This window comes from Nocardia sp. NPDC019323, from assembly GCF_044389845.1.
GTDB classification, from domain to species: Bacteria; Actinomycetota; Actinomycetes; order Mycobacteriales; family Mycobacteriaceae; genus Nocardia; species Nocardia implantans.
The window spans coordinates 1,357,217-1,412,957 of the sequence record NZ_JBIRYN010000001.1; the positions used below are offsets into that span (position 1 = coordinate 1,357,217).

56 protein-coding genes, 1 tRNA gene, 1 other RNA gene and 1 pseudogene (2 of these 59 cut by a window edge) are annotated in these 55,741 nt (G+C 69.0%); 28 read left to right on the top strand and 31 right to left on the bottom strand.

Annotated elements, in window-relative coordinates:
• Positions 1-107, bottom strand: partial view of an SDR family oxidoreductase gene (locus ACH49X_RS06425; RefSeq protein ID WP_357208174.1) — the start only. It extends 619 nt beyond the left edge of the window; the window shows 107 of its 726 coding nt (coding positions 1-107); its start codon is at positions 105-107; its stop codon lies beyond the left edge, outside the window.
• A gap of 105 nt (positions 108-212) precedes the next feature.
• Between ACH49X_RS06425 and ACH49X_RS06430 the strand changes: the two genes are divergently transcribed.
• Positions 213-1,052: a LysR family transcriptional regulator gene (locus tag ACH49X_RS06430; protein WP_357208172.1), complete on the top strand. Its 840-nt coding sequence runs from the start codon at positions 213-215 to the stop codon at positions 1,050-1,052.
• Positions 1,053-1,195: 143 nt separating this feature from the next.
• On the opposite strand, the gene ACH49X_RS06435 is transcribed toward ACH49X_RS06430, so the two are convergent.
• From ACH49X_RS06435 to ACH49X_RS06465, 7 genes and pseudogenes are all read right to left on the bottom strand, one after another.
• Positions 1,196-1,268: transfer RNA gene (locus ACH49X_RS06435), tRNA-Ala, on the bottom strand.
• A 676-nt stretch (positions 1,269-1,944) separates the two neighbouring features.
• On the bottom strand, positions 1,945-2,682 hold the full coding sequence (locus tag ACH49X_RS06440; protein ID WP_397069017.1) for a DsbA family protein: 738 nt from the start codon (positions 2,680-2,682) through the stop codon (positions 1,945-1,947).
• A gap of 940 nt (positions 2,683-3,622) precedes the next feature.
• Positions 3,623-4,810, bottom strand: a pseudogene (locus ACH49X_RS06445) (MFS transporter); the annotation flags it as partial.
• Complete coding sequence (gene pgm, locus ACH49X_RS06450) at positions 4,800-6,443, bottom strand: phosphoglucomutase (alpha-D-glucose-1,6-bisphosphate-dependent) (protein ID WP_357208170.1); 1,644 nt, start codon at positions 6,441-6,443, stop codon at positions 4,800-4,802. The pseudogene ACH49X_RS06445 and the gene pgm, both read right to left, overlap by 11 nt.
• Before the next feature lie 47 nt (positions 6,444-6,490).
• On the bottom strand, positions 6,491-6,778 hold the full coding sequence (locus tag ACH49X_RS06455) for a hypothetical protein (protein WP_357208168.1): 288 nt from the start codon (positions 6,776-6,778) through the stop codon (positions 6,491-6,493).
• On the bottom strand, positions 6,775-7,137 hold the full coding sequence (locus ACH49X_RS06460) for a DUF190 domain-containing protein (protein ID WP_195078504.1): 363 nt from the start codon (positions 7,135-7,137) through the stop codon (positions 6,775-6,777). Before ACH49X_RS06460 ends, ACH49X_RS06455 begins: the two co-directional genes overlap by 4 nt.
• A 682-nt stretch (positions 7,138-7,819) precedes the next feature.
• Positions 7,820-9,319, bottom strand: coding sequence for an MFS transporter (locus tag ACH49X_RS06465; RefSeq protein WP_357208166.1), 1,500 nt, complete (start codon positions 9,317-9,319; stop codon positions 7,820-7,822).
• Positions 9,320-9,436: 117 nt separating this feature from the next.
• On the opposite strand from ACH49X_RS06465, the gene ACH49X_RS06470 reads away from it, so the two are divergent.
• Together ACH49X_RS06470 and ACH49X_RS06475 are read left to right on the top strand one after the other, a co-directional pair.
• A complete protein-coding gene (locus ACH49X_RS06470) occupies positions 9,437-10,117 on the top strand; it encodes a TetR/AcrR family transcriptional regulator (protein WP_195078502.1) in 681 nt (226 codons plus the stop codon).
• Positions 10,118-10,171: 54 nt separating this feature from the next.
• The gene (locus ACH49X_RS06475) at positions 10,172-11,470 is read left to right on the top strand and encodes a D-arabinono-1,4-lactone oxidase (RefSeq protein WP_357208163.1); all 1,299 of its coding nucleotides are present in this window, start codon (positions 10,172-10,174) and stop codon (positions 11,468-11,470) included.
• A 15-nt stretch (positions 11,471-11,485) separates the two neighbouring features.
• On the opposite strand, the gene ACH49X_RS06480 is transcribed toward ACH49X_RS06475, so the two are convergent.
• Positions 11,486-12,241, bottom strand: a complete 756-nt coding sequence (locus ACH49X_RS06480) for a Sir2 family NAD-dependent protein deacetylase (protein ID WP_357108341.1) — start codon at positions 12,239-12,241, stop codon at positions 11,486-11,488.
• 109 nt (positions 12,242-12,350) lie between these two features.
• Between ACH49X_RS06480 and ACH49X_RS06485 the strand changes: the two genes are divergently transcribed.
• The 3 genes from ACH49X_RS06485 (at position 12,351) to ACH49X_RS06495 (ending at position 14,681) form a co-directional block, all read left to right on the top strand.
• On the top strand, positions 12,351-13,262 hold the full coding sequence (locus ACH49X_RS06485; protein WP_195078499.1) for an oxygenase MpaB family protein: 912 nt from the start codon (positions 12,351-12,353) through the stop codon (positions 13,260-13,262).
• 561 nt (positions 13,263-13,823) lie between these two features.
• The gene (locus ACH49X_RS06490) at positions 13,824-14,237 is read left to right on the top strand and encodes an arsenate reductase ArsC (RefSeq protein ID WP_067798057.1); all 414 of its coding nucleotides are present in this window, start codon (positions 13,824-13,826) and stop codon (positions 14,235-14,237) included.
• A gap of 54 nt (positions 14,238-14,291) precedes the next feature.
• Complete coding sequence (locus ACH49X_RS06495) at positions 14,292-14,681, top strand: VOC family protein (protein WP_195078498.1); 390 nt, start codon at positions 14,292-14,294, stop codon at positions 14,679-14,681.
• Here ACH49X_RS06495 and ACH49X_RS06500 read toward each other — a convergent pair.
• Positions 14,678-15,376: an AraC family transcriptional regulator gene (locus tag ACH49X_RS06500; protein ID WP_195078497.1), complete on the bottom strand. Its 699-nt coding sequence runs from the start codon at positions 15,374-15,376 to the stop codon at positions 14,678-14,680. The two genes, ACH49X_RS06495 and ACH49X_RS06500, sit on opposite strands and share 4 nt — an antisense overlap.
• Before the next feature lie 70 nt (positions 15,377-15,446).
• The gene (locus ACH49X_RS06505) at positions 15,447-16,148 is read right to left on the bottom strand and encodes a TetR family transcriptional regulator (protein ID WP_195078496.1); all 702 of its coding nucleotides are present in this window, start codon (positions 16,146-16,148) and stop codon (positions 15,447-15,449) included.
• An 85-nt stretch (positions 16,149-16,233) separates the two neighbouring features.
• Here ACH49X_RS06505 and ACH49X_RS06510 point away from each other — a divergent pair, with 85 nt between their 5' ends.
• Entirely contained in the window at positions 16,234-17,400 is a 1,167-nt protein-coding gene (locus ACH49X_RS06510; RefSeq protein ID WP_357208159.1) for an FAD-dependent monooxygenase, read from the top strand.
• A 21-nt stretch (positions 17,401-17,421) separates the two neighbouring features.
• On the opposite strand, the gene ACH49X_RS06515 is transcribed toward ACH49X_RS06510, so the two are convergent.
• Both ACH49X_RS06515 and ACH49X_RS06520 read right to left on the bottom strand, forming a co-directional pair.
• Positions 17,422-17,916, bottom strand: coding sequence for a hypothetical protein (locus ACH49X_RS06515; RefSeq protein ID WP_357208157.1), 495 nt, complete (start codon positions 17,914-17,916; stop codon positions 17,422-17,424).
• A gap of 425 nt (positions 17,917-18,341) precedes the next feature.
• Positions 18,342-18,704, bottom strand: coding sequence for a hypothetical protein (locus tag ACH49X_RS06520; protein ID WP_357208155.1), 363 nt, complete (start codon positions 18,702-18,704; stop codon positions 18,342-18,344).
• Positions 18,705-18,754: 50 nt separating this feature from the next.
• Here ACH49X_RS06520 and ACH49X_RS06525 point away from each other — a divergent pair, with 50 nt between their 5' ends.
• From ACH49X_RS06525 to ACH49X_RS06535, 3 genes are all read left to right on the top strand, one after another.
• Positions 18,755-20,149 carry a phosphatidylglycerol lysyltransferase domain-containing protein gene (locus ACH49X_RS06525; RefSeq protein ID WP_357208152.1) on the top strand — a complete coding sequence of 465 codons (1,395 nt, stop codon included), beginning with the start codon at positions 18,755-18,757 and terminating at the stop codon, positions 20,147-20,149.
• 23 nt (positions 20,150-20,172) lie between these two features.
• Positions 20,173-21,126: a serine/threonine dehydratase gene (locus ACH49X_RS06530; RefSeq protein ID WP_195078492.1), complete on the top strand. Its 954-nt coding sequence runs from the start codon at positions 20,173-20,175 to the stop codon at positions 21,124-21,126.
• Positions 21,127-21,228: 102 nt separating this feature from the next.
• Complete coding sequence (locus tag ACH49X_RS06535; RefSeq protein ID WP_397069027.1) at positions 21,229-21,759, top strand: thioredoxin family protein; 531 nt, start codon at positions 21,229-21,231, stop codon at positions 21,757-21,759.
• On the opposite strand, the gene ACH49X_RS06540 is transcribed toward ACH49X_RS06535, so the two are convergent.
• On the bottom strand, positions 21,740-22,531 hold the full coding sequence (locus tag ACH49X_RS06540) for a DJ-1/PfpI family protein (RefSeq protein WP_195078490.1): 792 nt from the start codon (positions 22,529-22,531) through the stop codon (positions 21,740-21,742). The genes ACH49X_RS06535 and ACH49X_RS06540 overlap by 20 nt on opposite strands.
• A 121-nt stretch (positions 22,532-22,652) precedes the next feature.
• On the opposite strand from ACH49X_RS06540, the gene ACH49X_RS06545 reads away from it, so the two are divergent.
• A complete protein-coding gene (locus ACH49X_RS06545; RefSeq protein ID WP_195078489.1) occupies positions 22,653-23,168 on the top strand; it encodes an ester cyclase in 516 nt (171 codons plus the stop codon).
• Positions 23,169-23,238: 70 nt separating this feature from the next.
• A complete protein-coding gene (locus ACH49X_RS06550; RefSeq protein ID WP_195078488.1) occupies positions 23,239-24,159 on the top strand; it encodes a hypothetical protein in 921 nt (306 codons plus the stop codon).
• A gap of 4 nt (positions 24,160-24,163) precedes the next feature.
• Here ACH49X_RS06550 and ACH49X_RS06555 read toward each other — a convergent pair whose 3' ends face one another.
• Positions 24,164-24,778, bottom strand: coding sequence for a dihydrofolate reductase family protein (locus tag ACH49X_RS06555; RefSeq protein WP_195078487.1), 615 nt, complete (start codon positions 24,776-24,778; stop codon positions 24,164-24,166).
• Positions 24,779-24,864: 86 nt separating this feature from the next.
• Positions 24,865-25,821 (bottom strand): GlxA family transcriptional regulator, encoded by a 957-nt coding sequence (locus tag ACH49X_RS06560; protein ID WP_195078486.1) that lies wholly within the window; start codon positions 25,819-25,821, stop codon positions 24,865-24,867.
• A gap of 153 nt (positions 25,822-25,974) precedes the next feature.
• On the opposite strand from ACH49X_RS06560, the gene ACH49X_RS06565 reads away from it, so the two are divergent.
• Complete coding sequence (locus ACH49X_RS06565) at positions 25,975-26,430, top strand: hypothetical protein (protein WP_195078485.1); 456 nt, start codon at positions 25,975-25,977, stop codon at positions 26,428-26,430.
• Positions 26,431-26,433: 3 nt separating this feature from the next.
• On the opposite strand, the gene ACH49X_RS06570 is transcribed toward ACH49X_RS06565, so the two are convergent.
• Positions 26,434-27,339, bottom strand: a complete 906-nt coding sequence (locus tag ACH49X_RS06570; RefSeq protein ID WP_195078484.1) for a universal stress protein — start codon at positions 27,337-27,339, stop codon at positions 26,434-26,436.
• A 73-nt stretch (positions 27,340-27,412) separates the two neighbouring features.
• Positions 27,413-27,811 (bottom strand): Ig-like domain repeat protein, encoded by a 399-nt coding sequence (locus tag ACH49X_RS06575; protein ID WP_195078483.1) that lies wholly within the window; start codon positions 27,809-27,811, stop codon positions 27,413-27,415.
• Between the two features lie 201 nt (positions 27,812-28,012).
• On the opposite strand from ACH49X_RS06575, the gene ACH49X_RS06580 reads away from it, so the two are divergent.
• Entirely contained in the window at positions 28,013-28,921 is a 909-nt protein-coding gene (locus tag ACH49X_RS06580; RefSeq protein WP_357208148.1) for an EamA family transporter, read from the top strand.
• Between the two features lie 12 nt (positions 28,922-28,933).
• Here the strand turns inward: ACH49X_RS06580 and ACH49X_RS06585 are convergent, their stop codons facing one another.
• The gene (locus ACH49X_RS06585; RefSeq protein WP_357208146.1) at positions 28,934-29,821 is read right to left on the bottom strand and encodes a helix-turn-helix transcriptional regulator; all 888 of its coding nucleotides are present in this window, start codon (positions 29,819-29,821) and stop codon (positions 28,934-28,936) included.
• A gap of 101 nt (positions 29,822-29,922) precedes the next feature.
• Here ACH49X_RS06585 and ACH49X_RS06590 point away from each other — a divergent pair, with 101 nt between their 5' ends.
• Positions 29,923-30,675, top strand: a complete 753-nt coding sequence (locus ACH49X_RS06590) for an SDR family oxidoreductase (protein WP_195078480.1) — start codon at positions 29,923-29,925, stop codon at positions 30,673-30,675.
• 219 nt (positions 30,676-30,894) lie between these two features.
• On the opposite strand, the gene ACH49X_RS06595 is transcribed toward ACH49X_RS06590, so the two are convergent.
• Positions 30,895-31,785, bottom strand: a complete 891-nt coding sequence (locus ACH49X_RS06595; protein WP_357108296.1) for a phosphotransferase — start codon at positions 31,783-31,785, stop codon at positions 30,895-30,897.
• Positions 31,786-32,077: 292 nt separating this feature from the next.
• Between ACH49X_RS06595 and ACH49X_RS06600 the strand changes: the two genes are divergently transcribed.
• Positions 32,078-32,767, top strand: a complete 690-nt coding sequence (locus ACH49X_RS06600; protein ID WP_357208144.1) for a DUF899 family protein — start codon at positions 32,078-32,080, stop codon at positions 32,765-32,767.
• A gap of 93 nt (positions 32,768-32,860) precedes the next feature.
• Here ACH49X_RS06600 and ACH49X_RS06605 read toward each other — a convergent pair whose 3' ends face one another.
• Positions 32,861-33,607, bottom strand: a complete 747-nt coding sequence (locus ACH49X_RS06605; protein ID WP_357208143.1) for a helix-turn-helix transcriptional regulator — start codon at positions 33,605-33,607, stop codon at positions 32,861-32,863.
• A 188-nt stretch (positions 33,608-33,795) separates the two neighbouring features.
• Here ACH49X_RS06605 and ACH49X_RS06610 point away from each other — a divergent pair, with 188 nt between their 5' ends.
• The gene (locus ACH49X_RS06610; protein ID WP_323124177.1) at positions 33,796-33,960 is read left to right on the top strand and encodes a hypothetical protein; all 165 of its coding nucleotides are present in this window, start codon (positions 33,796-33,798) and stop codon (positions 33,958-33,960) included.
• Between the two features lie 296 nt (positions 33,961-34,256).
• Here ACH49X_RS06610 and ssrA read toward each other — a convergent pair.
• Positions 34,257-34,627: a transfer-messenger RNA gene (ssrA, locus tag ACH49X_RS06615) on the bottom strand.
• Between the two features lie 433 nt (positions 34,628-35,060).
• Between ssrA and ACH49X_RS06620 the strand changes: the two genes are divergently transcribed.
• Together ACH49X_RS06620 and ACH49X_RS06625 are read left to right on the top strand one after the other, a co-directional pair.
• Positions 35,061-36,374, top strand: coding sequence for an ABC transporter substrate-binding protein (locus ACH49X_RS06620; RefSeq protein WP_357108287.1), 1,314 nt, complete (start codon positions 35,061-35,063; stop codon positions 36,372-36,374).
• Between the two features lie 50 nt (positions 36,375-36,424).
• Complete coding sequence (locus ACH49X_RS06625; protein WP_357108285.1) at positions 36,425-37,684, top strand: ABC transporter substrate-binding protein; 1,260 nt, start codon at positions 36,425-36,427, stop codon at positions 37,682-37,684.
• Between the two features lie 339 nt (positions 37,685-38,023).
• On the opposite strand, the gene ACH49X_RS06630 is transcribed toward ACH49X_RS06625, so the two are convergent.
• The 5 genes from ACH49X_RS06630 to recQ form a co-directional block, all read right to left on the bottom strand.
• Complete coding sequence (locus ACH49X_RS06630; protein WP_195078474.1) at positions 38,024-38,887, bottom strand: EamA family transporter; 864 nt, start codon at positions 38,885-38,887, stop codon at positions 38,024-38,026.
• A complete protein-coding gene (gene smpB, locus ACH49X_RS06635; protein WP_195078473.1) occupies positions 38,884-39,357 on the bottom strand; it encodes an SsrA-binding protein SmpB in 474 nt (157 codons plus the stop codon). The genes ACH49X_RS06630 and smpB overlap by 4 nt, the downstream gene beginning before the upstream one ends.
• Before the next feature lie 56 nt (positions 39,358-39,413).
• Complete coding sequence (locus tag ACH49X_RS06640; protein WP_195078472.1) at positions 39,414-39,656, bottom strand: hypothetical protein; 243 nt, start codon at positions 39,654-39,656, stop codon at positions 39,414-39,416.
• 67 nt (positions 39,657-39,723) lie between these two features.
• Entirely contained in the window at positions 39,724-40,803 is a 1,080-nt protein-coding gene (locus tag ACH49X_RS06645; protein WP_357208140.1) for a metallophosphoesterase, read from the bottom strand.
• A gap of 76 nt (positions 40,804-40,879) precedes the next feature.
• Positions 40,880-42,754, bottom strand: coding sequence for a DNA helicase RecQ (gene recQ, locus ACH49X_RS06650; protein WP_357208138.1), 1,875 nt, complete (start codon positions 42,752-42,754; stop codon positions 40,880-40,882).
• Between the two features lie 196 nt (positions 42,755-42,950).
• Between recQ and ACH49X_RS06655 the strand changes: the two genes are divergently transcribed.
• On the top strand, positions 42,951-43,919 hold the full coding sequence (locus ACH49X_RS06655; RefSeq protein WP_357208136.1) for a hypothetical protein: 969 nt from the start codon (positions 42,951-42,953) through the stop codon (positions 43,917-43,919).
• 99 nt (positions 43,920-44,018) lie between these two features.
• Here ACH49X_RS06655 and hisN read toward each other — a convergent pair whose 3' ends face one another.
• Positions 44,019-44,798, bottom strand: coding sequence for a histidinol-phosphatase (gene hisN, locus ACH49X_RS06660; RefSeq protein WP_323124175.1), 780 nt, complete (start codon positions 44,796-44,798; stop codon positions 44,019-44,021).
• Between the two features lie 302 nt (positions 44,799-45,100).
• Positions 45,101-45,697: an NADPH-dependent FMN reductase gene (locus tag ACH49X_RS06665; protein ID WP_195078467.1), complete on the bottom strand. Its 597-nt coding sequence runs from the start codon at positions 45,695-45,697 to the stop codon at positions 45,101-45,103.
• Between the two features lie 140 nt (positions 45,698-45,837).
• On the opposite strand from ACH49X_RS06665, the gene ACH49X_RS06670 reads away from it, so the two are divergent.
• The 6 genes from ACH49X_RS06670 (at position 45,838) to ftsX (ending at position 51,080) form a co-directional block, all read left to right on the top strand.
• The gene (locus ACH49X_RS06670) at positions 45,838-46,698 is read left to right on the top strand and encodes a helix-turn-helix transcriptional regulator (protein ID WP_357208134.1); all 861 of its coding nucleotides are present in this window, start codon (positions 45,838-45,840) and stop codon (positions 46,696-46,698) included.
• 583 nt (positions 46,699-47,281) lie between these two features.
• Positions 47,282-48,397 (top strand): peptide chain release factor 2, encoded by a 1,116-nt coding sequence (gene prfB, locus ACH49X_RS06675; protein WP_195078465.1) that lies wholly within the window; start codon positions 47,282-47,284, stop codon positions 48,395-48,397.
• The gene (locus tag ACH49X_RS06680; protein ID WP_195078464.1) at positions 48,398-49,258 is read left to right on the top strand and encodes a mechanosensitive ion channel family protein; all 861 of its coding nucleotides are present in this window, start codon (positions 48,398-48,400) and stop codon (positions 49,256-49,258) included.
• The gene (locus ACH49X_RS06685) at positions 49,245-49,400 is read left to right on the top strand and encodes a hypothetical protein (protein WP_195078463.1); all 156 of its coding nucleotides are present in this window, start codon (positions 49,245-49,247) and stop codon (positions 49,398-49,400) included. Before ACH49X_RS06680 ends, ACH49X_RS06685 begins: the two co-directional genes overlap by 14 nt.
• 85 nt (positions 49,401-49,485) lie before the next feature.
• Positions 49,486-50,175 (top strand): cell division ATP-binding protein FtsE, encoded by a 690-nt coding sequence (ftsE, locus tag ACH49X_RS06690; RefSeq protein ID WP_195078462.1) that lies wholly within the window; start codon positions 49,486-49,488, stop codon positions 50,173-50,175.
• The gene (gene ftsX, locus ACH49X_RS06695) at positions 50,175-51,080 is read left to right on the top strand and encodes a permease-like cell division protein FtsX (protein WP_195078461.1); all 906 of its coding nucleotides are present in this window, start codon (positions 50,175-50,177) and stop codon (positions 51,078-51,080) included. The genes ftsE and ftsX overlap by 1 nt, the downstream gene beginning before the upstream one ends.
• 130 nt (positions 51,081-51,210) lie before the next feature.
• Here the strand turns inward: ftsX and ACH49X_RS06700 are convergent, their stop codons facing one another.
• Positions 51,211-51,615, bottom strand: coding sequence for a Uma2 family endonuclease (locus ACH49X_RS06700; protein WP_357208132.1), 405 nt, complete (start codon positions 51,613-51,615; stop codon positions 51,211-51,213).
• 370 nt (positions 51,616-51,985) lie between these two features.
• Between ACH49X_RS06700 and ACH49X_RS06705 the strand changes: the two genes are divergently transcribed.
• Both ACH49X_RS06705 and ACH49X_RS06710 read left to right on the top strand, forming a co-directional pair.
• Positions 51,986-53,380 (top strand): acyl-CoA dehydrogenase family protein, encoded by a 1,395-nt coding sequence (locus ACH49X_RS06705; protein ID WP_397069045.1) that lies wholly within the window; start codon positions 51,986-51,988, stop codon positions 53,378-53,380.
• A 34-nt stretch (positions 53,381-53,414) separates the two neighbouring features.
• Positions 53,415-54,644, top strand: coding sequence for an acyl-CoA dehydrogenase family protein (locus ACH49X_RS06710; RefSeq protein ID WP_357208130.1), 1,230 nt, complete (start codon positions 53,415-53,417; stop codon positions 54,642-54,644).
• A gap of 252 nt (positions 54,645-54,896) precedes the next feature.
• Here the strand turns inward: ACH49X_RS06710 and ACH49X_RS06715 are convergent, their stop codons facing one another.
• Positions 54,897-55,741 carry the 3' portion of a phosphatidylinositol mannoside acyltransferase gene (locus tag ACH49X_RS06715; RefSeq protein WP_195078457.1) on the bottom strand. 55 nt of this gene lie beyond the right edge of the window, so the window shows 845 of its 900 coding nt (coding positions 56-900); its start codon lies off the right edge, out of view; its stop codon occupies positions 54,897-54,899.

Consider the following 55,741-nt stretch of genomic DNA (forward strand, 5'->3'; position numbering starts at 1 on the left):
CGCGCGCCCACACCGATTCGCCAGCCGAGCGCGCCCAGGCCGGCGGCGATCTCGTATCCGATTCCCTTGTTCGCGCCGGTCACCAGCGCGATCGTCTGTTCACTCACACCGCCGATCCTGCTGCGGCTGCGGGTGCGGCGTCCAAGACCGATCGGGTGCGCGGCGATACCGCACGGGTATCGGTCGTGGTCATCGCCGGATACCATGACCCGGTGGAGACGCGGGAGATGCGATACTTCGTCGCCGTCGCCGAGGAGTTGCACTTCGGGCGGGCGGCGAAACGGCTCGCGATCGCGCAACCACCACTGTCACGAGCCATCCAGCAGCTCGAACGGCGGCTCGGAGTCGTCCTGCTGCACCGCACCTCGCGCGCCATCGCCTTGACCGAGGCCGGGGCGGTGCTGCTGCGGGAGGCCCGGGCCGCCCTCGACGCGGTCGAAGCCGCCGAGCGGCGAACCCGCCGTGCCGCGGCCGACCAGCCCGGTGTGGTGCTGGCCACCAAAGCTGGAGCGTCCAGCGAACTGTTGTCGAAACTGCTGCACGCCTACGCCGCCGAACCGGACGCCGCGGCCGTCGAGGTGATCCTGTGCGGGCCGGGCCAGCCGGAAAGTCTGCTGCGCAACGGGCGTGCCGACGTCGCTCTGCTCCACCGGCCCTACGACACGACAGCCGGATTCGACACCGAGGATCTGCACACCGAACATCAAGTCGTGGTCCTGCCTGCGGGACATCCTCTCGCCAATCGGACGCATGTGCGGTTGGCCGAGGTCGACGCTCTGACGAACCTGCCCCTGCCGCGCTGGCCTGGACGGGACGGCAGCTATCCGGAAGGCCCCGGCCCGCAGGTGCGCGACCACACCCAACTATTCCAACTGATCGCCCTCGGACTGGCCTGCGCGGTCGTGCCCGAGTCGCTGCGAACCCAGCTACGCGACGAGCACGCCGTCGTGCCCGTGCAAGACGCACCAGCCGTCACGACCGTCATCGCTTGGCCACCACACAGCAGATCCAAAGCCGTCGCCGATCTCGTCCACACCGCGACGCGCCTCTGACCGACAGCACTGTTCGCCGGCCGTATCGGCATGACCGACCTTTCGGGACCTCCGGAATCCCGCATACCGGGCGTGCCGAGACTCGGCTGTGCACACAAAACAGGTCAGGCCCGGTTGAAAACCGAGCCTGACCTGATGTTTTGTGGAGCTAAGGGGACTCGAACCCCTGACCCCCACACTGCCAGTGTGGTGCGCTACCAGCTGCGCCATAGCCCCTGGTCGGTTGCGCTCCGGGCGTCCCCGCCGCGCTTGAATGAAGTTACACCAACGGTGTGTCGGCAACCAAATCGCCTCGATTCGGGGGTGACAGGAGGCGGCGATCGGGGTTAGTATCGAACATGTGTTCGAAGTAGTTTCGATTGTGCGGGGTGTGGGTCGGTAGGCGGTTGGACGCTCGGGATCGAGCAGAGCAGATGGGGTTGCTGGTTTGTTCGTTTCCGAGTGTCCAGCGGTCGCCTGGCGCGAGACGGATGTACCTGACGCCGGATCGCGGTGGCGATCGGTCGGCACGCTGGCGGGGCGGCCGCAAAACGAAACGAGTAGCGGCACAACGTCTTAGCAGGTGATGAGACATCTCGAGGCGCGGTCTAGGGGCAGGGGGCCGGATCGCGCTGTCGAGTGCGCGGGCCGGGTGGCGGCAGGTGGAGCCGTCGCCCGGCCCCAGGCCAACCGAAAGCTCGGCGGGCGGCGATCTCGGGGGCTGGGGATGTCGGGTCGCGCCGTCGAGCGGGCCGGGGCGTCGATTTGGTGGAGTCGGCGTCCCGGCCCTTCCGTCCGCCTAGATCGGATCCGACAGGACGCCGAAGGCAGCCGGTGCCGTGTCGAAAGCCCCGCTTGGTGAGGGAAATCACCGAGAGCGTCGCCTGCCGGGAACAGCGCAGGAGTCCGCCGGTCACCGGGTGAGTGAGACCACCCAGTTCTCGTCGTTGGTGTCGACCTTGGTCGTACCGTCGAAGACCGCGGGTGTGGCCGCGGAGCCGCCCAAGGCCGTGCCGAGCGCCGCCGTCTGCGCCATGGCGCTGCCGCGGGCGGCGTCGACCTTGGCTCCGGTGGCGATGCATTGCCGGACGGGTTCGGCGGCCCCGGCATCGCCCGCGATCGTGGCGAGCTCCTCGTTGCTCAGGTCGGCGCCGCCTTCACTGGGGCGCTTGGTGGTGAACAGCTCGGTGTGGAACTTGGAGTAGACGGGTCCCGAACCCGCCTCGGCCACACACTGGTTCGCGGCGACGGCGCGGGTGGAGTAATCCTTGCTCCCGGAGCGCGCATCGAGAAAGTTCACCAAGCGATAGCGCACGGCCAGCGCGCCCTCATCGATCTTCTGCGCGATCTCTTGGCCGTAGATGCGCTCCAGGCTGCCGCAGCCGGGGCACAGCGGGTCCTCGAAGATGTCGATGGTCTTCTTCGCGTCCGGGCGGCCGAGCAGAATCGATCCGTTCTGCTCGAGCACCGAGTGCACCGTCTCGTTGCGCGCCGACCCGTAGCCGTCGTTCCGGACGGCCGCGTCGTCCCGCCCCCAGCGGATCGCCGCGATGACGATCAACACGATCAACACGAGAGCGACCGCACCGAGCGCATAGGTGGTCGCACTGGACATCGGCCGGGGCGTGTACTTCGAACGCGATTCGCTCACATGGACACTTTGCCGCAACCAACCGCCATCCCCACCGCCGGGCCACGGATCCGATCCACGCCCACCCACAGCGAGCGCACCTACACAGCTAGGTTCCGGCACCGGCCGAGCAGCAGGAGTCCGGTCTTCGCAGACTCCGCGCGTCCATGCAGGGCAACGCACGAAATGGTGGCGGCGACCGCCCGCGCCGAGTCCCCACTGCCTCGGCAGCAGCCGACTCAGCCCGGCGCTGCCCCCGCGACAATCTTCATCGCCTACCAGCCGCGTCCAGGTGTGATGTGGGGGGAGGTTCGCCGAGGGACATCGGCGACAACCCGCGCCGACTTCACAACAACAGCCGATTCACCCCTCCGAGCCCGGCGCTCACCCCCGCGCCGGCCTGGCCACCTCACCAGCCGCGTCCCGCGCGAACCGGAGCAGGTTCGCCGAACGGCATCGACCACTGTCCGGCGTGGGCTGGGCAGCCACATCCCCGCCGTCCGCCGCCTACTCTCCCGCGAACGTTCGGGGCGATCCGTCCTGCTCAACGCCTGCGGCGGGCACGCCGCTCCGGCCGACGCCGTTTACCGCGAGACATCGGGCGCCCCGGCGGATTCTCCACGTCCGGATCGACGACCGCGGTCCCCGGCGCGGGCGTCACCGGCCGGGAATCCGCTGCCACTCCAGGCCGATCGCCGCGCGCGGCGGGGGCACGACGCACCAGCCCGTCGGACTCCGCCGGGGCCCCGACGCCCTCGGGCACCGATTCAGGACCACCAGGGTGCGGCGCCTCTTCTATGCCGTCACCACTCGGAGCCGCCCTGGAAGAGGCCACCACCGGCACCGCGCTGTCGGCTACCGGCGCGCCGGACACGTCGCTCAGCGCCCGATCGATCCCGGCCGCTTGCCGCTCGGTGTCGTCGGTTCCGCCGGACCGGTCGGAAGGAATCTCCGATCGAACGGAACTCCCCCGCCGCGACGGCTCGGGGACGACGGCCCAGACGAGCGCCGCCACGGCCAGCAGCGCGCCGGTCACGCCGAGCGCCAGCTCATAGGACACCTGCTGAGCCAGGGCGCCCACGGCGACCGGCCCGATGACGGTGCCGAGGTCGGCGGCCATCTGGAAGCCGGCCAGCACCGGGCCGCCGCGCGCCTTGGGGCCGATGATGTCGGCGACGGCCGCTTGCTGGGCGGGCGTGAACATGCCGGAGCCGAGCCCGGCCAGGAACGAGGTGGCGAGCAGCCACGGCAGGTCGGTCACCAGGCCGAGCCCCGCCGTTCCCGCCGCGCACACCAGCGAGCCGACGATGACGAACGGTTTGCGCCCCCACCGGTCGGACAATCGCCCGGAGGCGAACAGCACCGCGACGTTCCCCGCCGCGAACACCGTCAACGCGACACCGGCCATACCCGGCGCCTGGCGCAGCACCTCGACGACGAGCAGCGGCACCAACGCCATCCGGACGCCGAAGACGGCCGCGCCATTGGCGAAGTTCGACAGCAGCACCGCCCGGTACTCCGGCCGCGCCAAGCCCTCCCGGAAGGACATCATGCGGACGCCGCCGGCCGGTTCCGGCGCGGCCAGTTCCGAATGCCGCAGGCTCAGGTGCACCGCCACGCTCACGGCGAGCAACGCGACGGCGTAGATGACGAACGGCCAGCGCAGCCCGAGCCCGGACAACCCGCCGCCCACCAGCGGCCCGCTCACCGAGCCGACCAGGAAGCTGGTCGACCACAACCCGGAGACCCGGCCGCGCTGCTCGGGCGGGGACATCCGGATGACCAGCGCCAGCGACGACACGGTGAACATGGTCGATCCGATGCCGCCGAGCGACCGCAACACCATGAGCTGCCAGTAGCTCTGCGCCAACGCGCTGGCGCCCGTGGACACCGCGACGATCAGCAGCCCGCCGAGATAGACCGAGCGCTCCCCCAGCCGTTGCACCAACCGTCCGCTGAGCGGCGCGAACAGCAACCGCATCAGGGCGAACGCGGACACGATCGCCGAAGCGGCCGCCACGCCGACGCCGAAACCGCGCGCGAACTGCGGCAGCACCGGGGCGACGAGGCCGAACCCGATGGCGATGACGAACGCGCCCCCGACCAGCACCCAGATCTCGGTGGGCAGGGGCTTGGATCTACCGGTCACCGGACAGCGCCTGCCCCACCAATTCCTCCGCGGCCGTCTGCACCTCGGCGAGGTGCTCCGGGCCGTGGAACGACTCCGCGTAGATCTTGTACTTGTCCTCGGTGCCGGAGGGGCGAGCGGCGAACCACGCGTTCTCGGTGGTCACCTTGAGGCCGCCCAGCGGCGCGCCGTTGCCCCGCGCCCTGGTGAGCACGGCCGTGACCGGCTCCCCGGCGATCTCCTTCGTGGTGATCATGTCCGGAGTCAACTTCGCGAGCAGCTCTTTCTGTTCCGCGGTCGCGGACGCGTCGATCCGCGCGTAGGCGGGACTGCCGTAGCGGCGTTCGAGTTCGACGTAGCGCGCCGACGGGCTCTGGCCGGTGACCGCCGCGATCTCCCCGGCGAGCAGGGCGAGCAGGATGCCGTCCTTGTCGGTGGTCCAGACCGTGCCGTCCATCCGCAGGAACGACGCGCCCGCGCTCTCCTCGCCGCCGAAGGCCAGGCTGCCGCTGAACAATCCGGGAACGAAGAACTTGAATCCCACCGGCACCTCGTGCACGTCGCGACCGAGCACGGAGACCACCCGGTCGATCATCGACGACGTCACCGCGGTCTTGCCGATCTTGGTCAGCGCGTCCCAGCCCATCCGGTTGGCGACCAGGTATTCGATGGCCACCGCGAGGAAGTGGTTCGGATTCATCAACCCGCCGTCGGGCGTGACGATGCCGTGCCGGTCGGCGTCGGCGTCGTTGCCGGTGGAGATGTCGTAGTCGTCCTTGATCGCGATCAGCGAGGCCATCGCGTAGCGGGAGGACGGGTCCATCCGGATCTTGCCGTCGCTGTCGAGCGTCATGAACCGCCAGGTGGGGTCGACGAAAGGATTGACCACCTCGAGTTCGAGGTCGTAGCGCTGGCCGATCTCCTCCCAATAGTCGACGCTGGCGCCGCCCATCGGGTCGGCGCCGAGCCGGATGCCCGCGCCGCGGATCGCGTCCAGGTTCAGCACGTTGGGCAGGTCGTCGATGTAGTGGTCGAGGTAGTCGTAGCGTTCGACGCCGGTGGCCAGCGCGCGCTCCAGCGTGGTGCGCTTGACGCCGGTGAGCCCGCCGCGCAGCAGTTCGTTCGCGCGGGCGGCGATGGCGTCGGTGGCGGTGTTGTCGGCCGGGCCGCCGTGCGGCGGGTTGTATTTGAAGCCACCGTCGCGGGGCGGGTTGTGCGAGGGGGTGACCACGATGCCGTCGGCCTGGTGCTTGGCGCCGCCCCGATTGTGGCGCAGCACAGCGTGACTGAGCGCGGGCGTGGGGGTGTAGCGGTCGCGCGCATCGATCACCGCCGTGACGTCGTTGGCGGCGAGCACCTCGAGCGCGGTGGTCCAGGCGGGCTCCGACAGCGCGTGTGTGTCCCTGGCCAGATAGACCGGCCCGGTGATGCCCCTGGTGGCGCGGTATTCCACGATCGCCTGGGTGATCGCGAGGATGTGCGCCTCGTTGAACGCGCCGTCCAGGCTGGAGCCGCGATGTCCCGACGTCCCGAACGTCACCCGCTGAGCCGGATCCTCCGCGTCCGGAACACGGCTGTAGTACGCCGTCACCAGATGCGCGATGTCTTCCAGATCGGTGGGACGTGCGGGACGCCCGGCTCGATCGTGGGCCATGCTCGGGTCTCCCTTCCGTATCGGCTGCGCCCGGCTCGTCATCAGGATCATGTCCACGACCGCCCGGTCACCGCCGACCCCGCGGCCACGTTCATCTCGGCCGCCAGCCGGAACGTCTCGCCGCCGTATCTGCTGAACGTGGTCGGCACGGTGCGGAAGCCCGCTTCCGCGGCGGCGAGCGATCGATCACCCGCCGACGCGCCGCCCTGATCACCGAGCCGCGCCGAACCGACAATGCTAACGGCCACCGTGCCCGACGGCACCGGCGAGGCGAATTCCGCTGGTGCCGCGAGTGCTGCGGCCGGGTCGCCTGGCTTGCCACGGGGTCTGGTCATCGCTCACCTTCCTGCCACTGGTCCACCGGCGCCAATGTGACGTTGACCGAGGTGAACAGTTCGGCGTTCCGCTCGACGAAGGCGCGCAAGCGTTCCGGCTCGTCGACCAGCATCAGCATCAGCGGCAGATGGTCGGCGATATCGAGCATCCGGGTGGTGTGCACATGCGAGGACGCGCCGTATCCCTCGATGCCGCGCCACACGCTGGCACCAGCCAGTCCACCGTCCCTGGCCCGGCGCACGATCTCGTGATACAGGGGCGTGTGCCGCCATTTGTCGTCCTCGTCGAGCAGCACGGTGAGCCGTGCCGCGGGGCGCCACCGTCCCGCCGTGGCGGCGCCCGCTTGCGAACCACTCATGCCTGCCCCCTTCCGTCGTGCCGTTCCCGTCGATCGCCGAGCCGAACCAGGTACTCACCGTGCCATGCCCGCACCGGGCTGCGACGCCCCGGCCACGCCACCGCCACCCCCCGAGGCGGACGAGCGCGGCGGGAAGTGCCGCGCCCGGTCCGAGGAGTCTACGAACCTCGCGGGTGGGGTGGAGAAGGTGGTGCGACCGCCGGGTGCGCCGGTACAGGAATGGGTGCACAGCAGCCTCTTGGCTACCCACACCGGAGCGGTCGGAATCATCGGGATCCCGGTCGCAAAGCATCCCATGAGATCTACCGCGTGAACCGGAAGGCGGACCGCCGACCAGCAAGGCCCGCCACACTGACCTAGCTCGTATTTTGCACCAATGATGGTGATTCTGGCGCGCTTTGCCGTGTGCGGCGGACGAACCCCGCGTGTCGTGCGCGATGATCGGCGCCACGTCCCGAGATCGGGATCCGCGCGGCGGAGAGATTTGCTCCCATATCGGACCGGACAGCTCTAATCGACTGATCGGCAATCGCATAGCACAGTTCCGGCCGCGCTGCGGCCGCGTCGCTTCGATCGAATGCCGTCGCACGGCTCGGCGAACGACGACGGCCGCCGCCCCGCGACGGAATCGCGGGACGGCGGCCGCTGCGCCGGAAACCGGGCCTGCGCCACCGCACTCGGCTCAGTGGGCGAGCACCGGCTCCCCCTCGGCGGGCGCGGGCGCTGCGCTCGGCATGAGCACCGCCGTCAGGATGCCGCCCGCGACGAAGATCGCCGTGGCCCACCAGAAACTGGTGGTGTAGCTCTCGATCGCGGACTGGGCGATGGTGAGCGGGTCCGGCGTACGGGTGGACAGGTAGTCGGTGGCCGCGGATGCCGCGATCGTGCTCAGCAGGGCCGTGCCGATCGATCCACCGACCTGCTGGCTGGTGTTGATCATGGCCGATGCCACGCCCGCGTCCTCGTGCTGCACGCCGGAGGTGGCGCCCTGGAAGGCGGTCGACATCGCACCGCCGAGGCCGAGACCGAGCAGGATCAGGGCGGGCAGGATGTGGCTGGCGTAGCCGGTGTCCAAGCCGATCCTGGTCAGCCAGGCCATGCCCGCCGCCGCGATCAGGAACCCACCGCTGACCACGACCTTCGGGCCGAGCTTCGGCAGCAGCAACGACGGGGCGGTGGTCGAGGAGGCCACCATGGCGGCGACCATCGGCAGGAACGCCACGCCGGTCATGATCGGCGAGTAGCCCAGGGTCAGCTGCATGTAGTAGGTGAGGAACAGGAAGATCGCGAACATCCCGATGCCCATGACGAAGACCGTCAGGTAGGAGGTGCCGCGCATCCGGTCGAGCACGATCCGCATCGGAAGCAGCGGGTGCGCGACCCGGGTCTCCAGCCAGGCGAACACCGCGATCAGCGCCGCGCCGCCGAGCAGGAACGCGAGGGTGACGCCGTTGGTCCACCCGTGCGATTCCGCGTGCGAGAACCCGTAGACGATGCCGAACAGGCCCGCGGTCACCACGGCCGTGCCGGGGATGTCGAGCTTGGGCCGCTCGGTGCCGGCGTGCTTGGCGAGCAACAGCACGGCGCCGACCAGCGCGACGGCGGCGAAGGCGAGGTTCACGAACATCACCCAGCGCCAGGAGGCCCATTCGGTCAGCGCGCCGCCGAGCAGCAGCCCGATGGCGCCGCCGGTGCCCGCTACGGCGCCGAAGATGCCGAACGCCTTCGCCCGTTCGGACGGTTCGGTGAAGGTCACGGTGAGCAGGGAGAGGGCGGCGGGCGCCAGCAGCGCGCCGAAGACGCCCTGTCCGACGCGGGCCGCGACGAGCATCTCGAAACTGGTGGCCGCGCCACCGACGGCGGAGGCGAGCGCGAAGCCGACCAAACCGATGATGAAGGTGTTGCGCCTGCCGAACAGGTCGCTGAGGCGGCCGCCGAGCAGCAGCAGGCTGCCGAACGCCAGCGCATAGCCGGTGACCACCCAGGAGCGGTCGCCGTCGCTGAAGCCGAGATCCTGCTGCGCGGCGGGCAGTGCGATGTTCACCACGGTCGCGTCCAGCACGACCATGAGCTGGGCGACGCCGAGGACGGCGAGCACCCACCAGCGCAGGGCGTGCGAGCCGCGCCGCCCACTTCCCGTTCGCTCCGGGGCCGGTGCCCCGCGGTCGATCGCGGTAGTCATGTGTACCCTTTGTCTCGAGCGTTGATCCGGAGAACATCCCTCCGCTTACCCGAAGAAGCTATCACGATAACGGAGATAACGCCTCCGGTTAATCCGCGATGTTGATAGAATGACGGTGTGAATCACGCCACGGTCGCCTCTCCGCCCCGGCGCCTGCGGGCCGATGCCGCACGCAATCAGCAGCGGATCATCGCCGCGGCGCGGGAACTGTTCGCCGACCACGGACTCGAGATCACCCTCGACGACGTGGCCGAGCGCGCCGGTGTGGGTGTCGGCACGGTGTACCGCCGCTTCGCGAACAAGAAGGAACTGATCGTCGAGGTCTTCGACCAGAACCTGAACGATTTCGCCGACGCGGCCGACGCCGCCTACCGGCATCCCGATCCCTGGTTCGGACTCGTCGAGTTCTTCGAATACGCGTGTCGGCACATGGCCACGAACCGCGGATTCAGCGAAGTCATGCTGGAACTCGAAGACGACGAGACCGATCGATTCGCGGTCGTGCGCGATCGCATCAAACCGAAGGTGCACGCCATCTGCGCCCGCGCGCGCGACGCCGGCGTGCTCGCCCACGGCATCGAGCCCTCGGACTTCTTCGCGCTTGTCCACATGGTCGACGCACTCGCCGAGTTCGCCAAGCCGGTGAATCCCGATGTCTGGCAGCGGTACATGGCGATCATGCTGAACGGCGTGCGCGACGACAAAACGCCGCGCAGACATCTCGACGTCCCCCCGCTGACCGACGACGAGGTAGAGCACGCCAAGCAACAGCTGACCTGCAGCTGGCGCAAGCGGTAGCGAAATCGAACCGTAAGTAGCGCGCGTCACGCTCGCTCCCGTAAAGTTGGTCACATGACCAATTCGTGGGTGAACTGGGCGGGCGATCAACGCTGCGCGCCCGCACTCCTCGCCGCCCCGGGCTCCGTCGGCGAACTGGCCGGCCTGCTCGCCGACGCCGAAGCCGACGACCGGACCGTGCGCGTCGCGGGCAGCGGCCATTCGTTCACCGACACCGTCCTGACCGACGGCACGCTGCTGAGCCTGGCGAAGCTGAACCGCGTGCTCGACGTCGACCGCGCCGCAGGCCTGGTCCGGGTGGAGGCGGGCATCACCCTGAACGCCGCCAGCACCGCCCTGCACGAGCACGGTCTCGCCTTCCCGAACCTGGGCGACATCGATGTGCAGACCGTCGCGGGCGCCATCGCCACCGCCACCCACGGCACCGGCGCGACTTTGCAGAACCTCTCCGCCGCGGTGCATTCGGTGGAACTGATGCAAGCCGACGGAACGCTGGTTGAACTGAACGAGCGGACCGATCCCGACGGTTGGCGGGCCGCGCGGGTCGGCATCGGCGCGCTGGGCGTCGTCACCGCCGTGACGCTGCGGATGGCGCCGTCCTTCGTACTGGAGGGCATCGAGCGCCCGGTCCCGGTGGAGGACGTGCTCGCCGATCTGGATTCGTTCGTCGACCGCAACGAGCATTTCGAGTTCTACATGTTCGCGCACAGCCCGCTGGCCATGACCAAGCGCAACAATCGCGTGCCCCTGCCCGAACGACCGCGCCCGAAAGCGGTGGACTGGTTCACCGACATCCTGCTGTCCAACTACTTGTTCGACGCGCTGTGCGGACTCAGCCGCAGGCAGCCGCGCCTGCTCCCGTTGATTCAGCGCGGCGCCGCCTACGCGGGCAGCTACCGGCGTCAGGTGGACCGTTCCTACCGGGTGTTCGCGTCGCCGCGCCTGATCCGCTTCACCGAAATGGAGTACGCGATCCCGCGCGAGCATTCCGTGGCCGCGATTCGCGAGATCAAGGAACTGTCCACTCGTTTCGACACCCCCATGCCCATCGAGGTGCGGTGGGTCGCGCCCGACGACGCGTTCCTCTCCCCGGCCAACGGCCGCGACACCTGCTACATCGCGGTGCACCAGTACCGCGGCATGGCATTCGAACCGTACTTCCGCGCCTGCGAAGCGGTTTTCGACCGCTACGACGGCCGTCCGCACTGGGGCAAACGCCACTTCCAGACCGCCGCGACCCTGCGCGGCCGCTATCCCGACTGGGAGCGGTTCGCCGAGGTGCGGCGGCGCTTCGACCCGAAAGGGCGTTTCACCAATCCCTACCTCGACCGGGTGCTCGGCCCGGTCGGCTGAACCCGCCGCCCGGCTTCACTCCGGTCGTTCGGCGATGAGTTCCGCGACCAGGCGGGGCACGGCTGTGCCGATGGGTTCGCGGATGATCTCGGTGGCCATGGCGTCGTACGGCGTCGGCTCGGCGTTCACGATCACCAGATCCGCGCCGGCGCGCACGGCGATGGAGCACATCGACGCGGCGGGCTCGACCTGCAGCGACGTCCCGATGGCCAGGAAGATGTCACTCGTCTCCGCGGTGAGCGCGGCCTTGGTCATGGTGCGGCGGTCCATCTGCTGACCGAACATCACGGTGGCGGACTTGAGGATGCCGCCGCAGTCGGGACACGGCGGGTCCGGCTCGCCCGCGGCCACTCGCTCCAAGGTGGCCGACATCGAGGTCTGGTAGTCGCATTCGACGCAGACCACCTCGAACATGTTGCCGTGGATCTCGATCACCCGATCCGGCGAAGACCCCGCCCGCTGATGCAGACGATCGATGTTCTGGGTGATGATGGTGACCGTCCGCCCGGCCCGTTCCAAGTCGGCGAGCGCGTTGTGCGCCGCGTTGGGGACGGCCTGCCAGGCCGGATTGTCGCGGCGCGCGAGCCAGGCGCGTTCCCGCAGGCCGGGGTCGGCCACATAGTTCTGGTAGGTCGAGAGCAATTCGGCGATGGGATCCTTCGTCCACACCCCGCGCGGGCCGCGGAAGTCGGGAATGCCGGAATCGGTGGAGATGCCGGCGCCGGTGAGCACTCCGATCCGGCCGGTACGACTGCGCCAATCGGTCGTCATGTCTGCACAGCCTAGGACGGTGACGAGATCGTCGGCCACGGATAGACGATGAGAGATTGTTAGGGTTATCATCTCATTGTATGAGCCAGGCCGATCAAGGGAGATCACGATGACCGCGTCCGTCGCACGCTCAACCACCGGCGCGCGAACGCTGCCGCCCCGCCGCCCGATCGAACCGGGAACCCAGATGTGGGAACAGACCGGTCTGATCACGTTCTCCCTCACCGCGGGCTCGGCCTTCCTGCTGCAAACCATGGAACCGACCATCTCCGCGGTGGTGGACGAGTTCTCCACCTTCCGCACCGACCCGATGGGCCGTGCCACGCGCAGCCTGGCATCGGTGATGATGTGGGTCTACGGCGGCGACGAGGCGCTCGCGGAGGCCGATCGCCTGCGGGAGCTGCACGCGTCGCTGAACACCACCGACGCCAACGGCGTGCGCCACACCGCCCTGTCCAGCGCCCCGTGGGCCTGGGTGCTGCACACCGGAACCTTCGCCTTCACCGAGAGCGCCAAGTACTTCGCCAAGCGCCCGCTCACCGCGGCGGACAAGGAAGCGTACTTCCAGGAGACGCTGCAGCTGCTGCGCAACTTCTCGGTGGCGCCCAAGGAGATCCCGGCCAATTACGCCGAATTCGAGAAGTTCTTCGAGGACACCGTCGCGAACCATCTGGTTGCCACCGACACCGCGCGCGACTACCTGCGGGTGATCCGCTCCGTCGCACCGCCGAAGCAGCTGCCGCGCGTGCTGCGTCCGGTCTGGAAAGCGGCGGTGGCGCCGATCGGCTGGCTGCAGTACTTCGTGACGGTCGGCACCACGCCGGAGGTGGCGCGCCAGAAGCTCGGCCTGACCTGGACCGCGGCCGACGAGCGCAAGCTGCGCGTGCTCGGCTGGCTGATCGCGCGGCTGGTTCCGCTGCTGCCGGAGCGGTTGCGCTACTTCCCGATCGCCTATGAAGCCCGCCGCCTCGAGCGCGACCGGCAGCGGCTGCGCAAGATGATCGACCTGCGTCCGATCTGATCCCCCTTCGCCGCATCCGTCCGCGGCGGACATGGGCCGCGCGGCAGGAGCGATTCCAGCCGCCTATGACGTTCCACTGATTCACGCCAGCACCCCGGCCGATTCGCATCGACCGGGGTGCTGGTGTCGGTGGCGGAAGACGAGGCGCGTTTCGCGATGCGATGTCGTATGCGCGTCGATCCGCGGATCAGTTGCGACCGGTTGATGCCCGCGTGCCCTTGTGCGGCCGGATCGATCGTGCGGCCGGATACCGGCGGCCGACGAGGGCTCCGAACGTCGCAGGCCTTCGACGAAGTCTTCCGGTGCATCACCCCGGGGGAACACTGCGCGTTGCCGCCCGGTCGGCTCCGGCGCACAGCCGCTGCGTGACAGCGGATTACGCCCGCTGGCCTGCGACAGCCGTACGCCCGCGCGCGCGACGGCACGGCGCGCCGTAACGATTAGCGGCGCGCTGGTATACGTATCTCATACGCTCAGAAAGCGTTTCGGCTCACCAAGCCGGGCGGCCGGTCCGGCAGCCAGCACACTTATGCTCCACCTTGCACATCGAAAGGCGTTCCCATGTCCCACAAGCCCAGTGTGCTGTTCGTCTGCGAACACAACGCGGGCCGTTCGCAAATGGCCGCCGGGTTCCTCACCGCCCTGGCTGGTCACCGGTTCGATGTGCGATCGGCGGGCAGCGCACCGGCCGAGACCCTGAACGCCACGGTGGTGGACGCCATGGCCGAGATCGGCATCGATATCTCCGGCCACACTCCGAAGCCGCTCACCATGGACGCGATCGGCATCTCCGACGTGGTGGTCACCATGGGCGCGGGCGACGCCTGCCCGTTCTTCCCCGGCATCAGCTACCGCGATTGGATGCTGCCCGACCCGGCCGACCAGACCATCGACGTGGTGCGCACGATCCGCGACCGCATCCGCATCCTGGTGGAGAATCTCATCGCCGAACTGGTTCCCGCGCCCGCGCGATAGGCGCTGTCCGATTCGTTCAAGACGCGTCGGCGCGCCGCTGCCTACGCTGCCGGCATGACACCCCAACTCGACGTGATCGGCATCGTCGTCCGCGATATGGCCGCTTCCGTGGCCTTCTACCGCCGCCTCGGTCTCGACTTCCCCGAAGGCTCCGAGCAGGAAGGGCACGCCGAGGCGGCGCTGCCCAACGGCATGCGGCTCACGCTGGACACCGAAGCCGTCATCCGGTCGTTCCACACCGAGTGGACGCCGCCGAGCGGCGGGGGCCGTCTCGGCATCGCCTTCCGCTGCGCCGATCCCGCGGAGGTGGACGCCGTCTACGCCGCACTCGTCGACGCCGGCTACCACGGCGAATTGAAGCCCTGGGACGCGTTCTGGGGTCAGCGCTACGCGGTCGTGCACGACCCGGACGGCAACGGCGTCGACCTGTACGCCGCTCGCTAGGACCGAGCGAGCAACCTTCCCAGCGGTATACCGGCCAGGGCGCGCACCTCGCGGGACAGGTGCGCCTGGTCGGCGAACCCGGTGCGCGTCGCGGTCTCGGCGAGTGACACGCCGCTGCGCGCCGTGGCCAGCGCGCGTTGCATGCGCAGCACCCTCGCGAGGGTTTTCGGGCCATAGCCGAAGGCGTCCAGGCAGCGGCGGCGCAGGGTCCGCTCACCCAGCCCGGCCGCGTCGGCGACCGCCGCCACCGGCCATCCGGCGTCGAGTGCGCCGACCACCTTCCGCAGGAGCGGATCGGCCGGTTCGGTCTCGGCCGCGCGCCACCGCACGATCTGTTCCAGCGCCGCCGCCTGGTCACCGGCGCCTGCCATCCGGTCCACCAGCGACCGGACCACCGCCGACGGCCACAGCTGGGCCAGATCGACGCGCCGATCGCGCAACTCGCGCGCCGGGATGCCGAGCAACGCGGGCGCGGTACCGGGAAAGAACCGGACGCCCACGTAGTGATCACCAGGCGATCCGCCCGGGTGGTGAGCCTTGGTGTCCGACCCTGCGACGATCAACCGGCCGTTCATCCAGATCAGATCCATGCAGCCGTCGGGCAGCACCGGCAGTCCGGGGCCGTCGACGGTCTTGGTCCACAACACGGCGCCCGCGTACCGCGACGGCCGCTCGCGGTAGGCGGCGTCGTCCATGGGGCCGACGCTACTCCGCACCGCCGACAACAGCGGGCGCGTCTCAAAAATATTGTCTCAATAAGACTGACTATTTGAGATAGCGGTACAGCGTCGCCCGGGAGACACCCAGCTCCCGGGCGATCTCGGGCACGCTGCGGCGCTCCGCGTCGCGCATCCGGCGGGCGAGTTCGATCCGCTCGGCGGTCATTGCGGCGGGCCTGCCCCTCGTCCCGGACACCGGCGACGTCCGGTCCGCAGGCGCCAACAACAGCCGCACTCCTTCCAGCACCTCCGCGCGCAGCTGTTCGACCGGAGCCTCGGCATACAGCACCACAGGGTCGCTGAGCCCCGCCACCGCCTGGGTGGCCCTCACCCGTTCGGCGAAGGTGGCGTCCGGGCCGGCCACCAGGATGTTCGCCTGCATCATGGCCTTGCTGAACCGGTCGAAAATCGTCCCGGGAGCGGCCAGCGCCAAGTCCCTGACGTTGAGCCGGAGCAGGTAGCGGTGCGCGAGGAACACATCGAGCAACCCTTCCACCACGCGACGGCGGGCCTCGCACGGATCCGGATCGGCCGCCTCGGCGATGGTGCGCTCCATGGCCTCCAGCAACGGTTCGGCCAAGCCGGCGAGGATGTCGTATTTGCTCGGGTAGTGGTACAGCACGCCCGCCTTGGAGATGCCCAACTGCTCGGCGATCGCGCGGACCGAGGTGCGGTGGTAGCCGTGCGTCCCGAACAGGTCCATGGCCACCTCGAGGATGCGCGCCCGGGTGGTCGTCTCGTCGCTCACGGTCCAGATCCTACTCGTTGACTGACCGATGGTCAGTGGCTTACATTCGTGACTGACCAACGGTCAGTCAACTAAGGAGGCGCTCATGGCGCACGAACCCCGCATCCTCATCTCCGGCGCGAGCATCGCCGGACCGACGCTCGCCTACTGGCTGGTGCGCAACGGCTTCCGCCCCACCGTCGTCGAGCGCAGCCCTGCGCTGCGCGCGGGCGGCAACGGCGTCGACATCCGCGCCGATGCGGTGCGGATCGCCGAGCGCATGGGCGTGCTGCCGCGACTGCGCGAACGCGCCACCGACATCCGCGAGCTGACCTTCGTTGATGCCGCCGACCGCCGGGTCGCCGGCATCAGCACGAGCACCTTCAACGCCGAGGGCGACATCGAGATCATGCGCGGCGACCTGGCCCAGGTGCTGTACGAGGCGACCGCCGACGACGTCGAGTACTCCTTCGGCGATTCGATCGCCGCGATCACCCAGCACCCCGGCGGCGTCGAGGTGACCTTCGACAGCGGTAAGCAGGCCGAATACGACCTCGTCCTCGGCGCCGACGGATTGCATTCGGGGACCAGGAATCTGGCCGTCATGCCGGAGCCCGACGCGTTGCACCACCTCGGCGTGTACTTCGCCACCGCGCGTATCGACGCCGAACTCGGACGTCCGCACTCGGTCACCCTCTACAACACGCCGGGGAAGGTGGCGGGCGTCTACCGGTCGGGGGCCCATGACACCGCGACGGCGTTCTTCGCCTTCCGGGAGGACCGTGTCCTCGATGTCGATCATCGCGACCAGGATGCTCAGAAAGCTCTGCTGCGCCGGCATTTCGACGATCGAGCCTGGCAGGTGCCCGCGCTGCTCGACCAGGCCACCGCCGACGACGGCTTCTATTTCGACGCGGTGAGCCAGGTCCGCATCCCGGCCTGGTCGAACGGGCGCGTCGCGCTGGTCGGCGACGCAGGCTACTGCGCGACGCTGCTGTCCGGAGCGGGCGCGGCGCTGGCCATCGAGGGCGCGCATCTGCTCGCGACCGAGCTGGCCGCGGCGGGCGGCGACCACCGGATCGCCTTCCGCCGCTACGAGCGAATCCTGCGTCCGAACGTGGTGCGGGCCCAGCGTTCGGTGCGGGCGAGCAGTTCCATGCTGATCCCGGCCACCGGCGGCCACATCTGGTTGCGCAACCAGCTGACCCGCCTGATGGTGCTGCAGGCTCTCGCGTCCCGCGTCTACCGGCCGGTCACTGTGCGCGCCGCCTGAGCGGCGGTCACCGAGCGCGGGTCAGCGCTGCGGCGGCGCGATCGGAACGATGGCGCGCGGCACGACGCGCAGATACGGATCACGCTGCGCGGCGGCGATCTTCGATTCCGGATCCCGGCAAGCCACGGTGACGTCGGTGTTCGGGACGGAGGAGAACGTCCACACCGTCACCCAATCCGTCCCGCCGAACGCCTCGGTCTTCTTCGCGTCCGACGAGCGCAGATCTTCATTCCGACCGGAACTGTCGGTGACCGTGCAGCGAATGCCACTGGCGGCCTGTCCCCACGCGGCGGGAGCCCGGATATCCAGCACCACATCGGCGGGCACCGGCACTTTCTTCGCTTCTCCCAGCAAAATTCGCAGACCGCCGTTGGCCGCGTCGTCGTCGCGCGCCGCGGCCGTCGTCGCCGCAGCGCTCGGCGCGGCAGCGGCATTCGTCGAGGTCGCCGCCGCACCCTCCCCCGGGTCGTCGGAACAACCGCATACGGCGGCGGCGACCAGCGCGGTAATCGCCATCCAGCTCAATTTCACAGTCGGACCTCTCGTCGCGCCCACTCGACAGGCGGTTGGTTCGGATCAGCCAGGCACTGAGCATGACAACGGGTCAGCGGAAAATCTCGGATACACGCCGAAGAACCGGCAATTGGACCGCAATCTCTTGAATCCACGCCGTACAGAAAGAAATAGGGTTGAATTGTCGATTCACTCCGATCGGGTGCCGTGCACGTTCGAGCAATCGTTCTGCAGCCGAGGGTTTCTTCGGTGCGGCGCACCAGCCGCTGCCAACGCCCGAACTCGGAGACTTGGGCGCATGCGCTGCGTTCTTCCCGGCGCTCGGCCGATGCGCGAGGCGCACACGCCCCGGCGGGCGATCGAGGACGCGCACGCCTACCTCGACCGGCTGGCGGGCTCAGCGTTCGTCGCGCCAAGCCCGCTGGCGGCTATGCCGGCGGCTCGCGCTGCGCACGGCGGCAGCCTTCGGCGACCGGATCGCCGCGGCGGCGAGTTTTCACGGCGGCCATCCGGCCGCCGAGACCCCGCATCAGGAGGCGGCGGCCATCACGGCGGCATCCCACGAGGACGCCTGCGAACGGCAGCTGCGCGAGCTCGTCGCGCTGCTCGATCGCTCGTTTCGGGCGACGAGGGAATAAAACGAGTTCATCCGATGTTTGCGCCTGCGTGGCGGGGCCTGCCTCCGGTCCGGTTCGCGCCACGCCAGCAACCGGCCGGTTTCGAAAAGGCATTTCCTCGAGACCGCCCGGGCGCATAGTGTGTCGGTAGGCGATCATCTGGAGGGCCACCATGGCGAAACTGTCGTGGGCATCAGAACGCGAAGGCAGGGCGGAGCCCCGTCGTGCCTGACGGCCAGGGAACCTCCAGCGCGCGCACGTTGCGCGCCGCCACCCTCAGCGGCTACCGGGAAGCCGCGTTCACCACGACACCCGCCACGCGCGCCATGCTGATCACGTTGGCACTGCTGATCGCGGTGATCCTGGCCTACGAATCCAACGTCACCTCCGACGAGACCGTCGACCACGGGTGGTTCGTCGCGCTCGCGCTGTCCGGGGTGTTCGTCGCGCGCGGGCTGCATCTGCGCAGGCCGATCACGCTTCCGCATCTCACCGCCGCGGTGCTGGTGCTCGCCGTCGCGCATGTGGCCTACCGCGCCGAGCATCCGGACGCCGGTTTCGTGCTGCTGGCCGCCACCGGCTTCGTGCTGGTGCTGCCCATATCCAGCAAACCGCAGCCCGATCAGCTGTACCGGGTGGCCGAGCTGGTCGGCCGCACCGAAGGCGATCCACTGGCGCCGTTCGCCTTGCACTCGGCCAAGACCTACTTCTTCAACGCGTCCTCGACCGCCGCGATCGGCTATCGCGCCCGCTTCGGCATCGCCGCCGTGGCCGGCGACCCGATCGGCGATCGCGCGGCTTTCCCCGAACTGGTCGCCGCGTTCTCCGACTTCGCCGTCAACCAGGGCTGGCGCGTCGCCGTGCTCGGCGCGAGCCCGGAACTGGCGGAGCTGTGGCAGGTGTGGGCGCTGGAGCATCGCGGGCTGCGCGCGGTCCCGATCGGCCGCGACGTGGTGCTCGACGTGGACGAGTTCAACCTGGTCGGACGCAAGTTCCGCAACCTGCGCCAAGCCGTGAGCCGCACCAAGAATTTCGGCGTCACCACCGAGGTGGTGTACGAGTCGGCGCTCACCGAGCAGCGGCGCGAAGAGTTGCTCGCCATCGTCGACGAATGGCGGCGGGGCAGGCAGACCCGCGGCTTCTCGATGATCCTCGACCATCTGCTCGACGGGCGGAACCCCAACATGCTGGTGGTGATCGCCAGCGACGCCGACGGCAACCCGGTCGGCTTCCAGCGCTACGGCGTTTCGGGGCGGGGAAGGGAACTGAGCCTCGACGTGCCGTGGCGGCGCAGAGACGCACCCAACGGCCTGGACGAACGCATGATCGTCGATCTGGTCGACTATGCCGCGGCGCACGACATCCACCGGATCTCGCTGGCTTTCGCCCCGTTCCCCGAACTGTTCGCCGAGAAGGACAAATCGCGCACGGCCACGCTGTTCTACCTGCTGGTGCACCTCGCGGATCCGCTGATCCGGCTGGAATCGCTCTACCGCTTCCTGCGGAAGTTCCACGCGCTGTCGGAGCAGCGGTACGCGTTGATCCGCTGGCGCGAAGTGGTGATCGCCGCCGCCGCGCTGCTCACCTTGGAGTTCGTCCCGCACCGCCGCGAGCACTGAGCGGCACGACAGGCGGGAATCCGATGGAACTGACCCACAGCGACGTCAAGGCCGCCGCCGCGCGGGTGGCCGGGCAGATCAGGCCGGTGGCCGTGGCGCAGGCCGACCACACGGGCGAGTTGTGGTTCGCGCTGGAGTTCCTCCAGCACACCGGCAGCTTCAAAGCGCGCGGAGCGCTCAACTTCTTGCTCGCGCACCGCGAGAACGGCACGCTCCCCCGGGTCGGCGTGACGATCGCCTCCGGCGGCAATGCCGGACTCGCGTGTGCGTGGGCGGCCCGCAACCAGGGCATCCCCGCCACGGTGTTCCTGCCCACCACCGCGCCGCGGGTCAAAGTGGACCGGTTGCTCTCCTATGGCGCAGACGTCCGTCTGGTGGGAACGCAGTACGCCGACGCGCTCGCGGCCAGTCGCGAGTTCGCCGACGCCACCGGGGCCCTGCTCTCCCACGCCTACGACAACCCGCTGATCGCGGCCGGCGCAGGCACGCTGATGACGGAGATCCACGAGCGCATTCCCGACCTGAGCGCCGTCGTGGTCGCCGTCGGCGGCGGCGGGCTGTTCGCGGGTGTCGCCACGGCCGCCGACCACTACGGCGTCCGGACCGTCGCCGTCGAACCCGTCCGTTGCCGCGCGTTGCACGCTGCGATCGCGGCCGGGCAGGTGGTGGACGTGGAGGTCGACTCGGTCGCCGCCGACTCGCTCGGCGCCCGGCGCGCCACGGAGCTGGCGCTGACCGCCGCACGGCGTTACGACGTGACATCGGTGCTGGTCGAGGAGGACGCGATTGTCGCGGCGCGCCGCGAGTTGTGGGCGCGGCGCCGCCTCGCTGTCGAGCACGCCGCGGCGACCGCGCTGGCGGCGCTGCGCGGCGACGAGCCCGCGTTCCGGCCCCCACCCGGCGAGCGGATGTGCGTGGTGCTGTGCGGAGCGAACACCGACCCGGCCGATCTGGCCGGCGCCCGCCACGCCGACTGACGGCCCATCGGCGTATTTCCGACGAATCGGACGACACGGGGTTAGGCTGCCGCTGTCCTCTGCGATCCCGACGGAAGGCACACCATGGCGCATACCTCCCACATGGTTCCCATCGGTACACCGCTACCCGGCTTCTCGCTGCCCGATCTCGACCAGCGGATCTACTCCCGCGACGACTTCGCCGACGGCCCGGGTCTGCTGGTCGTCTTCGCATGCAATCACTGCCCGTACGTCAAGCACATCGAGGCGGCGCTCGGCGAACTGGTCGACTCGCTGCCGTCCATGCCGACCGTGGCGATCTGCACCAACGACGCGACCGCCTACCCGGACGACGCCCCGCTGCGACTGCGCGACCAAGCGATCCGCGCCGGCTGGACCTTTCCCTACCTCGTCGACGAGGAACAGCACGTGGGCCGGGCCTTCCGCGCGGCGTGCACCCCCGATTTCTTCCTCTACGACGCGAACCTCCGGCTCGCTTACCGCGGCGCCTTCGACGAATCGACACCCGGGAACGGCAAACCGCTGACCGGAAACGACTTGCGCACGGCCGTCGAAGCCGTGCTGGCGGGCGAACCCGCACCCGAACCGCACCGCCCGAGCATGGGTTGCTCGATCAAATGGCGGGACGCCTGAAGACCTTCCCGCGTTCGCGCGCCCGACGAATCGCGCTACGCCACGCCAACTGCGGCACGGCGGCCGACAACCTGGCGAATTCCGCGAGGTTGCCCGGCTCGACCACGGTCCTGGCCTGTTGGGCGGTGGCGGCCAGCCGCACGGCGCGCGAGGCTTTGCCGACATGACCGGCGTCGTAAGGCGGCTGCGGGTCGTACTCGATGATCAATTGAGCGGTCTGCGCCTGCTGCTCCCCGAAGATCTCTCCCACCAGCCACAGCGCCAGGTCGATGCCCGCGGAGACGCCCGCGGCCGTGACCGTCTTCCCGTCGCGCACCACCCGTTCGTCCGGGCGAGCGTCGGCGCCGAGGGCGCGCAATGCCGACTGTGCCAGCCAGTGCGTCGTGGCGGGCCGTCCGTGCAGCAGTCCTGCGGCCGCCAGTACCAGCGAGCCCGTGCACACCGAGGTCGTCCACAGCGTGCTCTGGTGCGCTCGCCGCAACCAGGCCAGCAGCGCGTCGTCGACCGCGGCGACCGTCGAGCCGGGTCCACCGGGGACGAGCAGGATGTCGGGCGTCGGCGTCTCGTCGAACGAGTGCGTGGCGCCCAGCACCAGCACCCCGCTGTCGGTGGTGATCGGTCCCGGCTCGTGCCAGACGAACCGGATCTCCACCCCCGGCGCGAAACGCAGCACCTCGTACGGGCCGATCGCGTCGAGCGCGGTCATCCCCGGATAGGTCACTATCGCGATACGCACGGTCTTGCCCGCTGCGCGCCCTTCGGACCCGGTCATCGTCGACCCCTCCGCCGAAAATCTGTGAGACGAAGAAAGAATCAGACTCTCATTGTGCCCGGCGCGTGTCAATCGCTGCCGTGATGGACGCACCCGCCGTTTCCCGACGAAAGGATTCCCGTTGACCGAATCAGACGAGCCGGGCGCGGTGGCGCGTCGTTATGTCGAGGCGATCGGCGCGCAGGACTGGCCCACCGTCGCCGGCTGCTGGCGGCCCGGTGCGCGTGACGTGTTCGTCGGCGTCGCCGATCTGCGCGCTCCGGGCGAGATCGTGACCTTCTTCCGCGACGTGCACGCCGCGGTCCCCGATCTGACCGTGGACATCCTCTCGGTCACCGCGCAAGACGAGCGTGCCGTGGTGCACTGGCGCATGCGCGGCCGGTTCGACGGCACCGCGCCGCTGATCGGGTTGGCCCCCAACGGAAGACAGCTCGACTTGCTCGGCACCGATGTGTTCGTCGTGCGCGAGGGACTGATCGAGTCGAACACCGCGATCGTCAACGGACTGGAACTCGCCCGCCAACTCGCCGTCCTGCCCCCGCAGCACTCGATCGCCGAGCGAGTGCTGTTCGGGCTCGTCAATTCGATTGCGCCACTGGGCAAAGCGATCCGGGCGCGCAACCGATCCGGACGATGATCCCGGCTGCCGATCTCGCCCCGGATGAGGGACACTGTTCCCGGCACCGGGGAACGAAAGGGGTGGGACATTGGCGACGATCGTCCTCGTACACGGCATCGCGCAGGAACAGGAATCGGCCGACACGCTGGAGGCGCGCTGGCTGCCGGGGCTCGCGGGAGGCGTCCGCAACCACGGCGCACCGGAATTGGCTGACCGCTTGTGGCGCAACGGCGCTCCCGGCGACCTGTCCACCCGCATGGCCTTCTACGGCGATCGGTTCCTGATCGAGGGCGCGCAGGGCACGGGTGCCGAACTCGACGACGCGCAACGGGATCTGATGGAGCAACTCGCGGCCGCATGGCTCGCCACGGCCGTGGAACACGCCGGTGACCAGCGCGATCGAGCGACGGCCCGCCGCCTGGGCACCCCACCGCCGCCGGACGCGGTGGCGCAGGGAACGCAAGCGCGGCTGCGGCCGGCTTTGAACGCGCTGATGCGTTTGCGCTGGTTCGCGCCGTTCGGATTCGGGCTGGCGCAGAAGTTCGTCATCTCCGCGTTGTCCCAGGTCGCTCGATACTTCACCGACGACGAGTTGCGGGAGTACGCCCAGCGGCAGGTGCTCGACCAGGTGGGCCCGGAGACACGCCTGGTGATCGCGCACTCGCTGGGCAGCGTGGTCGCCTACGAAGCGCTGCACCGCACCGGCCACCCGGTGACGCTGCTGACCATGGGCTCGCCGCTGGGCCTGCGCACGGTCGTGTACGACCGGCTGCGCCCGCAGCCGAGCGCCGTGCCGAAGGCGGTGACGAGCTGGCACAACCTGGTGGACGAGGATGATCTCGTCGCGGCGCACCTCGACCTCGCTCCGTTCTTCCCGCCGTGTTCCGGCGGCGCCGTCGTTCCGGTCACCGAGCCGCACTTCGACAACGGCGCGTCACCGCACGACTCGACGAGTTATCTCGTCAAGTCGGTCACCGGCGGCATCGTCGCGAAGGCGCTCGGCCACTGAAGTCCTACCGGACTGCTTGGGACAGATGCACTTTCGCGTCCTCGTAGGTCCCGGCCTGCGCGGCGTCGTCGCGGGTGTAGACCAGATGCAGCACACCGGTGTCGAAGGTGGCCGACGACAGCAGGCGCAGCGCGACGGTGGGCGCGCCGTCCTGGAACAGGCGCTCGCCCTTGCCGACCGCGATCGGATGCACCAGCAGATGCAGCTCGTCCAGCAGCCCGGCGGCCAGCAATTGACGGACGACCGAGACCGAGCCGCTCATACCGATGTCCCCGCCCGGCTCGGCCTTCAACGCCGTCACCGCCTCGATCAGGCCGCCGTCGATCACTTCGGAGTTGCGCCAATCGAATTCGAGATGCTGCCGGGTCACCACGATCTTGCGCGCATCGCCCAGTTTCTTCGCGAACGCCGCGTCCGGGCCGCCCGCCGCTTCGCGCTCCGGCCACGCGCCGGCGAAGCTCTCGTAGGTCTTGCGGCCGAGCAACAGGGTGTCGGCGGCGCCGAGCTGGGCGTCGACGGCCGCGCCCATGGCGTCGTCGAAGTACGGGAAATGCCAGTCCTGCGGGTCTTCGACCACGCCGTCGACGGCGATGAACAGACCAGCGGTGATCTTCCTCATGTGCGTTGCTCCCGGATCGTGTTACGAAGGTGGTCGCTTGATCCGACGGGACGACGCGCGGGAACTCATCGGTCGGCTCGACACGCCTATCGGTTCGCGCCGGAACCGTGGAACGCCGCACGGTAGCTGTGCGGGCTCGTCCCGACCACTCGCTTGAAGCGGTCACGGAACGCGGTCGGCGACCCGAACCCGACCTGGCCCGCGATCCGATCGACCGGGTGGCTGGTGGCTTCGAGCAGATGCTGAGCCTGCCGGATGCGGGCGCGCAGCAGCCATTGCAGCGGAGTGGTTCCGGTGTGTTCGCGAAACCGGCGGTTGAGCGTGCGGGTGCTCATCCCGGCCTGCGCGGCGATGTCGTCGAGGGTGAGATCGCGCGCGGAGTTGTCCTGGATCCAGCGCAGCACCGGCTCCAGCGCCGAGCCGCGCGGCGTCGGCGGCTGATCGTGCACGATGAACTGCGCCTGTCCGCCTTCCCGTTCCAGTGGCACGACCGACTTCCTGGCCGCGTCCGCCGCGACCGCCGAGCCGTAGTCGCGGCGGATCATGTGCAGGCACAGGTCGATTCCGGCGGCGGCGCCCGCCGAGGTGAGCAGCGAGCCGTTGTCCACGTACAACACGCCGGGGTCCACCTCGATGTCCGGGTAACGGGCGGCGAGTTCGGCGGCGGCGAGCCAGTGCGTGGTCGCGCGATGACCGTTCAGCAATCCGGTCGCCGCCAGGATGAAGGCGCCGGAACAGATCGACGCGATGCGGGTGCCCGCGGCGGCGGCCCGGCGCAGCGCGTCGATCACCTCGTCCGGCACCGGAAGGCCCACATCGGCGCAGCCGGGCAGCACGATCGTGTCGGCCTCGGCCAGCGCGTCGAGACCGCGGGACGCTCGCAGGGTGAACACTCCGGCGTCGACCGTCGGCGCGCACGCGCAGACCAGCACGCGATAGGCGGGGCGGCCGTCGGGCAGGCAGGTGCGGCCGAACACCTCCACCGGCGTGGCCAGATCGAACGAGATCACCTGGTCCAGCGCGAGTACGACCACGGTGTGCATGGCAATAGTGTAGTAGTCCAGTCGATTCCAGCCAACGCGGTTCACCTGGGTCTCGCAAGGACTCCGCATTTCACAGTGGGTGGCGATAATCCGGCGGTATATGGCACTTTCGCCAATTCCTCGCGCGCCCGACACTGGTTAGTGTCGACCGCCGTGACGAAGTTCCTGCTCTCGGTCCACGTGCTCGCCGTGATCATCGCCGTCGGACCCGTGACGGTGGCTGCCAGCATGTTTCCGGCCACCACCCGCCGTGCCCTGACCCCTTCGGGGGCCGACCACAGCCCCGCCGTGCTCGGCACGCTGCACCGCATCTGCCGGGTCTACGCACTGCTCGGTGTGCTGGTCCCGGCGTTCGGCGTGCTCACCGCCCTCAGTCTCGGCGTGCTCGGCGACGCCTGGCTGATCGTGTCGATCGGGTTGACCACGGCCGCCGCGGGCGTGCTCGCACTGCTCGTGCTGCCGGGACAGCAGAAGATCCTGGCCGACCTCACCGGGACCACCCCGGCGCTGATCCGCCGTCTCGCCATGGACACCGGGGTCTTCAATCTGCTGTGGGCGGCGGTCACCGTTCTGATGATCGTCCGGCCGGGTTCTACGACCGGAGCGTGACGCTCAGTCGGGCAGGTGGCGGACTTCCATCGAGAGGTCGCGGACGATCATGATCGGGCACGCCACCGACAGCAGCAGCGACTGACTGGTCGAGCCGAGCAGCATGCCGGCGAACCCGCCCCTGCCCCGGCTGCCCACCACGAGCAGCTGGGCCTGTCCGGACCGTTCGAGCAGGCAGCGCTCGGGCCGGTCGGTCACGATCTCGCGGCGGATCTCGACATCGGGAAAACGCTCCTGCCATCCGGCGAGGCTCTCCGCGAGCACGATCTGCTTCTCGGTGTCCACCGCGAGCTCCGCGCTCACCGACGGCACTTCGGCGCCGGTCCACACGTGCAGGGCCAGCAGGGGCGCATCTCGCGCCGAGGCCTCGTGCAGCGCCGCTTCGATGGCGGGTTCGCTGATCTGCGTGCCGTCCACCCCGACCACGATCAGCTGCTTCCTGGCCTCCTCGGTGAGCGGCGCGCCCTCCCGGACCACGACCAGCGGGCAACGCGCCCGGCGCGCGAGCGCCGCGCTGACCGAGCCGAGCAGCGCGCGCCTCACGGTTCCGCGTTCGCGGGTGCCGACCACCATCATCCGCGCTCCGCCGGTGCGATCGAGCAGCGCCGGACCGACCGGCTCGTACACCATCTCGGTGGCGATCTCGATGTCGCGCAGCGCCCTGACCGCGATCCGCGCCTCTTCGGTCGCGGTGTCGAGCACCCAGCGTCCGTGCCCCTCCAGCCGGGTGTAGTCGGTGCTGGTGAGCGGTTCGGTGACGCCGGGCCCGTAGTCGGCGACCGGGTCGAGCACGTGCACCAGACGCAGTGGCGCCCGATGCTGCGCGGCGGCCTGTGCGCCCCACGCGACCGCCGCCGACGATCCGGCGGAGCCGTCCACACCGACCACGATCGGCCCGTTGCTTCGCATGCTCAGTTCCTTTCCGGACGAAAAGATCGAGCTCGGCATCGCCGGTTGCGGCCCTACCGGCGCGGCGAACCGGTCAACCGCCGCTGACGATGCACGCATACCCGAGGTGGACGCCTTCACCGACCCGCAGGTCGATACTCGCCACATACGGCGCGTACGGCTCCTGCACCGCGCTGACGGTGTGCGGGCCCGGTGTGGCGGGCACCCAGTCGATCAGCGCGACGCCGCCGGACGGCCGCACCACGCCGAACGGAATGCCGTTGTCGTAGAAAGTCACCGGTGCGACGGTGTCGGTCACCGTGGCTCGCGCGGTGTGGGTGCAGCCCGTCCCGTAGTTCGTCGCCAAGCCGTAATTGATGCCGGGATACATCCCTACCTGGGTCACCGTGGCTCCGGCCAGGGAAGGGCAAGCCAGCGCGACTGCCGCGCCTGTTCCGATCGCCGCCGCTGTCGCGGCAACTCCTTTTCGCATGCGAGGTGGTCCTATCGGTCGTGTGTCGCTCTTCGTCGAACGGACGCCGGCCGCGCACCGGCGCGATAACTAGATAGTCACTCCCCCACGGGTTCGACGGAGGCAAACCGCGGAATCTCGATCAGATGCCTTACCGACCGGCGGTCGTGTCATACCGGCGTGGTTGTGTGTCCGAAGGTCTTGCCGAGACGGAGGTGTGGCGTGGTTGCGATCGACTTCGAGCGGAGGGTGCGCGGCGCGAGGCCGGTGTCGATCTGGCGATCGGTCGCCGCCCATGGGCTCGGTGGCGTCCCGCCGACGGCGCTGGTGCTGACGGGCATCGTCAGCGTGCAGGTCGGCGCGGCGGTGGCGAAGCAGTTGTTCGCGGCGACCGGCGCGGCTGGGGCGGTCACGCTGCGGCTGGTCTTCGCCGGCATCGTCCTGCTGGTGATCTGGCGCTCGTCGCTGCGGGTGGCGCGTCGTGCGTTGCCGGTGGTCCTCGGCTACGGCGCGGTGCTCGCGCTGATGAACCTCTCGTTCTACGAGGCGATCGACCGGATTCCGCTGGGCATGGCGGTGACCATCGAGTTCCTTGGACCGCTGAGCGTCGCGCTGGCCGGATCACGGCGCTGGATCGACCCGTTGTGGGCGGTGCTGGCCGGGGCCGGAGTGCTGCTGCTGACCAGGGCGGACGGCGAGGTGAACTGGGCCGGGGTGCTGTTCGCGCTGGCCGCGGCGGCGTGCTGGGCGGGCTATATCTTGCTGAGTGCCGCGCTCGGCGAACAGACCAGTGGCGGCGGCGGTCTGGCGCTGGCCATGGCGTTCGGCGGTGTGATCATGCTGCCGGTCGGCGTGCTCGACGCAGGGGCCGCGCTGTTGCAACCCGGCGTGCTCGCCGCCGGGTTCGCGGTGGCGATGCTGTCGTCGGTGCTGCCGTATTCGGTGGAGCTGGAAGCGCTGCGGCGGATTCCGCCGCGCGTCTTCGGCGTGCTGATGAGCCTGGAGCCCGCGGTCGCGGCGATCGCGGGCCTGCTCGTCCTCGGTCAGAGCATGAATCTCGGACAGTGGGCAGGCGTGGCGTGTGTGGTCGCGGCGTCGGCCGGGGCGACGCGCACCGAAGCGAAGGATTGACGCGCGGGCCGCTCAGCGGGTTTGCCGGGAGGAGTCCGGGTGCCCGGCTGCGCGCTGCTCATCGGCTGCCGTGCCGGGGTTGTCCGCGATCAAGCTGCCGAGCAGCGCCAGCGATCGCTCCGAGGACGATCCCGGTTCCGCGTGGTAGGCGATGAGCATCTGCCCCGGCGCGCCGTTCACGCTGAACGTCTCATAGGACAGGGTCAGGTCCCCGACCATGGGGTTGCGGAATTCCTTGACGCCCGCGGTCTTCACCCGCACGTCGTGGCGCGCCCACAGCTGGCGGAACTCCTCGCTCTTCAGCGACAGCTCACCCACCAGCTCGGTCAGTCGCGGGTCGTCCAGGTCCGCGCCCGCGGTCGCGCGCAGGCTGGCGACGGTGTCGGCGGCGATGGTCGGCCAATCCGAGTAGAGGTCGCGCGCCTCCGGATCGAGGAAGACCATGCGCACCTGATTGACGCCAGGAACCGAACACGAGTTGACGGCCGCGGCCAGCGGGTTCGCCGCCAGCACGTCCAGATATCTGCCCAGCACCAGGGCGGGAGTGTTCGGCCACGCGTCCATCAGGCGCAGCAGGCCGGGCGCGACGCGTTCGGGCCGCCGCGAGGCGCGCTGGCGCTTTGCCGTGGGCCGGGCCAGTTCGCGCAGGTGCGCCGTGCCCTCCTCGTCCAGCGCGAATACGCGTGCGAGCGACGCGATGACCTGTTCGGAGGGATGCCGGTCGCGCCCTTGCTCCAGTCGCACGTAATAGTCGGCGCTCACCCCGGCCAGCAGGGCGATCTCCTCCCGGCGCAGCCCCGCGACCCGCCGCTGGCCGCCGCCGGGCAGGCCGAAATCCTCCGGTCGCACCAGTTCGCGGCGCGCGCGCAGGAAGGCGCCCAGTCGATTGTCGGAGTCCATGATTCGAGCGTAGGTCAGGCGGCCTGCCCCTGGGTGGCCCTGCGACTCCCAGGAAGTCCGCAGCCTGTCAGGTGCGCGCGAAGGGCAGGAAGGTGGTGGACATGACGAACAACAACCTCACCGGCCGCGTCGCGGTCGTCACCGGAGCATCGAGTGGAATCGGCGCCGCAACCGCGCGGCGGCTCGCGCAGGGCGGCGCCAAGGTCGCCTTGCTGGGAAGGCGCAAGGATCGCATCGAGGAACTCGCCGCCGAACTGGGCGCGGACGCGCTGGCGGTGGTCGCCGACGTCGGCGACCAGCAGTCCGTGCGGGATGCCGCCGCCACGGTGCGCGCGGCGTTCGGGCCCGTCGACCTCGTCGTCGCGAACGCGGGCGTCATGCTGGCCGCGCCGTTCGAGTCCGCGCTCACCGACGAGTGGGACCAGATGGTCGGCACCAACGTCACCGGCCTGCTCTACACCGGGCGGGCGTTCATCGAGGACCTGCTCGCCGCCGCGAGCGAAGGCAAGCGCGCGGATCTCGTGCTGGTCGGCTCGATCGGCGGGCACACGGTCTTCCCCAACTACGCCGTCTACACCGCCACCAAGGCGGCGGTCGCGCACCTGACCCGCAATCTGCGCGCCGAATTCGGGCCGCGCGGCGTGCGGATCAAGAACATCGAACCCGGTTTCGTCGGCACCGAACTCGGCGACGGCATGCGGGACGAGCAGCAGCGCGCGGGGCTGGCGCAATGGCGAACGGCGATCAAGATCCTGGAACCCGGCGATATCGCCGACGCGATCGCCTACGCCGTCGACGTTCCCGAGCACGTCAACATCGCCGAACTCGTCGTCGTGCCGACCCAGCAGGGCTGATCACCGACGCGTTCGCTGTCACCGTCCTGCGGATGACGGAGGTCGCCCCGGTGCTGCGCCACGCCAGGTCCGACGACGCCTCGGCGATCGCCGAGATCCGGTACTCGGCCGGCGGGACGCGCGTCGGGGACACCCTCGCCGCCACCCTGGACGGCGCGGTGGCGGGCTTCGGCATGACGACGTCGACCGGGTGGACGTCACCGGACGGGCGCGACCTCGCTAGTCGAGGTCCGCCCACCCCGGCCACGGTCGCATGCCCTCGTCGCCGCGGATGTAGGCGAGGCGGCGCAGCGCCTGCCGTTGGTAGGCGGGGTCGGCGGTGGCGGCTCGTAGCGACTGCAAGGCCATCCGGAATTCCTGGATGTCGCGCAGCAGGTAGAAGCCGTCCCAGCGCATCACGTCACGGCCGTATCCGGCGCAGAATTCGGCGTATTGCGCGGCGGTGATCTTCTTGGCGGTCCAGCAGTCGATCGCCGTACGCACCAGGTCCCACTCCGGCGGGCCGACCATCGCCCGGCCCAATCCGACCAGGATCACGTCGCCGTCGTCGCCGACCACGACGCCGTCGTCCCCGCCCGCGCCTCGGACCACAGACCATGGCAGGCCCCGCGGCAGGGCCTTCCAGCGGCCACGCAGTTCCTCCAGGTGTTTGCGCAGCCAGCGGCGGTCGTCCTCGGTCACCGTCCGCGCGGCGTCGATCTCGTCCTCCACTCGAGCCAAGGGCGACATCCGGCGAAGCTCGAAGCCGGGCAGCGGCAGCCGATGCAACTGCCCCAGCGCCCTGGCGACATCACCGGGCGTACCGGGATGGTGCGGCGGCAACTCCTGCCAAAAGGTGACCGGCCTGCTGTCGATCACGACCGGCTGCGGGATGTCCGGGACGACCCGCGTGGCGGAGACCCCGCAGGTCTCCAGCCATCGAGCCACGGCGACTTCCCTGGAGGCCGCCAGCTTCTGCCCCCTCCTGCCGATCCGCACGACGATTCCGTCACGCAACCGGTAGACCCCCTGGGCGTCCACCGCCTCGGCATCGCTCGCATCGACACCGACACTCACACAGGCGGCACGCAGGACCGACGGCGTGCCGTTGCCTGCGACATCCGCGGTCATGTCGACCTCCCGCACCCACCGTGGGGGCAAGAGTTCCGCATCTCGGCTTCGAGCATCATGGCAGCCATCCAGATACCGGGGGGCTAACACCCCATTTTCCCTGGTCAATGGACATTGATCCCGGAATTCCACGAGGCTCAGCAACCAAACAGAATCCGACCTATTGGACCGAATTGCCCCATTTCGAACACCGTCGCCGAGGAGGCGATTCGGCGGGCGCCGATTAGTTCCGCTCGCGTGCGCGGTCTACACCTGCAGCCCACCCGAGAACACGCCAGAGAGGACGACCTCCATGAGCACCACAGCACTGCCGCCCGTCGCCGACGCCGAGACCTGGCAACGCGAACTCGAAGCGCTGCGTGTCCGGGAGAAGGCCGCAACCAGGGAGCTGGACGCGATCGCCGCGCAGCGCCGCCGCCTGCCGATGGTGCAGATGCCCGACTACACCCTCGAGGGCGAAGACGGGCCGGTCCGGCTGGTCGACCTCTTCGACGGCATGCGGCAGCTGATCGTCTACCACCACATGTGGTTTCCCGGCGAGAAGTGGCAGTGCGGCGGCTGCACCGGCTTCACGTCGCAGTTCACCCGCCTGGAGTTCCTGAACAACTACGACGCCAGGTTCGTCATCGTCACCCAGGGGCCGATCGAGGAAGCGCTCGCCTACAAGCGGCGAGTCGGAAACAGGATGACCTGGTACTCCACGGCGAACAGCTCCTTCGGCGCCGACGTCGGCGCACCCCCGGGCGGAGGATTCGCGGTCAACGTCTTCCTCCGCGACGGCGACACCGTCTACCGCACCTGGCACACCACCGGCCGCGGCACCGAACAACTCAGCCACTCCTTCGCCCTGATCGACCTGCTCCCCTACGGCCGCCAAGAGGAATGGCAGGACTCCCCCGAAGGCTGGCCCCAGTCCCCCACCTACAGCCGATGGAGCAGCTCCCAGGGCATCGCCGCGGCGTACGGCGATCCGAACGCGTAAAGAAGGGCTGGTCTGGACATTTACGCGGACGGCGATTGGAGGGATGAGCGCAGATCCCTCTTTTCGGCCGACTGCGTCCAACGTATGCCCGCGTTACGCCACGTCCGGCGGTCGGTCGTATGCGTCGATAGCCGCCTTGGACGTCGAGGAATCCTGTAACACCAGCTCCCACGGGCCGGAGTTGATCTCGAAACTCTTGCCGAACCCCACCCACTTGCCGGCCATCCGCGCACCGGTCAGCTCGATCAACAACTGGATCGCCCCGTGGTAGTAGGCACCGCGGTAGTAACCATCCTGGGCGGTGTGCTCACGCCATGTTCCCGTAGCCACGTGACCGTCGACGGTCAGGTCCATCTCCATCGACGACTGCGCGGAGTTCGGCAGGCTGCGGACCGTCAGGCGGTTGTCGTGCTGTAGCACCACCACGTGATGCACGGCCGTGAACGTCGCGTCTCGGCCGGACGAGTAGTACTCGTAGCGGCTCAGCCAGACCCCCGAATAGTTGCCGGGCGTCCGTGGGCGCCGGGCGGCCGCGAACTGCTCGGGCGAGACTTCACCGATAGCCGAGTCGACCACGGTCCCGTCCTCGCCACCGGACAGGCTGCGGCCAGCCATCACGGCACCGAATCCAAGCGATTCGATCGGCAGCCGCATCACCTTCTCGAGTGCCCGCGCGTGCGACGGCCGCGGGTTGGTGGTGAGCCCTGATTCCCAGCGCTGCACGAGTCGTTTGGTGGCGCTGGCACATCCCGCTTCCCGGAGCGCCCGCGCTAGGTCGTCTTGGCTCATCAGACGCGCGTTCCGGGCCGCGCGGAGAGCCGTGTTAGGTGCGGAAGCCATGTCGCCAACCGTAATGCTTTGACGCCTAAATGTCGCCTTGAATAGCCGCGTATTGACGCCGATTCCGTCATCGCGCGGACATGACCTGTCGACGGACTCTGAACGCGGCCCCGGCGTCGGGTTCGAGTCCCGACCTCCCCGGCGCTGGGTGCCAGCCAACCAACACCACGATGCAAGGGGGTTCCGGAGTGACCGAACTCGCAGTCACCCTTATTGTCATGGCCGCTGTCGGCGGCCTGCTCATCCTCGTGTTCTGGGTCCTGCCTTGGCTACTCGATCTCGGAGGCGATACGGACGAGCAGGTGCCGTTCCGTGAGGTCATGGACCGCATCGAGAGCGAGGACAAGCGGTGACGACTCGGCGTTCCTGGGTGCAGGACTATTGCGAGGACGGCAACATGCCTGCGGACGAGAAGCACGCGCGTGGTCTGCTGAAGATCCACACGAACTGCGAACCGCCATGCCCCCGCAAGGTGTCCGCTGAGCGATACCTCCGGGACAGTGGCAAGGCCGGCGAAGGCAAGGCGGGGGCTAGCGAGGACAGCTAGCCCCACCCGTGACGTCACGCAATCGGCTCCGAAGACATGATCGGTTCGGACGGTCGCGTTACGAAAAAGGCCCCTCACCTGCGGTGCAAGTGAGGGGCCTTGTCGTGGAGCTGCCGGGAATCGAACCCGGGTCCTCCGCCGCGTCTTCAGGGCTTCTCCGTGTGCAGTTCGCTGTGTCTCTACTCGGATCTCCGGGTCCCGCGAACAAGCCCGGATGACGATCCCAGTCGCTGTTGGATGTCCCGCCCTACTCCGCGACCGAGTAGGACGGTGAGCCCTCTAGCTGATGCCGGCACCGGAGCCGAGGGCATGCCCCGGGCCGACAGAGACGCTCTGCTGATCAGGCAGCGAGAGCGTACTCGCGCTGATTGGAATCGGCGCTTAATTGGTTGCAACGACGCTTACGGTGGTCTCTTGCCTGCACCGACACGCTTCCCCTGAATCAACGTACGCAGTCGAAACCGTTCAGCCCCGTACGTCCCGGCACCTTGCCGGGCTGTTCATGTTAACACCGGGGAGAGCACGGATCATCCCGATATCCGGGGGTGGCGGTCGTCACGCCCGCGTGCGGTCCACGGAGGTGAATACCGCAGGTCAGGCCCCTGGTTACCCAAGGTCGACGCTGATCGCCGGTGTCCGCTCGACCGGATGCCCTGCTGGCCGCGCATCCGGAGCGCGGACCCCGGATACAGCCGGAAGTCCGCCCGCGAGCCGGCGGACCATCGACCCGGCGGTGGCGCTCCGCGAGCGCACGGGCCGACCCAAGCGCATGCCACGCGTCGGCTCCGATCCTTCCCGGATGCTGGTAGCCGATTCCCGGGGTCCGAAGACCAACCCGACTTACACTGCACGAGCCGTACGATCGGCTCTGAGCAGCGGATCTCGATTTCAGACTAAGGAAACACTTTGGCAGTTCGCACCATTCGGGACAGGTTGCTGCGCCTGTCCGCCCTCACCGTCATCGCCGGACTCGTCTTGACCGGGTGTTCCGCCCTGCGCGACAAGTCCAACGACGCCATCGAACCCGGGGTCACCTCCGATCCGTGTCCGAACGCGGTGGACCCGCGCAAAGGGTGTATCTATCTGGGCGTGCTTTCCGATCTGACGAGTGGGCCGTTCGCCGCGCTGGGCAAGGACATTCACAACGGCCAGCTGGCGTTCTGGCGGGCGGTGAACGAAGCGGGCGGGATCGGCGGCAAGTACGAGGTGGACATCGCCACCTATACCGAGGACACGAACTACGATCTGCAGAAACACGCCGAGGCCTACCGGAGAATCGAGCCGCACATCCTCGCGCTCTCGATGAGTTTCGGCACCGTGCAGACGCAGAAGGTACTTCCCGAGATGGACGCGGCGAACATGATCGCCATCGCCGGAACCCTGTGGTCGGGCTGGCAATTCGAGAACAGTGACAAGGGTCTGCTGCTGGAGTCGGGCTACTCCTACTGCTCGGAGGCGATCATCGCGCTGGACTGGATCGCCGAGCACGACGCCAAGCCGAATTCGATCGCCACCGTCAGCTACCAGGGCGACTACGGCGGCGATTACGCCACCGGCGCCAAGAAGTGGGCGTCGGCCAATCGCGTGGACCTGGTGGCGCAGATCGACACCGAGCCGAACACCCAGATCGGCAACCAGGACGCCGCGGTCGCCAAGATCCTCAACAGCAGGGCGGATCTCGTGCTCTTGGCCACGGGGCCCGCGGAGGCGGGCGAGATCATGGGCAAGGCGGCGCTGGCCGGTTTCCCCGGCAAGTTCCTCGGCTCGGGCCCGACCTGGAACGGCGGCCTGCTGAAAAGCCCTGCCGCCTCGGCGATCACCGCTCGCTACAACATGACCTCGCCGCTGGACGGCTGGGACGGCACCAGCGCGGGCGCCAAGAAGGCAAGGGCCTCGGCGACCAGGGAGCCGTCCACGTGGGGCTACAGCGCAGGATGGATGTTCTCGTATCCGATGAAGGCGCTGCTCACCCGCGCGGTCAACGAAGGCAAGCTGACCCGCAAGGGCGTCCGGCAAGCCGTGCACGGACTGCGCGTGGACTACGAGGGCGCGATTCCCGAACACACCTACGGCGCGGTGAAACCCGACCTCACCCGGCAGCGCGCCGTCATCGAAGCGCCCGATCAAACCGCGCCGCTGGGCGCGAAGACCCTGGCGACCGACTATCACGGCCCGACTCAGGACCGCGTCACCCTCAACGAGCCCTGCGTACAGCCGTAAGCGAGCGACATATGCCTGTTCACAGTAAATTTCGTCGGCTACTTCGTCTCGTGGCCGCTCCCCTCGCGCTCGGGCTCGTCCTGACCGGCGGCTGTTCGTCCTCCTCGCCCGGCGCCGCGCCCGGCGTCACCCGCGAAGCCTGCCCCCATGCGATCCAGCGGGACAAGGGCTGCATCTATCTCGGCGTGCTGTCGGACCTGAACAACGGTCCTTTCGCTCCGCTGGGAAAGTCCTTGCAGGAGGGGCAGATCGCGTTTTGGAACGAGGTGAACAAGCAGGGTGGCATCGGCGGATACGAAATCGACATCACGACCTACACCCGCGACACCGCCTACGATCCGCGCAGGCACGTCACGGAATTCGAGAACATAGCCCCGCACGTGCTGGCCCTGGCGATGAGTTTCGGGACCGCGCAGACGCTCGCGGTGCTGCACGAGATGGACGAGGCGGACCTGGTGACCGGGGCCGGCACCCTCTGGTCGGGGTGGCAGTACCGCACCACCGACCGCGATCTGGTGCTCGATGACGGATTCTCCTACTGCACGGAAGCCGTGCTCGGCCTGGATTGGTTCGCGCAGACCTTCTACCAGCCGCGCACGCTCGGTGTGGTCGCCTATCGCGGCAACTACGGCGGCGACTACGCCAGCGGCGCGCTCAAGTGGGCGTTGGACAACGGCGCGACGATCACCGAGCGGATCGACACCGGGCCCAACACGGAGGTCGGCACGCAGGACTACCCGGTCGCCGAGATCATGGCCGATCCGCCCGACGTGGTCCTGCTGGCCACCGGTCCGGCGGAGACCGCCGAAATCGTCGGCAAGCTTGCGAAATCCGGTTACACGGGCCGGTTCCTCGGATCCACCCCGACCTGGAACAGCGCGCTGCTCAAGACACCGGCCGCACCCGCGCTCACGGCCCTGTACAACTACACCTCGCCGTTCGACGGCTGGGACGGCGCGAGCACCGGAGCGAAACGCGCCAGGAACGCCGCGCCGAGCGAACCCACGAATTTCGGCTACAACCTGGGCTGGGCGATTTCGTATCCGCTGAAGGCGCTGCTCACCAAGGCGGCCGAGACGGGCAGCCTGGACCGGCCGACCCTGCGCAAGACCCTCGCCGGGCTCACTGTCGATTCCGAAGGCATGGCTGCGCCGCAGGTCTATGGGCGCGACGAACCGGATGTCGCGGCGCAGCGCGCGGTGATCAACGTGCCCGACCCGTCCACGGCGCTGGGTTCGCGCACCGTGGTGGCCGACTACCGCAGTCCGACGCTCAAGCGCATATCGATCCGGGAACCGTGCACCCGCTGATCCGCGCGGGCGGGATAGCTCTGGGCAGCGGAACGGCTCCGGACGACGGAACCGCTCGTGGCGGCGGAACAGCTTCGGGCGACGGAACCGCTCCGGACGGCGGGACAGCTCCGGCGACGGAACCGCTCCGGCAGCGGAACAGCTCCGGCGACGAGACAGCTCCGGCAGCGGAACAGCTCCGGCGACGAGACAGCTCCGGCAGCGGAACGGCTCCAGACGGCGGGACGGCCCTGGGCGGCGGGGCTGGAACCTAGCCGGTTCTCCCTCGCTCGGGACGGCCCGACACCCCTCGCCCGAGTCGTCTCCGGCTCGCTTCGGAGCGCATCCCGGCCGGTGAACTCATGCCGCGGCGATGAGTGCGACCGCGGCCAACGCGAGAAGCAGGCCGAATTGCTGCTGGCGGTGGACCCGCTCACCGAGCAGAACCATCGCCAGCAGCACGGTCACCGCCGGGTAGAGCGAGCCGATCACGCTCACCAGCGACAGCAGCGAACCGTGGAAGGCGTACAGCAGCGCCGCGTTGCTCATGACGTCCAGCACGCTGATGTAGCAGGCCAGGCGCAGCGGTTCACCCCGCAACCGCCCGAACTCTCCCGCGGTCAGCGCGGTCAGCCAGACCACCGCGGTGGCCGCGAGACGCTGCATGAGCAACGGCCACAGTCCGGAGTCCGACGCGGTTTCGTGGAAGAAGACGAACGCGAGACCGTACGCCGCACCGGAACCGATGGTCAGCGCGGCGACCTTGCGGGTGAACCGTAGTTCGCGTCCGCCGGTGATCTCCTCCGTCACGTCGTCCGGCGACTCCCGGCTCACCAGCAGCACCGAGACCAGGGCGAACACGATACCCGCGAAGGCGAGCGGGCCGGGGCGCTCGCCGGTCGCCAGCCCGGCGAGTACCGGAATGCCCGCGACCAGCACCGCCGTCAGCGGCGACACGACCGCCATCGGACCGTCGGCCAGGGCGGCGTAGAACCACCACACGGCGACGCCGCTCGCGACGCCCGCCGCCGTGCCCCACCACAGCGACGCCGCGTCCAGGCTGCCGGACACGAACGGGAGCAGCACCAGGACCAGCAGCACCGAGAACGGATAGGAATAGATGACCACACGCAGCGCGGTCACCCGCCGCGACGCCACACCGCCGTAGAAGTCGCTCACGCCGTAGCCCACCGCGGCTGCCAGCGCGAGCAGGACGGCGGTCACCGCATGCCTTTGACCCGCCGTCCTAGTTCACGAGTGACCTCTCGCTCGGCGGTGCGCCGGGCCAGGTCCTGCCGCTTGTCGTAGTCCTGCTTGCCCTTGGCCAGCGCCAGTTCGACCTTCACCTTGCCGTCGGAGAAATACATCGACAGCGGCACCAGCGTCTGGTTGCCCTCTCGCGACTTGCCGACCAGCCGCTCGATCTCGCGCTTGTGCAGCAGCAGCTTGCGCACCCGGCGCGGCGCGTGGTTGGTCCAGGTGCCGTGGCTGAACTCGGGGATGTGCAGGCCACGCAACCACACCTCGCCGTTGTCCACCGTCGCGAAGGCGTCCACCAGTGAGGCCTTGCCCTCACGCAGGCTCTTCACCTCCGTGCCGACCAGCGCGATCCCGGCCTCGTAGGTGTCCAGGATCGTGTAGTTGTGCCGCGCCCGGCGGTTGGTCGCGATGACCTTGCGCCCCTTCTCCTTCATAACGGTCCACTTTAAGTGACCCGGCAACCGGATTATTCCCGCAGGTCGCGGACGCGCTAACCACCCTGGTGCAGCACGACGTAGAGCGCGAGGACGGCGAGGAACGCGACGAGCAGCGCCACCGTCGACATCCGCGGCACGCCGGGGCGCTGCGGCGGCGGACTGCGGCGCAGCCACACGTTCTCGACCGCCGGATCAGTTCGGCTGCGTACAGACGGCGGCGTGTCCGGGGTCTCGCCCCCCACCGAGCTGATGGAAAGGTCATCGCCTGCGTCACTGGAACCATCACCCGGTGCCATAGCCAGAACGGTAGCCGTCGTGACGGCGGCACGCCGCAATTCTCGCGCGGCGCAACACAGTTGGAACTCAGGCCAGACGCCGCCGGAACGCCTCGGCAGACGCGCCGGTCGCCGGATCGACCGTGTGCACGCCGAGGTCGACCCCGTCCTCGGTGAGCTCGAGCACCATGAACCCCAGCTCGTGGTAGTTCTCGTAGAGCGCACCGTGGCCCGCGCTCGCCACGAGCCGCGGCTCCGCGCCCACCGTTTTCGCGGCCGCACCCGATACGATCTGCCTGGTCCCCTTCGACTCCGTGGTGGGTTCCAGCACCTGCAGCGAGTGATCGTGCCCGGACAGGATGAACTGACAGCGCCCGATCACATGGTCTTCGAAGAAGCGTTTCACGTGCACGCCGCTGATCGGCTCCAGCGAAAGGCCCTCGTAGCGGCCCGCGTCCCCGTGCGGGCCGTTGTTGAGATACGGGTGGTGGGTGCAGGCGATCTTCCACGTGGCGGGCGAGTCGGCGATGGCGCGATCGAGCCAGTCGCGCTGCTGGTTCATGAACTGGCCGTCGACCGCCCAGTACGGCGAGAAGACCGGCGGCACGTAGGCCGCCAACGGGTTGACGTCGAGGACGAAGAACTCGACGACGGGGTCGTGCTCCGGAATCCGGACCGAGTAGTAGCGGCTCGGCATCCACCAGCGCCGGGAGTTCGCGTGGTACTCCACCTCGGCGTTGCCGCGCAGCAACCACCCGCCGTCACCGCCGAGAACCGAGCTGTTGTCGTGGTTGCCCAGCACCATCAGCCAGGGGAAATCCAGTCCGGCGTTGGGGTTTTCGAACTTGTCGGCGAACTGGACGTCGGCCGCGCTCTCGGGCCCGTGCTCGTAGATGTTGTCGCCGAGGCCCACGGCGAGCGAGATGGGTTCGCGGCCGTGCAGCGCGCGCATGGCGTCGGCGACGGCCCACTGGGTGCGGGTGCCGGTGCCCGCGTCGCCGGTCACCAGCACCCGCACCCGGCGCTGCGCCGGGAAGGGGAACTTGGTGACGCCCTCGGCGACGGGTACCGCATGCGCTGGCGTGCGCCCGGCCAACGTGGTCCCGGCCGCGAGGGTGGCCGCACCGGCCAGGAACGCCCTGCGCCCGATCGTCTGGCTGCGACTCACACTGTCCTCCACGGTTTTCGGCGATCCGGCTCGGTGGCCGTCCGCGCCGATCGGTATGCCGCGTGAGGGTAGCGGTTCATCCGGCGGCGAGCACCTCGAGCACCTGTTCGCCGTATTTCGCCAGCTTGTTCTCGCCGACACCGCTGACGCCGCCGAGCTGGGCGAGGCTCGCCGGCTTGCGCGCCGCGATCTCGCGCAAGGTGGCGTCGTGGAAGACGACGTAGGCGGGCACGCCCTGTTCCTTCGCGGTGGCCGCGCGCCATTCGCGCAACTTCTCGAACAGCGGCAGGTCGGTGGGCGTCAAATCGACGGAGGCGGCCTTGGCGGCTTTCACGGACCGGGCGGGCTTGGCCTGGCGCTCCGGCTCGCGGCGCAGCGGTACCTGCCGCCCTTCGAACAGCACCTCGCCGCTGGCCTCGGTGAGCGTGAGCACGCCGTAGTCGCCGTGGACGGCAAGCAGCCCATGGGCCAGCAGTTGCCGCACCACACCGCGCCACTCCGTGTCACGCAGGTCGGTGCCGACGCCGAACACCTTCAGCTCGTGATGGTCGTATTGCAGGACCTTGGGACTTCTCTTACCGAGCAGGATGTCCACGATGTGGCCCGCGCCGAAGCTCTGGCCCCGTTCGCGCTTCAGCCGCAGCACGGTGGACAGCAGCTTCTGCGCGGCCACCGTGCCGTCCCAGGATTGGGGTGGCGACAGGCAGGTGTCGCAGTTGCCGCAGGGCAGACCGGGCTCGCCGAAGTAGGCGAGCAGTTGCGTGCGCCGGCAGCCGACCGTCTCGCACAGCGCGAGCATCGCGTCCAGGTGCAATTGGAGCTGGCGGCGGTGGGCGGCGTCGCCGTCGGAGGAGTCGATCAATTTGCGCTGCTGCACCACATCGCTCAGGCCGTACACCATCCACGCCGTGGAGGGCAGACCGTCGCGGCCGGCGCGGCCGGTCTCCTGGTAATAGCCCTCGACGGACTTCGGTAGGTCGAGATGGGCGACGAAGCGCACGTCGGGCTTGTCGATGCCCATGCCGAAGGCGATGGTCGCCACGACGACCAGCCCGTCTTCGCGGAGGAAACGCGCCTGGTTCTCCGCGCGGGTGCGATGGTCCAGGCCCGCGTGGTAGGGCACCGCGGTGACGCCGTTCTCGGTGAGGAACGCCGCGGTCTTCTCCACCGAGTTGCGCGAGAGGCAGTAGACGATGCCCGCGTCGCCCGCGTGCTCGGCGCGGATGAATTCCAGCAGCTGACGCTCGGGACGGTTCTTCGGCTCGATCCGGTACTGGATGTTGGGGCGGTCGAAGCTGGACACGAACCGGCGGGCCGAGCCGAGGTCGAGGCGCTGGATGATCTCGTCGCGGGTCTTCTCGGTGGCGGTCGCGGTCAACGCGATCCGCGGGACGTCCGGCCATCGCTCGTGCAGCACCGAAAGGCCGAGGTAGTCGGGCCGGAAGTCGTGACCCCACTGGGAGACGCAGTGCGCCTCGTCGATGGCGAACAGCGCCACCTTGCCGCGATCGAGCAGTTGCGCGGTGGAGTCGAGGCGCAACCGTTCCGGGGCCAGGTACAGCAGATCCAGTTCGCCCGCGACGAACTGCGCTTCGACGGTCCTGCGCTCGTCGGGGTACTGGGTGGAGTTGAGGAAGCCCGCGCGCACGCCGAGCGCGCTGAGCGCGTCCACCTGGTCCTGCATGAGCGCGATCAGCGGGGAGATGACCACACCGACACCGGGGCGAACCAGAGCGGGGATCTGATAGCACAGCGACTTGCCGCCGCCGGTCGGCATGAGCACCAGCGCGTCGCCGCCGTCGATCACGTGGCGCACGATCGCCTGCTGGTCGCCGCGGAAGCTGTCGTAACCGAAGACTCGGCGTAGAACCTCTTGCGCCGCAACGGATCCGGCGTCCGATCCGGACGCGACTTCGGTCGCTACAGCAGCGAAGACATCGGGGGGATTCACCCGGCCCATCCTACGAGCGCACCAGCGGGACGGTACCCGCGCGGTTCGGCGTTCGCCCTGCTCGGCCGCCGAGTTGTCCACATGTGGACAACTCGGATCGGGATTTCCCGGCACGGCTCGCCGACCTCGCGTTTCTTCCCTTCGAGCGGCGTTCGCCGGCCCGCCGGCGTGGCCCGGCGCTGTTATGTTGTCGCTCATGGCAAAAGGGATAGGCCGGGCGCGCGCGGCGGTGTTCGGCGCCGTCGCCGTCGCCGCCGGGGTCACCGCGGCGATACCGGCGGCGCGGGCGGAGACATTCCCCGCCCGGTGCTCCGACGGCTGGGAGATCACGACCGTGGTCGAAGGGGCCGGCAATCTGGAGAATCTCGATTCCGACGGGCGAGGCGGCTTCTACGTCACCGGTCTGATGGACGGCTACCTGGCGCACGTCGACCGGGCCGGCCGGATGGAGAAGCTGGTCACGGACCTGTACCGCCCGGCGGGCGTGCGCGTCGCGGGGCGCTATGTCTACTTCCTCACCGGGGACGGGCTCAGCGAACCGCCGGGCACGCTGCAGCGCTACGACACCGAGACCGGCGCCGTCAGCGTCCTGCTCACCGGGTTGAACGGGCCCAACGGCCTGCTGTTGCTACCCGACGGCAGCCTGCTGTTCACCACGATCGGTCTCGGCGGACCGAACGGGATCTCGCGCTACTGGCCGCAGACGAGCGAATACGAGCGGGATTGGTCGGTGCTACCGCCCGCCAACGGCCTGGCGCTGGCCGCCGACGGCGAATCGGTCTACGTCGACACCATGACGCTGCAGATCCTGCGCGTCCGGCTGGACGATCCGGCCCACCCCACCGTCGTCTCCGGCATTCCGGACCTGGTCGCGCTGCCCGACGATATGGAAGCCACCAAGGCGGGTGCGCTGTTCGTGGCCGATCACGTGCTCGGCGCCGTCTATCAGGTGGACACCGCGACGGGCGCCACCTGCGCGATCATCACGGGTTTGATCAAGCCCGCTCCGGTGCGCAACCCGCCGGACGGCGCCACGTCGGTGCGCATCGACCGTGACGGGGACGCGTGGGCGTTGTTCGTCACCAGCATGGACGGCACGCTGCGCCGCATGCGCCCTCCGGCCGGGATCGACCTCACGCCCGCGACTCCGGGGCGGGCCGGATAGCTCCGAACCTGCCCACGGCCGACCGGACGCACTCGGGTTCGGCCCCGGCGACCGATCTCCGTGCGCTCGGTCCCGCGGCGCAGCGCGTCGTGGCCGCGATCAGCGCAAGCGGTCGAGAACCTCGTCGTGCAGCAGACCGTTGGTGGCGATGGCGTCGCCGCCGTGCGGACCGGGTGTACCGTCCAGCGCGGAGAATCGGCCGCCCGCCTCACGGACGAGGATGTCCAGGGCGGCGAGGTCCCACAGGGACACCTCCGGTTCCGTCGCGATGTCAACGGCGCCTTCGGCGAGCAGGCAGTAATTGAGGAAGTCGCCGTAGCCGCGAACACGCCAGACGTCGTCGGTCAGGGCGATGAACTGCTCGCGCAGGCCGCGATCACGCCACCCGGACAGACTGGAGAATGCCAGGCTGGCCGCGCTCAGCTCACCGACGGCCGACACCGAGATCCGCCGTTCCCGCCCTTCGAAGCTCGACCACGCCCCAGCTCCCGCCGCCGCCCACCAGCGCCGTACCAGGGCGGGCGCGCTCACCACGCCCACGACCGGTGCGCCGTCCTCCAGCAACGCGATCAAAGTCGCCCACACGGGCACTCCGCGCACGAAGTTCTTCGTGCCGTCGATCGGATCGACCACCCATTGCCTGCCGCTGAATTCGGCGGCGCCACCGAATTCCTCACCCAGCACGGCGTCGTCCGGTCTGGCTTCGGACAGCACCTGCCGGATCGCCTGCTCGACGGCCAGGTCGGCGTCCGACACCGGCGTGAGATCCGGTTTCGCGTCGACTACCAGATCCAGCGCACCGAAGCGAGCCCGCGTGATCTCGTCGGAGATATCGGCAAGCCGCAGGGCGAGTTCGAGATCAGAGGAATACACAGCCACGCCCCGCACCCTATCGGCCCGCCTGGTCACTGCCTCTTCGGTCCGCCGCGCCCGAAAGCAAACCGCGGGCATCTCTCCGGCCCACCCGTCCCCGCCTCCACTGCCGAGCCGACGGAACACAGCGCTCCCACAGCTTCATACGGGAAGAACCGGGGCTGCGGTTCCGCCGAGCACGCGCGCAGCCGCCGAGGCGGTGCCCCTCGCACCCGGCGGCGCCGCCCTACCGCGCCCACCGCCGCAGTCGGCAACGGCTCGCGGCCCCGCCGTCACCGTGCCGACGATGATCTGCGCCGATCCCGACCTCACCCCACAGCTTCCAGCGACCGCGCCGCGGCCAACGCGGTCGCCCACCAGTGCAGTTGGTCGAGCATCGCCGTCGCGGCGGCCGCGGGCTCCTCCGGCTCCCTCAGCCGGCCGTCTTCATCGAAGAGCAGGTAGTAGCGCGGGAACGACACGTAGTTGCGCACGGTGTGCGCGTTGAGCTCGTTGAAGATCTGCCGCAGGTGCTCGATGGCGAGCAGGCCGCCGGAGGCTCCGCTGTAGCCGACGAAACCGATCGCCTTCGCGTCCCACTGGGTGTAGTGCCAGTCGATGACGGCTTTGAGGGACGCGGGGATGCTGCGGTTGTAGTCCGGAGTGACGATGACGAAGGCGTCGGCCGCCGAGAGCCTGCGGGTCAGGTCGGCCATCTCTTCCGGCCGCTGCAGGTCCGGGTCCAGTGCCGGGGGTACCGCTGGCAGTTCCAGCGGAATCCGTGCGTCGGCCAAGTCGATGACGTCCACCTCGAACGAACCGTGCCGCCGCGCCTGCTCGCTGAACCACCTGGCCACGACCGGCCCGAAACGTCCCTCGCGAACGCTGCCGATGATCACCGCGAGCTTCAGTGGTGCGTTGGACATGCTTTCCTCCTGAGATCACAAGCGGCCCGGCCGGGCCGTCCATCTCAATCTGCTGCCGGGCGCGCGGCGCAGGGAGACCGCCGTAAGAGTGGTAGTGGCAGGGATACTCTCCGGGCACTCCGCCTTGTTAACTTCGTAAGGTGAGCGACAACGAATTGGGGCTGTTCCTGCGCACCCGCCGCGAAGCGGTGACGCCCGCCCAAGTCGGCCTGCCCACCGGAGTGCGGCGGCGCACCCCCGGCTTGCGCCGGGCGGAGCTGGCCACGTTGGCCGGTGTGAGCGTGGAGTACGTCACCCGCCTCGAGCAGGGCCGCGACCGGCGTCCCTCGCCCCCGGTGCTGTCCGCGCTGGCGGACGCGTTGTGTTTGAGCCCCGCCGAGCGCGTGCACCTGCATCGGTTGAGCAAATCGGTGGACAGCGGCTTCAGCTGCATGGGCGACGCGCAGCCGCTGCGCGAGGTGCGGCCGACGGTGCGCGCGATCCTGGACCGGCTCGAGCCGACGCCCGCCGTGGTGGTCAACCGTCTCACCGAGGTGCTGGCCCACACCGGCGCCTACCACCGGCTGATGGCGCCGACCGGACTCTTCGACCAACCCCATACGCCACCCAACCTGGCGCGTTTCGTCTTCTGCGCCTCCAGTGCCCGCGATGTCTACGCGGACTGGGAGCACGTCGCCGACGAGACCGTCGCCACGTTGAAACAGGGACCGTTCCGCGCCGACCCCCACATCGCCGCGCTCGCCGACGAACTCACCGTCACCGTCGGCCCTGCTTTCGCCGACCGGGTCGAGACCGTGCCCAGCTTGGCCGCGGCCTCCGGCATCACCCGGCTGGCTCACCCCGAAGCCGGATCGCTGCGCTTGGCCTACGAGTTCCTCGACCTCTCCGCCGACGACGACCAGCGCGTGATCGTCTACCTACCGGCCGACGACGCCACCGCCGCGGCCCTCGACGCGCTCACCGGACGCCGCCCGGGCGGATTGCGCGCGGTATCGGGCTGAGCGCATCACATCACTGCGTGCGCAGTGGTACCAACGGGGCCTCCGGTGATCGCCAGTTCGGCGCATGACGATCCAGCCGGTGACGACTGGACGAGTTCGACGCGAGCACCTGTCTCGCAGCGTGCCGGCACCGCAGAGCTACCGGACTGGGCGCGCGGCGGTCCCACTCGCGCCCGGTCGGCCACAGTTCGCGGAGCAGAGCGCGAGGGCTCCCGTCGGCGTCGCTGCGCGGCCGACGGAGTGGAATTCGCCACATTGTCCGCCGCGCAGCGAATCCGTCCGCCCGGCAAGACGACTGATCAGGCACGACCGGCGTCCACGTACGCGGACGAACCAGCGCCTCCGCCGCGAATTCCAAACACCAACTGCGCCAAGCGCGGTCGCGGTTTAGGGTGGAAACCCATGAGGCGTCCGTCACAGCGCACCGACCCGGCCCGCGGTGGGCGGCGAGCGCTCCGCGTCCCGGCGATCCGCTCGCCCGGCCGGTGCGCGGCGCAGGCCGCCCACGCCGACGCCGTTCCCGGTCACACACCGCGCGCACTCGTGTGCTGCGGCCGGAGAGGGGCAGCTAGGCTTGACGATCGTGCATCCTGACGTTTCCGCTGATCTCGCCGACCTCGACGCCACCCTCAAGACGGTCGAGTCGGTCCTCGACATCGACGAGCTGCGCCGTCGTATCGACGAGCTCGAACATCAGGCCGCCGACCCCGACCTGTGGAACGACCAGGACCACGCCCAGCGGGTCACCAGTGAGCTGTCGCACGCACAGGGCGAGTTGCGCCGGGTGGAGGAGCTGCGCCAGCGGCTCGACGACCTGCCGGTGCTGTACGAACTGGCCGAAGAGGAAGAGGGCGAGGCCAAGACCAACGCGCTCGCCGAGGCCGACGCCGAGCGCGCCGCGCTGCGCAGCGACGTGGAGGCGATGGAGGTTCGCACGCTGCTGTCGGGCGAGTACGACAAGCGCGACGCCTTGGTGAACATCCGCTCCGGCGCCGGTGGCGTCGACGCCGCCGACTGGGCCGAGATGCTCATGCGCATGTACATCCGCTGGGCCGACCGGCACAACTACTCGGTGGAGGTCTACGACACCTCCTATGCCGAGGAGGCGGGCATCAAGAGCGCCACCTTCGCGGTGAAGACGCCCTATGCCTACGGCACGCTGTCGGTCGAGATGGGCACGCACCGGCTGGTGCGGATCAGCCCGTTCGACAACCAGGGCCGCCGCCAAACCTCCTTCGCCGAGGTCGAGGTGCTGCCCGTGGTGGAGACGACCGACCACATCGAGGTGCCGGAGACGGAGATCCGCGTCGACGTGTACCGCTCGTCGGGCCCCGGCGGTCAGAGCGTCAACACCACCGACTCCGCGGTCCGCATCACCCACCTGCCCACCGGCATCGTGGTCACCTGCCAGAACGAGAAATCGCAGCTACAGAACAAGATCTCGGCGATGCGCGTGCTGCAGGCCAAGCTGCTGGAGCGCAAACGGCAGGAAGAGCGCGCCGAGATGGACGCGCTGAAGACCAACGAGGGCGCGTCCTGGGGCAATCAGATGCGCTCCTACGTGCTGCACCCCTATCAGATGGTCAAGGACCTGCGGACGAACTACGAGGTCAACAACCCGTCGGCGGTGCTCGACGGCGACATCGACGGGTTCATCGAGTCGGGGATCCGCTGGCGGATGCGAGAGCAGGGCAGCTAGATGAATGTCGCGGGCATCCAGGCGATCGCTTCCACCGGTTTCACCACGTGGCTACGCGGTTCGGGCCTGGAGATCGTGCTGCTCATCCTCGGCGCCATCCTGTTCAGCCGGTTCGCCACCTACGTGCGGGATCGGGTCACCCGCAGGATCGACGCCGGATTCCGCAGCAGCGACGCGCTGGTGCGCACCGAGGCCGCCAAGCACCGGCACGCGCTGGCGCAGGTGATCACCTGGGTGGTGCTGACCATCGTCTACGTGCTGATCACCATGGAGGTGCTGCGGCGGCTCGGCTTCGCCGTCACCGGGTTGGTCGCGCCCGCCGCGGTGCTCGGCGCCGCGCTCGGTTTCGGCGCGCAGCGCATCGTGCAGGACATCCTCGCCGGATTCTTCCTGATCACCGAGCGGCAGTACGGATTCGGCGATGTGGTCCGCATCGCGGTGACCGGCGCCGCGGAGCAGGCGGAGGGTACGGTCGAGGACGTCACGCTGCGGATCACCACGCTGCGCAACGCCGACGGTGAAGTGATCACGGTGCCCAACGGCCAGATCGTGAAGGTCACGAACCTGTCGAAGGATTGGGCGCGCGCCGCGATCGACGTGCCGGTGGCCGCCAGCGCCGACATCACCAGGGTCAACGAGATCCTGCACGAGGTGGGTACGAAGGCGTACGAGGACGCTCGCCTGAAGCCGTTGCTGCTCGACGAGCCCACCGTCATGGGTGTGGAAGACCTGACCGTCGACCAGATGAACATCCGAATGGTTGCTCGGACGTTGCCGGGCAAACAGTTCGACGTCGGACGCGAGCTGCGGGTACGAGTAGCCGCAGCGCTGCGCCGGGAGGGAATCAGTGAGACCACGTAGATCCACGGCGATCCTGATAGCAACCTGGGTCGCCACGTTCGTGCTGTACGTATTCGTGAAACCCGACGAGACGACCACCGCTCCGGCCACCCTGGTCAACGCGGTGCCCGCCGCGGTGTTCACCGACTCGTCCGACCGCTGAGCCGAGCGGGACGGACCGGCCGCCGCACTGTCACCCACGGTTGACAACGCAGGCCGCGAGTGGTTGCTGGTTACACTGGCTCCCCGTGATAACCATGCGGAACGTGACCAAGTCGTACAAGACCTCGACGCGACCCGCGCTGGACAACATCACCGTCGATGTGGGCAAGGGCGAGTTCGTCTTCATCATCGGACCGTCCGGCTCGGGCAAGTCGACCTTCATGCGCCTGCTGCTGAAGGAGGAGACGCCGACGGCGGGCGAGATCAGAGTGGCCGATTTCCGGGTGGACCGCTTACCCGGCCGCAAGGTGCCCAAATTGCGCCAGCGGATCGGGTGCGTCTTCCAGGACTTCCGGCTGCTGCAGCAGAAGACCGTGTACCAGAACGTCGCGTTCGCGCTGGAGGTCATCGGCAAGCGGCGTCAGTTCATCGACCGCACGGTGCCCGAGGTGCTCGACATGGTGGGGCTCGGCGGCAAGGCCGACCGGCTGCCGACCGAGCTCTCCGGTGGTGAACAGCAACGTGTCGCGATCGCGCGGGCCTTCGTGAATCGGCCGCTGGTGCTGCTGGCCGACGAACCGACCGGCAACCTCGATCCCGACACCAGCGCCGACATCATGCTGCTGCTGGAGCGGATCAACCGCATCGGCACCACGGTGGTGATGGCCACCCACGACAATCACATCGTCGACGCGATGCGCAGGCGGGTGGTCGAGCTCGACCACGGCCGCCTGGTGCGCGACGAGGCGACCGGCGTGTACGGGGTGGGCCGGTAATGCGCGCGAGTTTCCTGTTCGGCGAGGTCTTCGCGGGCCTGCGCCGCAACGTCACGATGACCATCGCGATGATCCTGACCACCGCGGTCTCGCTCACCATGCTCGGTGGCGGCCTGCTCGCGGTGCGCATCGCGGACAAGACCGAGCAGTACTTCCTGGACCGGCTCGAGGTGCGGCTGTATCTCACCGAGGACGTCTCGGCCAACGACCCGGACTGCTCGCTGGATCCGTGCCGCACGCTGATGGCGGATCTGAAAGCCACCGGCGGTGTGGAGTCGGTGCAGTTCCTCAACCGGGAGGAAGCGATCCGCGAGGCCAAGGAGAAGACCTTCAAGGATCAGCCCGAGCTGGCCAAGTACGTCAGCGAGACGCCGTTGCCCGCGTCGCTGCGGGTCAAGATGGAGAACGCGGAGCTCTACCCGACGATCTACGAGAAGTTCTACGACCGCCCCGGCGTCGGCATGGTGCGCAACGACAAGGACATCGTGGACCGGCTGGTCAGCCTGTTCGACGGGTTGCGCAACGCGGCGTTCGGCCTGGCCGTGCTGCAAGCGCTGGCCGCGGTGATGCTGATCGCGAACATGGTGCAGATCGCCGCGTTCACCCGGCGCACCGAGGTCGGCATCATGCGGTTGGTCGGCGCGACCCGCTGGTACACCCAGTTGCCGTTCCTGCTCGAGGCCGTGGTCGCCGCGCTGGCCGGTTCGGTGCTCGCGATGCTCGGCCTGCTCATCGCCCGGCCGCTGGTGATCGACCGCGCCCTCGGCGACCTGTTCGCCAGCAAGGTCTTCCCGCGCATCACCGGCGACGACATCGCGATGACCGCGCTGGTCATCGCCCCGGTCGGCATCGTCTTCGCGGCCATCACGGCCTATGCGACGCTGCGGTACTACGTACGCGAGTGATCATCCGGGGCCGGTGGACGCCTGTGCCACCGCCCGGACGGATATTGCCGAACTCGTGCACGCGGGGACCATCGTGGGCGGCGCCGCACCGCGACGAGTCCCGCGTGCGCGGCGTCGGTCGCGCGGTCCTTCACAGCACGAGATCGGTGAGCTGGTCCCAGTCGAGCTGGATGCGAATCGGTAGATCGATGGCGAACGCGGTCTGCGGCTTCAGGACGCGAGCGAGCCGGTAGTGGCCGACGCTGTGGTCGAGGCCGTAGGCCTCGATGGCGGTCACCTCGGTGTCCGAAACGCTGACCAGCCAGTACCAGGGGATTCCGGCAGCGGCGTATTCGCCCATTTTCTCGAGCCGGTCCGTTTTGACATGGCTGGGCGAGATGATCTCGACGGCGATCTTCAGATGGCGTGCGGGCATCGGTCGCACATCCGCCGGCACGCACTCGAACAGCGCGATGTCAGGACGCCGAATCGTGTCGGTTACCTCGTCGACATCGCCTGTCGCCGCCATGCGTCTCACCACCGTCACGTTCGGCACAAGCTCCGCGGCTCGCTCCCACAGGACGCAACCTCATACGAGCTTCGACACCTGCCGCCCCGGTAACGAATCGGCATCGATCGTCGCTATGGCCTTGGAGCGGGGCGAATCGGCGGCGGTAATTCCGGCTATCCGGGTCGAGAGGTTCGCGTACGTTCCGAAAGCGCAGCTCATCGCGTTGCACGGCATAGCACGAGGCCGGATGAGGCAGGCGGTCGGCCCCGGGACGCAACTTCGGGCACTTGTCCAGCAAGGCGTGGATCACCCGCGTATGCTGCAGCTCGACGCACTTCTTACTCCGCAGTAAGATAGCCTTACTCCGGAGTAAGATAGCTGGGGTAAGACCGCATCAACCCTTCCGAGAAAACAGGTGATGATGAGCACTCGAGACAGCGCAACGAAGCGACGTCCAGACACGTCCGCGGTCGGCCTGAACCAACCCAAGCGGGATTGGATGGGCGCCGCGATGCGGGTCATGACGACCATTACCGGGTCGGAACTGGCCGAGAAATACAACCTGCGCAAGCCGATCGAGCGCGTCACCTACGAGGGCACCAAGACCGGCTTCCGCACGCTGGGCGCGGCGACCCGCGCGTTCGCCAAGGTCGCGGGCGGTGGCGCACCCAAGCGCCTGGCCGCCAACGAAGCGAAGAACAAGGACTTCTTCGACCTGACGCCGACCGACGAGCAGCAGATGATCGTCGAGACGGTGAAGGAGTTCGCCGCCGAGATCCTGCGCCCGGCCGCCTACGAAGCCGACAACGCCGCCAAGGCGCCGCGCGACCTGCTCGAGCGCGCGGCCGAACTCGGCATCACCCTGATCAACGTGCCCGAGGAACTCGAGGGTGCGGCCTCCGAGCGCGGCGCGGTGACCAACTCCCTGGTCGCCGAGGCCCTTGCGCACGGCGACATGGGCCTTGCCCTGCCGATCCTGGCGCCCAGCGGCGTCGCGGTGGCGCTCGCCCAGTGGGGCAGCGACGCGCAGCAGAAGACCTACCTGCCCTCCTTCACCGGGGAGAACGTGCCGCAGGCCTCGGTGGTGATCAGCGAGCCGCGCGCCCTGTTCGACCCGTTCGCCCTGGACACCAAGGCGGTGCGCTCGCCGAGCGGCTACCGCATCTCGGGCGTGAAGAGCCTGGTGCCCGCCGCGGCCGACGCCGAGCTGTTCCTGATCGCCGCCGAACTCGACGGCCGTCCCGCGCTGTTCATCGTCGAGTCGGACGCGCCCGGCCTGGTGGTGGAGGCCGACCCGAGCATGGGGCTGCGCGCCGCGGGCCTGGGCAGGCTGATACTGGACAACGTCGCGGTCGGGGCCGACGCCATCCTGGGTGACGGCGACGCCGCCAGCCGCGCCGAGGAGTACGCCGACGCCGTGCGCCTGGCCCGCCTCGGCTGGGCTTCGCTCGCCGCGGGCACCGGCCGCGCCGTGCTGGACTACGTGATCCCGTACGTCAACGAGCGCGAGGCGTTCGGCGAGCCGATCTCGCACCGCCAGGCGGTGGCCTTCATGGTCGCCAACATCGCGATCGAACTCGACGGCCTGCGGCTGGTCACCCTGCGCGGCGCGTCCCGCGCGGAGCAGGGCCTGTCCTTCGGCCGCGAGGCGGCGCTGGCCCGCAAGCTCGCCACCGACAAGGGCATGCAGATCGGCCTCGACGGCGTGCAGCTGCTCGGCGGCCACGGCTTCACCAAGGAACACCCGGTCGAGCGCTGGTACCGCGATCTGCGGGCCATCGGCGTCGCCGAGGGTGTCGTGCTGATCTGACCGGCCCGTTCCGTTTTCCAGGAGACCTTCACCAATGATCAATCTCGAACTCCCCAAGAAGCTGCGGGCAAGCGCGAACCAGGCGCACCAGGTCGCGCAGGAGATCTTCCGCCCGATCTCGCGCAAGTACGACCTCGCCGAGCACGAGTACCCCGTCGAGCTGGACACCATGGCCGCCATGGTCGAGGGCCTGGCCGACTCCGGCACCCAGAAGATCGGCGGCGCCGCCGGTGGCCGCTCCGATGACAGCGACAGCGACCGCCACGCCACCGAGCTGCTCGGTAACACCAACGGCGGCAACATGTCCGCGCTGCTGAACGCGCTGGAGACCTCCTGGGGCGACGTCGGCCTGATGCTGTCGATCCCCTACCAGGGTCTGGGCAACGCGGCCATCGCCGCGGTCGCCACCGACGAGCAGCTGAAGCGTTTCGGCAAGGTGTGGGCCTCGATGGCGATCACCGAGCCGTCCTTCGGCTCCGACTCCGCCGCCGTGTCCACCACCGCCGTGCTCGACGGCGACGAGTGGGTGCTCAACGGCGAGAAGATCTTCGTCACCGCGGGCCAGCGCTCGACCCACATCGTGGTGTGGGCGACGGTGGACAAGAGCCTCGGCCGCGCGGCGATCAAGTCGTTCGTCGTGCCGCGTGACGCTCCCGGCCTTTCGGTGGCGCGGCTCGAGCACAAGCTCGGCATCAAGGCCTCCGACACCGCCGTGCTGCTGTTGCAGGACTGCCGGATCCCGAAGGACAACATCCTCGGCAGCCCGGAAGTCAACGTAGAGAAGGGTTTCGCCGGGGTCATGCAGACCTTCGACAACACCCGTCCACTGGTCGCCGCTATGGCGATCGGCGTGGCCCGCGCCGCGCTGGAAGAGCTGCGCTCGATCCTGACCGCGGCGGGCGTGGAGATCTCCTACGACACCCCCGTCAACAACCAGCACGCCGCCGCCGCCGAATTCCTGCGGATGGAAGCCGATTACGAGGCCGCCTACCTGCTCGCGCTGCGCGCCGCGTGGATGGCCGACAACAAGAAGCCCAACTCGCTCGAGGCGTCCATGTCCAAGGCGAAGGCGGGCCGCACCGGCACCGACGTCACCTTGAAGGCGGTCGAACTGGCCGGCGCCATCGGTTACTCCCAGCGCACCCTGCTGGAGAAGTGGGGCCGCGACTCGAAGATCCTCGACATCTTCGAAGGCACCCAGCAGATCCAGCAGCTGATCGTGGCGCGGCGCATTCTGGGCAAGACCAGCGCCGAGCTGAAGTGACGCCGCGCTAGAGGTGTCGGCGACGAAATCCGGTGCGAGCTTCTCGGACTCGCACCGGATTTCTCGTTCTCCGGGCCGTCGGTAGGCAATCGGCGTGCCGGCGAACACTTTCGGTCAGGCGTAGCTATGGATTTCGGCCCGCGGCTTCCGTACTCTTCGCCCCCATGTGGAGCATCGTTCTCATTTCGATCGTCAGTTGTTTCGTGATAGCCGCTGGATTCGCGTGGGGGCTGCCCGGCGATTGAGGGCGGTTCAAGCGTTTCGGCGAGCGAGCCGGGCGGCGGTGACGTCGGCCGTCCAGAGGGGCTGGAGCATGTGCCAGTCGGCGGGGTGGGCGGCGATGCCCGCGGCGAAGCGGTCGGCCAGCGCCTGGGTGGTCGCGCGCACTCCGCCGCTGGTGTCGAGAGGTGGATCCACCCGGAATCCCCAGCCGCCGGGGCTGAACCAGCAGTGCACGGGCAGCAGTGGCGCGCCGGTGTCGATCGCCAACCGAGCGGGCCCGGCAGGCAGCCGAGCCTCCTCACCGAAGAAGGTGACCGGTACGCCCCTGCCGGACAAGTCGCGTTCCCCGAGCAATCCGACTATCCGCCCCTGCCGGATCCGCGCGGTCAACTGCGGGAACGGCGGCGTCGCCGAACCGGTGAGCGGGATGATCTCGAATCCCAGGCGTTCGCGGAAACGGACGAAGCGCCGGAACAGCGATTCCGGCGCGAGCCGCTCCGCGACGACGGTCGGTGAGCCGACGCGCTGCACCACCCAGACTCCCGCCAGGTCCCAATTACCGCTGTGCGGCAGGGCGAGCACCGCGCCGGTGCCGCGTTCGACCGCGTGGTGGATGTGTTCGAGCCCGGTCGCCGAGGATTCGATGATGTCGGCCAAGCGGATCGGGTCCATCGTCGGCAACCGGAAGGCTTCGCGCCAGTACCGGGCATAGGAGCGCAGGCTCGCCAGGATCAGCGGCTGCGGCACCTCGTCCGGCGTGGTGCCCAGCACCCGGGACAGGTTGCGGCGCAACTGATTCGGCCCACCATCGCGAGCCGCGCGTTCGGCTCCCACGTCGAAGAGACGGACGGCCAGCGGTTCCGGCATGGCGCGCA

What these genes read in the sequence shown, in the direction of transcription:
- ACH49X_RS06560 (WP_195078486.1), bottom strand. Translation starts at nt 25,821, where the DNA reads ATGCACACCGTGGTCGTACTCGCGCTGGACCAGGTGATCTCGTTCGAT.
- ACH49X_RS06520 (WP_357208155.1), bottom strand. Translation starts at nt 18,704, where the DNA reads ATGGTGGCCCTCCAGATGATCGCCTACCGACACACTATGCGCCCGGGC.
- ACH49X_RS06460 (WP_195078504.1), bottom strand. Translation starts at nt 7,137, where the DNA reads ATGAGTGGTTCGCAAGCGGGCGCCGCCACGGCGGGACGGTGGCGCCCC.
- ACH49X_RS06570 (WP_195078484.1), bottom strand. Translation starts at nt 27,339, where the DNA reads ATGCGAAGCAACGGGCCGATCGTGGTCGGTGTGGACGGCTCCGCCGGA.
- ACH49X_RS06600 (WP_357208144.1), top strand. Translation starts at nt 32,078, where the DNA reads ATGAGCACCACAGCACTGCCGCCCGTCGCCGACGCCGAGACCTGGCAA.
- ACH49X_RS06510 (WP_357208159.1), top strand. Translation starts at nt 16,234, where the DNA reads ATGGCGCACGAACCCCGCATCCTCATCTCCGGCGCGAGCATCGCCGGA.
- ACH49X_RS06605 (WP_357208143.1), bottom strand. Translation starts at nt 33,607, where the DNA reads ATGGCTTCCGCACCTAACACGGCTCTCCGCGCGGCCCGGAACGCGCGT.
- ACH49X_RS06465 (WP_357208166.1), bottom strand. Translation starts at nt 9,319, where the DNA reads ATGACTACCGCGATCGACCGCGGGGCACCGGCCCCGGAGCGAACGGGA.
- ACH49X_RS06530 (WP_195078492.1), top strand. Translation starts at nt 20,173, where the DNA reads ATGGAACTGACCCACAGCGACGTCAAGGCCGCCGCCGCGCGGGTGGCC.
- ACH49X_RS06655 (WP_357208136.1), top strand. Translation starts at nt 42,951, where the DNA reads ATGGCAAAAGGGATAGGCCGGGCGCGCGCGGCGGTGTTCGGCGCCGTC.
- ACH49X_RS06490 (WP_067798057.1), top strand. Translation starts at nt 13,824, where the DNA reads ATGTCCCACAAGCCCAGTGTGCTGTTCGTCTGCGAACACAACGCGGGC.
- ACH49X_RS06585 (WP_357208146.1), bottom strand. Translation starts at nt 29,821, where the DNA reads ATGGACTCCGACAATCGACTGGGCGCCTTCCTGCGCGCGCGCCGCGAA.
- ACH49X_RS06480 (WP_357108341.1), bottom strand. Translation starts at nt 12,241, where the DNA reads ATGACGACCGATTGGCGCAGTCGTACCGGCCGGATCGGAGTGCTCACC.
- ACH49X_RS06495 (WP_195078498.1), top strand. Translation starts at nt 14,292, where the DNA reads ATGACACCCCAACTCGACGTGATCGGCATCGTCGTCCGCGATATGGCC.
- ACH49X_RS06555 (WP_195078487.1), bottom strand. Translation starts at nt 24,778, where the DNA reads ATGAGGAAGATCACCGCTGGTCTGTTCATCGCCGTCGACGGCGTGGTC.
- ACH49X_RS06515 (WP_357208157.1), bottom strand. Translation starts at nt 17,916, where the DNA reads ATGGCGATTACCGCGCTGGTCGCCGCCGCCGTATGCGGTTGTTCCGAC.
- smpB (WP_195078473.1), bottom strand. Translation starts at nt 39,357, where the DNA reads ATGAAGGAGAAGGGGCGCAAGGTCATCGCGACCAACCGCCGGGCGCGG.
- ACH49X_RS06665 (WP_195078467.1), bottom strand. Translation starts at nt 45,697, where the DNA reads ATGTCCAACGCACCACTGAAGCTCGCGGTGATCATCGGCAGCGTTCGC.
- ACH49X_RS06680 (WP_195078464.1), top strand. Translation starts at nt 48,398, where the DNA reads ATGAATGTCGCGGGCATCCAGGCGATCGCTTCCACCGGTTTCACCACG.
- ACH49X_RS06475 (WP_357208163.1), top strand. Translation starts at nt 10,172, where the DNA reads ATGACCAATTCGTGGGTGAACTGGGCGGGCGATCAACGCTGCGCGCCC.
- ACH49X_RS06590 (WP_195078480.1), top strand. Translation starts at nt 29,923, where the DNA reads ATGACGAACAACAACCTCACCGGCCGCGTCGCGGTCGTCACCGGAGCA.
- ACH49X_RS06640 (WP_195078472.1), bottom strand. Translation starts at nt 39,656, where the DNA reads ATGGCACCGGGTGATGGTTCCAGTGACGCAGGCGATGACCTTTCCATC.
- ACH49X_RS06535 (WP_397069027.1), top strand. Translation starts at nt 21,229, where the DNA reads ATGGTTCCCATCGGTACACCGCTACCCGGCTTCTCGCTGCCCGATCTC.
- ftsX (WP_195078461.1), top strand. Translation starts at nt 50,175, where the DNA reads ATGCGCGCGAGTTTCCTGTTCGGCGAGGTCTTCGCGGGCCTGCGCCGC.
- ACH49X_RS06500 (WP_195078497.1), bottom strand. Translation starts at nt 15,376, where the DNA reads ATGGACGACGCCGCCTACCGCGAGCGGCCGTCGCGGTACGCGGGCGCC.
- ACH49X_RS06575 (WP_195078483.1), bottom strand. Translation starts at nt 27,811, where the DNA reads ATGCGAAAAGGAGTTGCCGCGACAGCGGCGGCGATCGGAACAGGCGCG.
- ACH49X_RS06540 (WP_195078490.1), bottom strand. Translation starts at nt 22,531, where the DNA reads ATGACCGGGTCCGAAGGGCGCGCAGCGGGCAAGACCGTGCGTATCGCG.
- ACH49X_RS06595 (WP_357108296.1), bottom strand. Translation starts at nt 31,785, where the DNA reads ATGACCGCGGATGTCGCAGGCAACGGCACGCCGTCGGTCCTGCGTGCC.
- ACH49X_RS06455 (WP_357208168.1), bottom strand. Translation starts at nt 6,778, where the DNA reads ATGACCAGACCCCGTGGCAAGCCAGGCGACCCGGCCGCAGCACTCGCG.
- ACH49X_RS06485 (WP_195078499.1), top strand. Translation starts at nt 12,351, where the DNA reads ATGACCGCGTCCGTCGCACGCTCAACCACCGGCGCGCGAACGCTGCCG.
- pgm (WP_357208170.1), bottom strand. Translation starts at nt 6,443, where the DNA reads ATGGCCCACGATCGAGCCGGGCGTCCCGCACGTCCCACCGATCTGGAA.
- ACH49X_RS06710 (WP_357208130.1), top strand. Translation starts at nt 53,415, where the DNA reads ATGATCAATCTCGAACTCCCCAAGAAGCTGCGGGCAAGCGCGAACCAG.